The sequence below is a fragment of the Streptomyces sp. NPDC089424 genome, assembly GCF_044749345.1.
Taxonomy (GTDB): domain Bacteria; phylum Actinomycetota; class Actinomycetes; order Streptomycetales; family Streptomycetaceae; genus Streptomyces.
Genome location: NZ_JBIVHU010000010.1, coordinates 1 through 57671, shown reverse-complemented (window position 1 = coordinate 57671; position 57671 = coordinate 1). Strand labels below are relative to the sequence as shown.

Genomic DNA, 57671 nt, shown 5'->3' with positions numbered 1-57671 from the left:
CCCATAGCCCCTCCCCAAACCCCCAGGCCATCCAGGCACATACGGCCACGGTACCGACGGCTCCAAGATCCGCACTGCCACGGACAACGTCCGCCGCACCATGCACGGCGGAGACCTCCACCGACCGCTCCCAAGGTGGTGACCTGGACGCTGGGCCGGCCGGCGGTGATCGGTGGTGGCAGGCGGTCCGGGGCGTCGATTGCGAAGCCGCAGGTCAGGGGGTCTCTGGGTAACGGGTTTCCTCACAGGGGTGGCGGTGCGGCAAGATGGGGTGTATCTGCCCACTGCCAGATTCAAGCTGCCGGACGGTTTCTCTTGGCTGAGTTCATTTACACCATGCGCAAGGCGCGCAAAGCGCACGGCGACAAGGTGATCCTCGACGATGTCACCCTGAACTTCCTGCCGGGGGCGAAGATCGGCGTCGTCGGTCCGAACGGTGCCGGTAAGTCGACCGTGCTGAAGATCATGGCCGGGCTGGAGCAGCCCTCCAACGGTGACGCCTTCATCTCTCCCGGCTACAGCGTCGGCATCCTCATGCAGGAGCCCACGCTCACCGAGGACAAGACGGTCCTGGAGAACGTCCAGGAGGGCGTCGCCGAGATCAAGGGCAAGCTCGACCGGTTCAACGAGATCGCCGAGCAGATGGCGACCGACTACTCGGACGCGCTGCTCGACGAGATGGGCAAGCTCCAGGAGGAGCTGGACCACGCCAACGCGTGGGACCTCGACGCCCAGCTGGAGCAGGCCATGGACGCCCTGGGCTGCCCGCCCGGCGACTGGCCCGTGAGCAACCTCTCCGGTGGTGAGAAGCGCCGCGTCGCGCTCTGCAAGCTGCTGCTGGAGGCGCCCGACCTGCTGCTCCTCGACGAGCCCACCAACCACCTCGACGCCGAGTCCGTGAACTGGCTGGAGCAGCACCTCGCCAAGTACGCGGGCACCGTCGTGGCCATCACCCACGACCGGTACTTCCTGGACAACGTCGCCGAGTGGATCCTCGAACTCGACCGCGGCCGCGCCTACCCCTACGAGGGCAACTACTCCACCTACCTGGAGACCAAGCAGACCCGTCTGAAGGTCGAGGGGCAGAAGGACGCCAAGCGCGCCAAGCGCCTCAAGGAGGAGCTGGAGTGGGTCCGCTCCAACGCCAAGGGGCGGCAGGCCAAGTCCAAGGCGCGTCTGGCCCGCTACGAGGAGATGGCCGCCGAGGCCGAGAAGATGCGGAAGCTGGACTTCGAGGAGATCCAGATCCCGCCGGGCCCGCGGCTCGGCAGCATCGTCGTCGAGGTCAACAACCTCAACAAGGCCTTCGGCGACAAGGTCCTCATCGACGACCTCAGCTTCACGCTGCCGCGTAACGGCATCGTCGGCGTCATCGGCCCCAACGGCGCCGGAAAGACCACCCTCTTCAAGATGATCCAGGGCCTGGAGGCCCCCGACTCCGGCACGATCAAGGTCGGCGACACCGTCAAGATCTCGTACGTCGACCAGAGCCGCGAGAACATCGACCCGAAGAAGACGCTGTGGGCCGTCGTCTCCGACGAGCTGGACTACATCAACGTGGGCCAGGTCGAGATGCCGAGCCGGGCGTACGTGTCCGCCTTCGGCTTCAAGGGCCCGGACCAGCAGAAGCCGGCCGGTGTGCTCTCCGGCGGTGAGCGCAACCGCCTCAACCTCGCGCTCACCCTGAAGCAGGGCGGCAACCTGCTGCTCCTCGACGAGCCGACCAACGACCTCGACGTCGAGACCCTCTCCAGCCTGGAGAACGCGCTGCTGGAGTTCCCCGGCTGCGCCGTGGTCGTCTCCCACGACCGGTGGTTCCTCGACCGCGTGGCCACGCACATCCTCGCCTACGAGGGTGAGTCCAAGTGGTTCTGGTTCGAGGGCAACTTCGAGTCGTACGAGAAGAACAAGATCGAGCGACTGGGTCCGGACGCCGCGCGTCCGCACCGCGCCACCTACAAGAAGCTGACCCGGGGCTGATCTCTTGCGGCACATCTACCGCTGCCCACTGCGCTGGGCGGACATGGACGCGTACGGCCACGTCAACAACGTGGTGTTCCTCCGCTACCTGGAGGAAGCCCGTATCGACTTCCTGTTCCGCCCGGACAAGGAGTTCAAGCAGGGGTCCGTGGTGGCGCGCCATGAGATCGACTACAAGCGGCAGCTCGTCCACCGGCACGCGCCGGTGGACATCGAGCTGTGGGTCACGGAGATCAGGGCCGCCTCCTTCACCCTCACCTACGAGGTGAAGGACGGCGAGCAGCTCTACGTCCGGGCCTCGACGGTGATCGTGCCCTTCGACTTCGAGGCCCAGCGGCCGCGCCGGATCACCGCGGAGGAACGCGAGTTCCTCGAAAGCTACCGGGACGAAGCGGAGGAGGCCGTCGCCGCATGACGGTGCTCCACCTGGCCGACGAGGGGGAGACGGCGGATCTCGCCGCCTTCCTCTCCCGGCTGCTCCACTACGACCGTGGAGCCGCGGTGCGCCTGCAGGCCGCGGGCACCGCACTCGCCGTCTTCGGCCGGCCGCCGTCCTTCGAGGTGCTGGCGATCCGGGCGGTACGGCTGGCCAAGCCGTACGAGGACGGGCTGGACGTCACCCTCGACGTGACCGTGTCCGCCGGTGAGCTGCTGGAGTCCGTGGACGAGACGGCGGCCACGGCGGCCGTACCGCAGGCGGTCACCGGGCCCCCGTGGGCCGGAGTGCTGCCGCCGCGCGGCGGTTGGCGTCCGGAGCGAGGGCTGCCGGCGGCGAGGAACCTGCGGGCGGTGGTCGCCGGCGTGGTGGGCGAGTTCCGTTCCCGTACGGAGGAACTGCCGCCGGAGGGCCGTACGCGGGCCGAACTCGACCGGATAGGGCGCGAGATCTGGTCCCGGACCGTGGACGGCACCCCCCTGCCCCTGCGGGCCGTGCACGCCGCCCAGTCCCTGGGATTCCTGCGCCCGGCCGCCGGGGCGGAGGAGCCGGCGCTCTTCTCCTCGGGTGCCTGGCTGCGACTGCGCACGCCCTACGGCTCGATCGCCGTGCGGCAGGCCGGACTCGGGATGCTGGGCGTCAGCGTGCGCTGACGCCCGCAGGCGGAAGGGCGGGCCCGCTCAGCCCGCCGTGTTGATCATCGAGGCCGCCGCGTACGTCAGGTACTTCCACAGCGTGTGCTCGTGCTCCTCGGACAGGCCCAGCTCCTCGACGGCGACCCGCATGTGCTTCAGCCAGGCGTCGTGCGCGGCCCGGTCGACGGCGAAGGGGGCGTGCCGCATGCGCAGGCGGGGGTGGCCCCGGTTCTCGCTGTACGTCGTCGGGCCGCCCCAGTACTGGATCAGGAACAGCGTGAAGCGCTCCTCGGCGGGGCCCAGGTCCTCCTCGGGGTACATCGGCCGCAGGACCGGGTCCTCGGCGACTCCCTGGTAGAAACGGTGGACCAGGCGGCGGAAGGTCTCCTCCCCGCCGACCTGCTCGTAGAAGGTCTGCTCCTGAAGCGTGCCGCGCCGAATCTCATTCACCCGTCCATCGTCTCAGACGCGGAGGACGAGGACCTGAGGCTTAGGACCAGGCACCGGCCCGGCCCGGCTGCTCGCCTCGCGCTGTGATGCGCAGCACAGTGGACACATGGGCGCGCACGCACTCGACAAGGGCCTGGAGGCCGTCGCCGCCGCGGCGCGGGCCGCGTTGGTGCGGGAGATCGACGCGAGCGGGGCGTGGGCCGCGGACCCCGTCTGGCGGGAGTCCTTCGCGGCGGTTCCCCGGCACCTCTTCGTGCCCTACTACTACGTGGGAGTCCGGGGAGGTCACGAGCGGCGCTGGGGCGAGAGCCCGGACCCGGACGCCCGGGAGCGCTGGGTGCGCGGCGCCTACGAGGACACCCCGCTGGCGACCCGGATGCGGGACGGGGAACTGGTCTCCTCCAGCAGCCAGCCCTCGCTGATGGCGCTGATGCTGACCGAGCTGCGGGTGGCGGACGGCGACCGGGTGCTGGAGATCGGCGCGGGCACCGGCTACAACGCGGCGCTGCTCGCGCACCGGCTCGGCGACGGCGGCCTGGTCACCAGCGTCGACCTGGAGCCGGAGATCACGGAGTCGGCGCGGCGGCACCTGGACGCCGCCGGGTACCGTCCGGTGGTCGTCACCGGCGACGGGGCGCGCGGAGTGCCCGAACGCGCCCCCTTCGACCGGATCATCGCGACCTGCACCCTGGCGTCGATCCCGCCCGCCTGGCTCGCGCAGTGCCGTCCCGGCGGCCGGATCCTGGCGCCGCTCGCCACCGGGCTGATCCTGCTGACCATGCGGGACGCCGGGTACGCCGAGGGGCACTTCCTGGAGACGCCCGCGTACTTCGTCCCGCTGCGCGGCACCGGACGGCCCGGGCGGGAGCAGCAGCCGCCGCTCGGCGCGGTACCGCGCCGGGGGCGGGAGAGCGAGCTCTTCCGGTTCCTGCTCGCCCTCACGCGCGGCAGCCTCGATCCGGGGGAGGCCTACGCCCTGTGGGAGCGCGAGGGGCGCCCCGCCCGGGAGCGGTACGGCATCACCGTCGGCGGCGGACGTCAGTGGGCGTGGCTGGACGAGCCGGAGGGGCCGTACTCCTGGCCCCTCCCCGTCTGAACCGCCGCCCGGCCCGGCCTCGCTCAGCCGCGGCGGATCGTGATCGTCGTCCAGGCGCCGACGTGGACGCGGTCGCCGTCCTGGAGCTGCACCGGCACGAACGGCTGGATCGGGTCCTCCGCGCCGTTCACCGTGGTGCCGTTCGTCGAGTTCTGGTCGACGACCGCCCAGCTGCCGTCCGGCTGCTGGACCAGCACCGCGTGCTGGTGCGAGACGCCCGGGTCCTCCGGCGGCACCGCCAGGTCGATGTCGGGGGTGTCGCCGGTGGAGTGCCGGCGGCGCCCGATGGTGACCTGGTTGCCGGTGAGGGCGCGCTGCTGCTCCGGGGAGTACGCGGGCAGGTTCAGACCCGCGGCCTCGGGGCCGGAGCGGTGCATCATCGCCATGAAGTAGTCACGGTCGGGACCGATGGTCGCCGTCCACGTCATGGGCCGTTGCGGAGCGGCGGGACCGGGCGGGGGCGCGGAGTGGGCGCCGGGGTGCGGGTAGCCGTAGCCGCCCTGCCCGCCGGGGCCCCCGGGACCGCCGGGGCCACCGGGCTGTCCCGGAGCGCCGGGGCCGGTGGACGGCGGGGAGAGCACCCAGTCGTCGTCACCGCCGCCGAAGGACGGGCCGCCCTGCTGCGGCCGGCCCGTCTCCTGCGGGAAGGCGGGCGGGGCGGGCGGGCCGGACTGGTGGAAGGCCTGCGGGGCGCCCGGGTACGCACCGGGACCACCCGGACCGCCGGGATTGTTCGGCGTCGGACCGGGCGGCGGCGGGACCGGCCGCGACGGGTCGCCCCCGAAGCCGGAGGGGCCGGGCCCACCGGGCCGCTCGCCGAAAGCAGAGGGGCCGCCGGGACCCGAGGGGCCGGGGTTGCCGGGTGCCTCGCCGAAGGGCGGCGGGCCGGAAGGCCCCGGTCCGCCGGGGCGCTCGCCGAATGCCGAGGGCCCGGAGGGGCCGGGTCCGCCGGGGCGCTCGCCGAAGGCCGGGGGACCTGACGGCCCACGGCCGCCGGGCTGCTCGCCGAACGCCGGGGGCCCGGAAGGGCCGGGACCGCCAGGGCGCTCGCCGAAAGCAGAGGGGCCGGAGGGGCCGCCGGGACCCGAGGGGCCGGGGTTGCCGGGTGCCTCGCCGAAGGGCGGCGGGCCGGAAGGACCCGGTCCGCCAGGGCGCTCGCCGAATGCCGAGGGCCCGGAGGGGCCGGGTCCGCCGGGGCGCTCGCCGAACGCCGGCGGGCCGGAGGGCCCACGCCCGCCGGGCTGCTCGCCGAAGGCCGGGGGGCCTGACGGCCCTCGCCCGCCCGGCTGTTCCCCGAAGGGCGGGGGACCTGACGGCCCTCGCCCGCCCGGCTGCTCGCCGAACGCCGGGGGACCTGACGGCCCACGGCCGCCGGGCTGCTCGCCGAACGCCGGGGGCCCGGAGGGTCCGGGCCCACCGGGCTGCTCGCCGAACGCCGAGGGGCCGGGTCCGCCCGGGCGCTCGCCGCCGTAGCCGCCGGGACCACCGGGACCGCCAGGACCGCCGGTCCCCGAGGGGCCCCCGGGCTCGGCGCCGAACGGCGGGATCGGCTCGGCCGGGCGGTTCATCTGCGACGGGCGTGAGCTCTGGTACTCGTACGAGTCACCGCCCCCGAAGGACGGCGGCGGACCGGACGGCCGCTGGAACTGCGGAGCCGAGGTGCGCGGCGCCGCCGGGGTGTACGAGGTCGCGGTGTTGGTGAGGAAGTTCCACCGGCACTCCTCGCAGAACGGCGCACCGCCCTCGCGGGGCGTGCGGCACTGCGGGCACAGCTCGGAGGGCGCGCCGGGCGCGCCGGCGTTCGGCCCACCGGACGGGCCGGGTCCGCCGGGCGGCGGCGGGAAGCCGTAGCCGCCGCCTGGGGGCGGTGGAGGGGGCGGAGGCACGGCACCCGCCATGCGGTGACCGCAGACCTCGCACCAGTCGTCGGAACCCGACTGGTGTCCGTTCGGGCAGGTCGGCATGTCGGCGCTTCCCCCTCTCCTGTTCCGGCCGTTCGGACCGGATTTCTCCAACCCCGGGGGGTCGGGCTCGCTTTGTCTCAGGTCACTTCTTTACACGAACGGTCTTTGTCGACCGAGTTTCGAGCGTCATCTCGTCGGCCTCCGCGACCCTTGCCTTCAGTCGCACAGTACCTGTCGCCGCGTCGACCACGTCCACCACCTTCGCAAGGAGTTTCGCAGTATCGGCGTTGCCGGAGGCTCCGGCGAGCTGAACGGCGCGGCCCAGTTTGGCCGTTGCGCCATCGAAGTCTCCCGATTTGCGCAGATCCAACCCTTGTTGGATGACCTGTGCCAGTTCGGCCTGGCCGGTGTAGTGGGCGACCTGAGGGTTGATCGACGTCGAGGCGACCATGTCGTCGGTCCACACGGCCCGTACCAGTCCCTGGGCGCCGAGGTTCTGGGCGGTGCCGTCGGGATGCGGGATCACCAGCGAGACCCGGGCGGCCAGCATCTCCTGGCCGAGGTGCGCGGCCGGGACCTCGACACAGACGTGGTAGTCACGGGACTCGTCTCCCCAGGAACCGGTGGGGTAGTCCCCGGCGCGCGGGCCCGCCTCGGTGCGGCGTCCGGTCAAGTCCTCGACGGTGGGGGCGACTTGCTTGAGGAACTTGATCGTCGTGCCGACGGGGGTCCACAGCCGCAGGGCGACGTCCGCGACCTCCTTGCCCATCGCCGTCTCCATCATCCGCGTGAAGTCGGCGGCGAGGCCCGCCGGATCGGCGACGATGTCGGCGGTGCCGAGCAGGGCGGAGGCGATGCCTGTGACTTCTTTCACTTCCCAGTCGGTGCCCACACCCCGTGCGTCGCAGGTGAAACGCCCGGCACTGGCCTCCAGCGAGGCCTTCAGATCCTGCGGCGACTCGTGCTCGTTGCGGCCGTCGGTGAGCACGACGCCGTGCCGGATCGCGACGTCCGCCGAGGACAGCAGACGGTCCGCGAGCCGCAGCCAGGTCCCGATCGCGGTGCCCCCGCCGGCGGCGAGCTTGCGCAGTGCCTGCTTGGCCTGTTCGCGGGTGGTGGCGTCGGCGACGGCGAGCCGGCCGCCGCCCGGATAGACCTCCTTGGCGACGTGCGTGCCGCCGATCACCGCGAAGTGCACACCGTCGCGCAGGGTGTCGATCGCGGCGGCCGTGGCGTCCCGCGCGTTGCGCATCTTGGTCGGCGGGTAGTCCATCGAGCCCGAGCAGTCGACCATGATCGCCACGGCCGCGGAGGGGCCCTGCCCCGGCGAGTAGAGGTGGGGTGCCGCGACGGCGCTTCCGACGGTGCCGCCGCCGGTCGCGGTCACCGTGACGATCGCGTTGACCTCCCGGCCGCCCTCCGGGAGGTACTCGTTCTGGTACACGTCCACCGCGAACTGCGGCACGGTCGACTTCGAGAAGTTGGCCATTGTTCGCATCCCCCTTGAACGCCCCACGAGAGGTGGGGCGACGACGGAATCGCGGACCGGTCCCCTCCGGTCCGCTGAGCCTTCCCAGGCCTCCGCGCGCGGCCTCAGGCCGATCCTGCCCCCTGCGAAGGGGCCGGGAACGGCACGACGGCCACTGTTACGTTGTCGTGGCCCCCGCCGTCCAGGGCGTGCCCGACGAGAACCCGCGCGGCGTGCAGCGGGCGCACCGCGGCGTCGGGCGGGAGGACGCCGGCCATCTCCTCGGCCGCCTCCGCGTAGTTCCACAGGCCGTCCGTGCACACGACGACCACTCCGGGGCGGTCCGGCTTGAAGGAAGCCGTGTGCGGCTCCAGTTCGTAGGCGTCCGCGCCGAGCCAGCCGGTGATGGCGTGGGCGCGTTCGTCGGCGTACGCCTCGGCCTCGCTCATCAGGCCGGCGGCGACCATCTGCGCGGCCCAGGAGTCGTCCTCGGTGAGCCGGGCGGCCGGGGCGCCCCGGTCCACCGGCACCCAGTAGACGCGGCTGTCGCCGACCCAGCCGACCACCAGCAGACCGGCGGTGACCACGGCGCCGACCAGGGTGCAGGCGGGCGCGTTCTGGTGCGGTTGGTGCTCGCGGGCGGTGGCGGGTTCGCGGGCCAGCGCGTCCACCGCGTGCGAGGCGGCGACGATCGCGTCGTGCATGGCCTGCTGCGGGTGCGTGCCGAGCGGCAGGGCCGCCAGCAGCGACGCGCTCGCCGCGCGGGAGGCGGCCAGGGAGGCGTCGTCCGGGCGGGTCGCCGAGGACACGCCGTCGCACACGATGGCGACCAGCGCCTCGGAGCCGTCGGGCAGGGCGGTGCGGCCGATGCCGAAGGCGTCCTCGTTGCGGTGGTGACGCAGGCCCCGGTCGCTGACCGCGGCCATCGGGCCGGACTCCTGCTCCATGTGGTCGCGTTCGCGTGGCTGGGCGTGACCGCAGTTCTCGCAGTAGCCGTCGTGGTCGACATGGCCCGTGCGGCAGGCCACGCACACCGTCGGGGGATCGGCGGGCGCGGGGAGGTCGGCGGTGACCCGCGGGTCCGGGGCCTGGAGGGGGTACTCCTCGGGCTCCGCGGGCCGGTCGAAGCGCACGCCCGTCGCCGAGTGGCCGGGGGCGGCCGGGGGCAGGGGGGCGCCGGGCGGGTCCGCCGGCGGATGTGCCGCGGGGGCGGCGGGCGGCGCGCCGTGCCCTCCCGGGTCGGCCACGCCGGGCCGGCCGGCGTCCGGGGCGGTCTGTGCGGCCCCCGAGCCGTTCAAGGTGAGGGTCGGGTTGTCGTCCGGCCGTGGCGGCACGGCGGACAGGTCGTATCCGCACGCACCGCAGAAACGGTCACCCGACTCGAGCGGTTCCTCGCAGCTCGGGCAGGCGGACAGCTGGGGCATCTGCGACATCAACTACACCCATGTCCGGGGGCGGTAACGGTTGGCACGTTCCACCAGGTCGATCCTCTCCTCGCCGCCCCGCGCCAGGCGGGCCAGCGTGCGGTACGAACGCTCCAGGCCGAAGCGCAGCCCGCGTTCGTCCAGGCCGCTGCCGAGCAGCGTCCGTCCCCCGGCGGTGGGGGGTGCGGAACCCTGGCCCCCGGAGAGTATCCAGTCCAGGGCACTGCCGAGCACTTCCGTGGCCAACTGCTCGCGCCGGGTCGGGTCCAGACCGTACGCGTCCAGCGCCTCGACCTGCCCGGCGGCGGCGGTCAGATCCTCCAGGAAGGGTACGTCGCCGGCGGCGGCCGTCCGCTGCCGGAGCCGGGCCCGCACGGCGGCCACCCGTGCCGCCGTGTAGTGGATGGACGACTCCGGCACCGACTCCAGGGTACGCACGGCGCCGCCGCGGTCGCCGGTGGCGAGCTGCACCCGGGCCAGGCCGAACGCGGCGCTCACGAAGCTGGGGTCGGTCGTCCACACCAGCCGGTAGTACTCGGCGGCGTTGTCCAGCTGCCCGAGCACCTCCGCGCACAGGCCGAGGGCGAGCTTGGGGGCCGTCTCGCCGGGGAAGGCGTCGTAGATCGCGTCGAAGGCGAGGGCGGCGGCCTCGTGGTCGCCGGTGGCCAGTGCGGCCACCCCGCGGTACCAGACGACCCGCCAGTCGTCGGGCCGCTCCTCCTCCAGCGCGCGCAGGGCGTCCAGCGCGTCCGCCGGGTCCTCGTTCTCCAGCCGGGCCCGGATCTGCCGCAGCCGGGTCTCCACGGAGGGGGCGGGCGCGGCGGCGATGGCGCTGAGCAGCTCGGCCGGGGCGGTCGCCAGCAGACCGGCGAGGAATCCGGCGTTCGGGTCGGCGGGGTCGACGCGGGGCACGGCCAGGGCGAGGGCGGCGGCACCCGTGCCGACGGGCTTGACGAGGCCGGCCGGGCCGGTGAGGGCGGGCGGGGCGGCACCGGACGGGAGGGGCGCGTCGGCGCCGGTCCCGGCCCGGCGGGCGGGCGCCACGCGCGCCCCCAGCCGCGACACCTCGCCCGCCGACCGGGGGAACAACTCCGTGTCCGTGACCCGCAGTTCGGGTCCGAAAAGCGTCGACAGGGCGGGCCGCGCCCGGCCCGTCTGCAGCGACACGACCTCCCGCAGCACGCCGGTCAGCTGCTCCGTCATCTCCTGCGCGGAGGCGAACCGCCGGGCCGGGTCGGGGTCGGTGGCGCGGACCAGGAGCCGGTAGAACGACTCGTACTGCCGGAAGACCTCGATGGTGTCGGGGTCGGGCAGCGAGTCGGCGAAGACGTTCGTGTAGCCCTGGAAGTCGAAGGTCAGGACGGCGAGCGTGCGGCCCACCGTGTACAGGTCGGACGCCACCGAGGGGCCGGCCTCCGCGACCTCCGGCGCCTGGTAGCCGACCGTGCCGTAGATCGCCGACTCGTCGTCGTCCATGCGGCGCACCGCGCCCATGTCGATCAGCTTGAGCTGGTCCTCGGTCTGGATCGCGTTGTCGACCTTGAAGTCGCAGTAGAGCAGGTTGCGGCTGTGCAGATGGCCGAGCGCCTCCAGCGCCTCGATGCCGTAGGCGCACGCCTGCTCCACCGGCAGCGGGTCGCGCCGCCCCCCGGGCGTACGGCGGGCGTTGGCGATCTCCTTGAGGGACTTGCCGCCGACGTACTCCATGACGATGTACCCGTCGAGGGAGCCGGTGCGCTGGTCGAGGTGCTCGACGAAGTTGTAGATCCGCACGATGTTGGCGTGCTCGATCTCCGCGAGGAAGCGCCGCTCGGAGATCGCGGCGGCCATCGCGTCCTGGTCGCCGGTGTCCAGCAGGCCCTTGAGCACCACCCAGCGGTCCGAGACCGCGCGGTCGACGGCGAGGTAGACCCAGCCCAGCCCGCCGTGCGCGAGGCAGCCCGCCACCTCGTACTGACCGTGCACGATGTCACCGGAGGCCAGCTTCGGCACGAACGAGTACGGGTGGCCGCACTTGGTGCAGAAGCCCTCCGTGCGCCCGGGACGCTCGCCGCGGGCGCGGCCCACCGGCGCCCCGCAGTCCGAGCGGGAGCAGAACCGCTTGCGCTCCGGCACCTCGGGGTTCTCGAGCACCATCGAGCGCGGATCGGGCCGCGGCACCTGCGGCACCTGCACCAGACCCGCTCCCAGCCGGCCCCGGGTCGAGGAACCGGACGTGGAGCCGGAGCTGCGCACCGACACCGAGCGGTGGGAGGAGCTGCGCGACAGCGAGCGGGAGAGCCGCCCCGAGACCGAGCGGCGGGACTTCGACGACTGCGAGGACTGGGACGACGTACGGGAACTGCCGCGGGAGGTGGAGCGGGAGCCGCCGCTTCCCGCCGCGCCCTTGCCGCCGCCGGTGACGCCGGTCGGCGAGGAGCCGACCATGCCGTTCGCGGACACCACCGGCGCCAGGCCGCAGGTGTCGCAGTAGAGCTCGCCGCCGCCGACGTCCTCGTAGCCGCCCTCGCAGCCCGGACGCTGGCAGTTTTGCTGTGCCTGACTCATGAGGACGGCTCCCCCCTGCGGTCCCGGAACTCCGACGGGCCGCCCTGCTGAGGCACCCGTGGCGCGGTGCCGAGCACCTCGGCCGCCGCGTGCTGGAAGCGCAGTACGGCCTGCTCGGCGACCCGCAGATCGCAGGGCGCGCTCCACAGCATGCGGCGGGCCGCGTCGTACCGCTCCATCAGCAGCGGATCCTCCGCCAGGCCGTGCCGGGCGATCTTCGCCTTGTACGCGTCGAGGCGGCCCCGCAGCTCGGCGCGGACCGCGAGCGGCGCGGTGACCGCGGTCAGCGACTCGCGCGCCCGCAGCAGTTCGTCCTCCGCCTTCTGCTCCAGGGACTCCAGGAGCGGGGACAGCCGGTGCCACTGGGCGTGCCTGCGGTACTCGGCGGCCGTCGCGAGCTGCTCCTGCAGCACGGTCGGCGGGCCGCTGACCACCGGCACCTCGGTGGCGGCGATCTTCGCCAGCACCTCGCCGCGGGCGGTGCGCGCCTCGGCGAGGGTGCGGTCCGCGCGCGAGAGCACGTCCCGCAGCTTCACGAGCCGCTGCTCGGCGTCCTTGCGGACGGCCAGCACGGCGTCGATCTCCCGGCGCACCTCCTCCAGGGCGCGCGCCTCCCGGTCGTACACCGTGGTGTCCGGCCGGCCGCCGCCGGGTGCCGAACTGCCCTGCGCGCGCTGCCAGTACGACAACGGGTCGGACACCACCTGCTCGCGCAGCCGGGTCAGGGTGCGGGTGATGCGCTCCAGGTCGTCCCCGGCGGGGTGCTCGCCGGGGCGTACACCGACGGAGTGCGCCAGCTTGCGGGTGCGCTGGAGTTCGGCGGCGAGTAAATCGATCCGGGCGGGCAGCGCCGACCAGACGGCGTCGCAGGCCACGACCATGTCCAGCGACCTGGCGTACAGGTCGTTCATCCGTTCCACCAGCGTGACCAGGGTGAAGCTCTCGCTGAGCCTGCCCGCGCCGTGCAGCGTCGGCGCGTTCGCCATCGCGGCGGCGCCGCCCGCGACCGTGACCGACTCGCCGCGCAGCAGTTCGGTCAGGTCCGCCAGGTCCTCGCGGCTGGACCAGCGGCGCCGGGCGCGGATCTCGCGGGCGGAGCGCAGCGCGTCGCTGTAGGCGTCGAAGTACGCCCACAGCAGCGAGATCGACGCCTCCGTGGCCGCCCAGCGCTCCTCGGTCGTGCCGGTGAGCTCGGCGCCTTCGAGGAGCCGACGGCCCGCGTGGTCCTGGAGGGCGAACAGCGAGGTCTCGATCGCCTCGTGCTCCGCGCCGAGCCGCGCCAGCGCACGGTCCACCTCGTCCCGGTCCATCACCGGACCGGAGGCTCCCGTGACGCCCATCGATCACCTCTCGTCTGCTGGTCTGTGCTGTCGGTCACTGCCTGCCGGTCACCTGTAGCGCGGTGTCGGCGGGGTCGCCGACTCGGAGTCCCTACCCAGCGTCGGGGACAGCCACTTGTCGTACGAGGCCTTCCAACCGCCGTCCGTGCGGTAGTCGGCCAGTATGCGGTTGACCCGGCGTACCAGATCGTCGGCGTCCTTCTTCATCGCCACGCCGTAGTACTCCGTGGTGAACCGCTCGCCCTTCAGCTCCACCGTCGGGTCCTGCGCCGCCTGGCTGGCGGCGAGCGCGCTGTCCGTCACCACCGCGTCCACCTCGCCGAGTTGGAGCCGGACCAGGCAGTCGAGCTGGTTGGGCACGGTGGTGGAGATGTCGGCGGAGGCGGGCAGCTTGCCGGACTTCCGGTCCGCCGCCAGGTTGTCGTACGCCGTCGAACCCGTCGCCGAGCAGATCCGCTTGCCGGCGAGGGTGTCGTCGTAGCCCTTGATCGTCGAGGAGTTGGGGGCGAGGACCTGCTGGCCGGTGAGGAAGTAGGGCGCGGAGAAGGCGACGTCCTCCAGCCGGGAGCAGGTGATGGTCATGGTGCGCACCACCATGTCGACCTGGCCGCTCTGGATCGCGGGGACGCGCTGGTTGGTGGGGATGGCCTTGAACCGGATGCGGTCCGGGGCGCCGAGCAGCTCCTGAGCTATGCGGCGGGCCAGATCGATGTCGAAGCCCTCCAACTCGACGTCACGGGCGGCCGAGTTGGGGTCGCGGTAGCCCCAGCGGAAACTGTTCTGGTCCACGCCGACCGAGACGTAGCCGCGCTGCTTGACGGCCGCGATCGTCTCGCCCTCGGCGCTCGACGGGGACAGGCTGCGGTCCTGGGGGTTCACGCACGTCTCGGCCTTCGCCTGCCGGCCGTCGGCCACGCCCGGGCCGCCGAGGTCCGCGCCGACGACGCCCGCCTGCTGCGTGTGCGGCAGCAGCAGCGCGAAGAGCACCGCGAGGGCGCAGACGACCGCCATGGCGCCCACGCCGCCCCAGCCCTTCAGGCTGGCCCGCAAACGTCGTGCATGCATCGTCACGCCCCCTTTCACCGGTACTCCGAAAGCCTGCGGCCGATGCCCAGCAGCGCGCCCGCCGCGCCCAGCACGGCGAGCAGGGCCGCACCGGCCGGCAGACCGGTCATCGCGTCCCGGCCGTCGCCCGCAGCCCGTTCGAACTCCAGCTTCTCGTGCTTCAGGGCAGTCTCCAGGCTGCGGTCGACGCTGTCGAAGCACTCGCCGGTCGGTTCGTCGCCCCGGTCACCGATGATCTTCCTGAGCGCCGCCTGGTAGTCACCCGCGTCGTCGGCGTCGCGGGCCTGCTGGTGCCGCTGCTTCCATATGTCCATGCTCCCCGCGGCGGTCCGCACGGGCCGCTCGCCCGCCTCGTCGTCGGCGAGGTCCGCGGCGGCCGTGAGACCGGCGGCGAGGTCCTTCATCGAGGCCTGGAAGGCCACGTCGAACCTGTCCTTGAACTCGCCGCCCACCTCGACCGTCTCCGCGCCCCGGCTGACCAGGGTGAGGTTCTCGTTGCCGCGGGCCTTCAGGGAGGCGATGCGTGCGTCGTGCAGGACGTTCAGGGAGCGCACGCCGTGGTCGTAGGAGTCGTCGAGGCCGGCGCGGGCCACGCTGTGGCCGACGACCAGCCACAGCAGCACCACCGTCGTGGCGGCCGTCGCGGCGACCAGGCCGTGGTTCAGGACCCGGTTGGTCCGCGCGTACGAGCGGTGCTGCGCCCAGGCCAGGGCGGCCAGGGCGATCAGGCCGAGCGCGATCGCCGCCCAGGGGTAGGGCGTGGCGTGCGCGTAGTCGCCGCGCAGCCGCTCGTTCTCCGACGTGTAGAGGTCCTCGGCCGCCGGGAGCATCTCGGTCTGCATCGTGTCGTTGGCGTAGCGCAGGTAGGCACCGCCGAGCGGGTAGCCCTGGCGGTTGTTGGCGCGGGCGCGCTCGATCAGGCCCTTGTACTCCGGCAGGAGCCGGTTGAGCTTCGCGATCGTCTGCGCCGAACGGGAGTGCGGATCGGAGCTGCCGGCGGCCAGGACGAGCTTCTCCGCCGCCGTGCGGATGTCCTTCTCGTAGCGCTCGCGGGATTCCTGGGTCTCCTGGCCGCCGGCCAGGAAGCCGCTGGAGGCGGCCGTGTTGGCGTCGGCCAGGGAGCGGTAGATGTCGGCCGCGGCGGAGCTGAGGGGCTGGCTCTTGCGGAGCACGTCGTCGGCGGCGGCCGCGCGGTCGTCGGCCTGCCAGGCGGAGACCGCGCCGAACGCGACGACCAGCAGGGCGAGGACCGCGCCGATGAGGCGCAGCCGCCCCGGCTCGGTGGCCGCGGCGGCGCGCAGCCGGTCCGCGCCCTCCGCGAAGGCCGTGCGCCGGGGCGGGGCGACGGCGCCCCGCGCCCCTGCGGGCGCGGGGCGCGCGGGGGCCGGCTGCTGCGGCGGCACCGTGGGCAGGGTGGGCACGCCCGGCGCAGGTGGCGCCGCGCTGCTCCTGGGCGGTTGTGTCACTCCTGACCTCCCCCGTGGTCATCCGTCGCCGCAAGTATCGCTGCCGGGACCGGCATCCGCACCGGCCTTGCGTGGATCTTGCTGGATCCCGATGCCCGCAGCACCCCCTGCCCATGAATACGCCGGTGGAATCGGTTCGGTTCCCGTGCAGGCGGTGACACCGCGCGCCCCCCGCGCGCGCCCCTCAGTCCTCGAAGTGGGCCCGCACCCGCTCCCGTGCCTCGGCCGTCACCACCCCCAGCCGGTCCAGTCCCAGCAGTGCCGCGCCGAGGACCGGACTCGCCGTCACCACCCGGGGCACCGCCTTCGGAGCCCGCGCCGCGAGCAGATCGCGGACCCCGTCGTCGAGTTGGGGGTGCCGGGCCGCCAGCACGCTGCCCCCCAGCAGCACCGGCGTCTCCTCGTGCAGCAGGTCCAGCCGGGACAGGGCGACCGTCGCCATGCTCACGACCTCCTCGGCCAGCCGGTCGACCAGGGCGCGGGCGACCGGGTCGCCGTCGGCGGCCGTGGCGAAGAGCACCGGCGCGAGCTCGTGCCGGCGGCCGGGCGGCACCCGCTCCAGGTGCAGCGCCTCGATCAGCGCGTACATGGAGTCGAGCCCGAAGTGCGCGGGCAGGGTGCGTGCCAGCTCCGTCGGTCCACCGCGTCCGTCCTCCGCGCGGGCGGCGTGGTAGAGGGCCTCCTCGGCCATCCCCCAGCCCCCGCCCCAGTCCCCGGAGACCCGCCCGATCGCCGGGAACCGCGCGGTGCGCCCGTCGGGCCGCATGCCGACGCAGTTGATGCCCGCCCCGCAGACCACGGCGACGCCGCGCGGCTCGGTCACCCCGGCCCGCAGGATCGCGAAGGTGTCGTTGCGGACGTCCACGGTGGCGCCCCACGCGCGCGCGTGCAGCGCCTCGGTCAACCGCTCCTCCTCCACGGGGAAGTCGGCGTTGGCGAGGCAGGCGGAGACATGCGTGACGGAGGTGACGCCGGCCTTCGCGAAGACCCGTTCCACCACCTCCGCGAGGACGTCCGTGGCCGCCTCGACCCCGACCACCGGCGGCCGGAAGCCACCGCCGCGCGCGGTCGCGAGCACCCTCCCGTCCTCCGCCACCACGGCGGCGTCGGTCTTGCTGTTGCCGGCGTCGACGGCGAGGACACGTGCGGTCAGGCCCACGCGAGATGCTCCCGGTTGTGTGCGATCAGCTGGTCGGTGAGGGTGCCGGCGTACTCGTACTGGCCGATGAGGGGATGGGCCAGGAGCGCCTTGAACACCCGCTCCCGGCCGCCGCGCAGGGCCGCGTCCAGGGCGAGGTCCTCGTACGCCGTCACGCTCGCCATCAGGCCCGCGTACAGCGGGTCCACGGCGGCGACCGGCAGGGGCTGCGGGCCGCCGAGGGAGCCGACCGCCGCCTGCACCTCGATCACCGCGTCGTCGGGCAGGAAGGGCAGCGTGCCCCGGTTGTAGGTGTTCACCACCTGGTGCGGGCTGCCGGCGCCGCCCAGCAGCGCCGCCGCCAGGTCCACGGCCGCCTCCGAGTAGAAGGCGCCGCCCCGCCGGGCCAGCAGCTCCGGCTTCTCGTCGAGTGCCGGATCGGCGTACATCCGCAGCAACTCGCCCTCCATGGCCGCCACTTCCTCGGCCCGCGAGGGCTTGGTGCGCAGTTCCCGTACGACCTCGTCGTGCGCGTAGTAGTAGCGCAGGTAGTACGACGGGACCACGCCGAGACGGTCCAGCAGATCGCGCGGCAGGCGCAGGTCGGCGGCGATCGTGTCGCCGTGCTCCGTCAGCAGCTTGGGCAGCACGTCCTCGCCCCCGGCGCCGCCCACGCGGACGCCGGTCTCCCAGGTGAGGTGGTTCAGGCCCACGTGGTCGAGGTGGACGTCGGCCGGGGTGAGCCCGAGCAGCGCCGCGAACTTGCGCTGCAGGCCGATCGCCACGTTGCACAGCCCGACCGCCTTGTGGCCGGCCTGGAGCAGGGCGCGGGTCACGATGCCGACCGGGTTGGTGAAGTCGATGATCCAGGCGTCCGGGTTGGTCCGCCGCACCCGTTCGGCGATGTCGAGCACCACCGGCACCGTGCGCAGCGCCTTCGCCAGGCCGCCCGCACCGGTGGTCTCCTGGCCGATGCAGCCGCACTCCAGCGGCCAGGTCTCGTCCTGCCGGCGGGCCGCCTGCCCGCCGACGCGCAGCTGGAGCAGCACCGCGTCGGCGCCCTCGACACCGGCGTCCAGGTCCGAGGTCGTCACCACCCGGCCGCCGTGCCCCTGCCGGGCGAGGATCCGCCGGGCCAGGCCGCCCACCAGCTCCAGCCGGTCGGCAGCCGGGTCGACGAGCACCAGCTCCTCGACGGGCAGGGTGTCCCTCAGACGGGCGAAGCCGTCCACGAGTTCGGGGGTGTAGGTCGAACCGCCGCCGACCACGGTGAGTTTCATACGTCCAGTCAACCCTTCACTCCGGTGAGCGTGACGCCCTCGACGAACGCCTTCTGGGCGAAGAAGAACACGAGGATCACGGGGGCCATGACCAGCACGGTCGCGGCCATGGTGAGGTTCCAGTCGGTGTGGTGCGCGCCCTTGAACGACTCCAGCCCGTAGGACAGCGTCCAGGCGCCCGGGTTCTCGGACGCGTAGATCTGGGGGCCGAAGTAGTCGTTCCACGCGTAGAAGAACTGGAAAAGGGCCACGGCGGCCACGCCCGGCTTCGCCATCGGCAGGACGACCCTCAGCAGCGTCCTCAGTTCCCCGCAGCCGTCGACCCGCGCCGCGTCCAGGTACTCGTCCGGGATCGTCATGAGGAACTGGCGCAGCAGGAAGATGGAGAACGCGTCGCCGAACGCCATCGGGATCAGCAGCGGCCACAGGGTGCCGGAGAGGTCCAGCTGCTTCGCCCAGAACAGGTACATCGGGATGACGACGACCTGGGGCGGCAGCATCATCATCGAGATCACCAGCATCAGCGACAGCCGGCGGCCCCGGAAGCGGAACTTGGCCAGCGCGTACGCCACCGGGATCGACGACACCACGGTCAGGACGGTGCCCAGACCGGCGTAGAGCAGGGTGTTGCGCCACCAGGTCAGGAAGCCCGGCGTGTCGAAGACCCGTCGGTAGTTGCCCCACTCCCAGGTGTCCGGGACCAGGTCGCGGCTGAGCGCCTGACTGTCGCTCATCAGCGAGGTCAGCAGGACGAACACGAAGGGGAGCGTGAAGAACAGGGCGGCGGCGAGGCCGAGCGCGTGGACGGCGATCCATTCGAGCAGGGCCCGCCGCCGTGCCACGGGCGCGCTTCCCGCCACCGGCTTGTCGAGTACGTGGGTCATCAGTCACCTGCCTGGATGAGACCGCCCCGGCGCCGCATCAGCAGTGCGGTGAACGCCATCGACAGGGCGAACAGGACCAGGGCCACCACGCACGCCGCTCCGTAGTCGAAGCGCTGGAAGCCGAGGTTGTAGACGAGCTGGGGGAGGGTGAGCGTCGACTTCTCCGGGTAGCCGGGCTCGAACTGGGTGCCCGCGCCCTGGATCACGCCCGACGCGACCTTTCCGGCGACCAGCGGCTGCGTGTAGTACTGCATGGTCTGGATGACGCCCGTGACCACCGCGAACAGCACGATCGGCGAGATGTTCGGCAGCGTCACGAACCGGAACCGCTGCCACGCCGACGCGCCGTCCAGCTCCGCCGCCTCGTACTGCTCCCTCGGGACGTCCAGCAGGGCGGCCATGAAGATGACCATCAGGTCGCCGACGCCCCACAGGGCGAGCAGGGTGAGCGCGGGCTTGGACCAGTCGGGGTCGGCGAACCAGCCGGGGGCCGGGATGCCGGCCCCCGCGAGGATCGAGTTGACCGGCCCGGTGCCGGGGTTGAGGAGGAAGGCGAAGGCCATGGTGGCGGCCACGGGCGGGGCGAGGTAGGGCAGGTAGAAGAGGGTGCGGAAGACACCCGTGCCGGTCTTGATCTTCGTGATGAGCAGTCCGACGCCGAGCCCGAAGACGACCCGGAGGCTGACCATGACCAGCACCAGCCACAGGGTGTTGCGCAGGGCCGGCCAGAAGAGCGGGTAGTGCTCGAAGACGTACGTCCAGTTCTGCGTTCCGCTCCAGGACGGCGGCCGGAAGCCGTCGTAGCGCATGAACGAGAAGTAGAGCGTCGACAGCAGCGGATAGGCGAAGAAGACCGAGAAGCCGATCAACCAGGGGGACAGGAAGGCCAGGGTGCGCAGCGCTGATCTGCGGTGCTTGGCTGCCAGGGTGCTCATGGTGGGCCGCTACTTCGCCTGGGCGATGTCCGTGTCGATCTGCTGGGCGGTCTTCGCGAGGCCCGCCTTCAGATCGGTGGCCTTGCCGCTCTCGTAGTCGTAGCCGAACTGCTGGATCGTCGTCAGGTACACACCGCCGTTGACGGAGGCGGGCGTGGTCGTGGAGTCGGGGTTCGCGGCGATCTCCAGGAACGTCTTGAAGCGCGGGTCGTACTTCAGCTTCGGCGACTTCAGGGCGGCGAGCGTGGAGGGGACGTTGTGGATCGCGTTGGAGAAGTTCACGACCGCGTCCGTGTCGGTGGTGATGTACCGCACCAGCTCCCAGGCCGCGTTCTGCTTCTTGCTGGTGGCGGCGATGCCGGCGATGGTGCCGGTGATGTAGCCCTTGCCGTACTGGTCGGCCTGGTCGTCGGGCACGGGCAGCGGGGCGACGCCGATCTCGAAGCCGGGCTTCGCGTCCAGGGCCATGCCCAGGCGCCACTCGCCGTCGAGCTGCATGGCGACCTGGCCGGTGTGGAAGGGGTGCTTCGGGCCCCATTCGTCGCCGAGGCCGGCGCGGTAGGTCTCCAGCTTCCGGTACCCGCCGAGGGCGTCCACGAGCCGCTTCTGGAGCTTGAAGCCGGCCTCGAACGCGGGGTCCTTGGCGACGTTGGACTTGCCCTCGCCGTCGAAGTACGTCGGCGAGAACTGGCCGAGGTAGTGCTCGGTGGTGGTCTCCCAGCCGTGGTAGTTCGGCATGAAGCCGAGCTGCTTGTAGGAGTCGCCCCGCGGGACGGTCAGCTTCTTCGCCACGGTCTCGAACTCGGACCAGGTCTTCGGCGGGGCCTTGATGCCGGCCTTCTCGAAGGCCGTCTTGTTGTAGTAGAGCCCGTAGGCGTCGCCGAGCAGCGGGACCGCACAGCGGTTGCCCTCGAACTGGGTGTACTCGTTCATCGCCTTCGGGAACGTCTTCTCCGGGTCGACGTCCGACTTCTCGAAGAACGGGTTGAGGTCGACCAGCGCGCCCGAGGTGCAGAACCTGCCGACGTTGTTGGTGGTGAACGAGGAGATCACGTCCGGGGCGTTGCTGCCGCCCGCCCGCAGGGCCTGGTTGATCTTGTCGTCGGTCATGTTGCCGACGATCTTCACGTCGATGTTGGGGTGCGCCTTCTCGAAGCCGGCGATCAGCGCCTTCACGGCCGCGACCTCGGAGGGGGCGCTCCAGGCGTGCCAGAAGGTGAGGGTGGTGGCCTGGGAGGGATCGTCGTCCGCACCGGAGGAGGCCTGGCCGGTGCACGCGGTCGCGAGGAGGGCGGTGGCGGCGGTGAGGGCTATGGAGACGGTGACGTGCGTGGCCGCTTTTCGGGACTTTCCGGGCATGGCGAGGCCTCCCAGGGCAGGGGACGGGGATGGGGCCGGGTCGGGTGTGCTGCTCAGCGAGAGGTGTCGAAGACCTCGTCGCGGGTGGTGGCGAGGGCGCTCTCCAGGGCGCCGCGCAGGACGGGATGGTCGCGTACGCCCCCGAGGACGAGCCGGGGCCGGGCCGCCGCCAGCTCCGCCAGCTCGGCCTGCACCAGGGCGCGCAGGGTCTCGCCGCCGGAGGTGAGGGAGGTGCCGCTGAGGACGACGAGCTCGGGGTCGAGGACGGAGACGAGAGAGGCGAGACCGGTGGCGAGGTGTGTGGCGTAGGTGTGCAGGAGGCGGCGGTGGGGGTCGTCGGTGCCGGTGCCGGTGCCGGTGCCTTCGCCGCCCTCGCGGCCGTCGCCCGCGGAGGTCGTGCGGCGGCCGGGTCCGGTCTCGGCGCGCCGGGTACGGCGCCCCGCGGGGGCGTCGGACGGGGCGGCGGCCTGGTCCGGGTCGCCGTACCGCTCCGCCGCGCGCGCCAGCAGCGTGGCGGCTGCCTCGGTGTACGGGCCGGACGGGACGTCGGGGACGCCGAGGTCACGGGCGAGCGCGGGCAGGGCCTGGGAGCCGGCCAGCTCCTGGTAGCCGCCGCTGTTGGCCTTGGTGACCTGGCGGACCAGGGGCGCGCCCGGCACGGGCAGGAAGCCGACCTCGCCGGCACCGCCCGTCCAGCCGCGGTGCAGCCTGCCGCCGAGGACCAGGGCGGCGCCGAGGCCGCCCTCGTTCCACAGCAGCACGAAGTCGGCGTGCCCCTGGGCGGCGCCCAGCCGCTGCTCGGCGACGGCGACGAGGTTGACGTCGTTCTCGTACTCCACCGGCATCGGCAGCGCGGCGGCGAGTTCGTCGAGGAGCGTGGGGGAGTGCCAGCCCGGCAGGTGCGAGGCGTAGCGCAGTCGGCCGGTGTTCGGGTCGAAGGCGCCGGGCGTGCCGATGACGAGCCGGTGGACGTCGGCCCCGGTCAGACCCGCGGCCTTCACGGCGCCGTCGAGGGCGTCGGTGACCTGGCGGACGACGGGCCGGGCGGGCCGTCTGCCGGGGGTGGCGACCTCGTACGTGCCGACCGTGCGGCCGGTGATGTCGGCGACGGCGGCGAGGACGCGCTCGGGGGTGACGTCGAGGCCGGCGGCGTGGGCGGCGGCCGGGTTGACGGCGTAGAGCTGGGCGTTCGGTCCGGGGCGGCCCTCGCTGGTGCCGGTCACCAGCACCAGCCCGGCGGCCTCCAGCCGGGCCAGCAGCTGCGAGGCGGTCGGCTTGGACAGGCCGGTGAGCTTGCCGATGCGGGTGCGGGAGAGCGGGCCGTGCTCCAGGAGCAGGTCCAGCGCGGCGCGGTCGTTCATGGCCCGCAGCACGCGGGGGGTGCCCGGGGTTCCCGCGGTTCCTGCCATGGCGTCGACACCTGCCTTTCGGCCGCTCAGCTTGGCAGCGGCCGGGACGTCACGTCCATCCGCCACTGTTAGGAAGGTTTCCTATTCGCTGGGAGGGAACGTAGGCCCGTCGTAAACCAGGCGTCAAGAGGAACGCCCCCAGGCAACGGAGTCGTTACCTGGGGGCGTTCCTCCCGACGGTGGCCGGTGCTCCCGGCCGCGGGCCGCGCGGGCTACTTCGTCGTGCTCGTCGGCGGCGCTATCGGGGACGCGGCGGCCGCCTGCGGGGAGGCGGTGTTGGCGTACACCGACGGGGCCGCCATGCCCGCCGTCGGGTCCGCCGCGGGGCTCTCCTCGTGCTGGAGGGGCAGTCCGCCGACGATGCGGATGCCCTCCTGGTCGAAGCGGCGCTTGATGCGCCAGCGCAGTTCGCGCTCGATGGTGAGGGCCTTGCCGGGCATGGTCTTGGCGGAGACGCGCACGACCATCGAGTCGAGCAGGACGCTGTCCAGGCCGAGGATCTCGATCGGACCCCAGAGCATCTCGTTCCACGGGTCCTCCTTGCTCATCGCCTCGCCGACCTCGCCGAGCACGGCCTTGACGCGGTCGAGGTCCTCGGAGGGGCGCACGGTGACGTCCACGCCGGCCGTGGCCCAGCCCTGGGAGAGGTTGCCGACCCGCTTGACCTCGCCGTTGCGGACGTACCAGATCTCCCCGTTGTCGCCGCGCAGCTTCGTCACACGCAGGCCCACCTCGATGACCTCGCCGGAGGCGACACCGGCGTCGATCGAGTCGCCGACGCCGTACTGGTCCTCGAGGATCATGAACACGCCGGAGAGGAAGTCCGTCACCAGGTTGCGCGCGCCGAAGCCGATCGCCACGCCCGCCACACCCGCGGAGGCCAGCAGGGGCGCCAGATTGATCTGGAACGTGGAGAGGATCATCAGGGCCGCGGTGCCGAGGATGACGAAGCTCGCCACCGAGCGCAGCACCGAGCCGATCGCCTGGGAGCGCTGACGGCGGCGCTCCACGTTCACCAGCAGGCCGCCGATCGCCGTGCCGTCCACCGACTGGGCGGTGCGGTTCATGCGGTCTATCAGCTTGGTGATCGCCCGCCGCACCGCCACCCGCAGCACCGCCGCGATCACCACGATCAGCAGCACCCGCAGGCCGATCGCGAGCCACGTGGACCAGTTCTGCTCCACCCAGCCGGCGGCGTTCGTGGCGCGCTGCTGGGCGTCCTGCAAGGTGGGCACGGAGGGTGCCGTCTCCGACGGGGACGGTGACGGTGACGGTCCGGCGGCCAGTAGGGCGGGCAAGGACGACACGGGGGTACCTCCAGGTGGAACAACGGCCCGCCCCCCGGTACGGCGGTCAGGTCCAAGGTCACGAACAGGTCACCGGACGGGCGGAGGAACCACACTATCGGGGCATCGTGTGGGGATCGTTGCGCTGTTCGAGGGAGAGACGGTGTCACCCGGGGGATGTACAGATCAGACGAACAGCAGGTGAGGCGAACAGTTCGGTGAGGAGGGGGGAGGAGATGGTCGGGAGCCTGGGGAGGACGCCGATGTGGTCGAAAACACTCCCAGCCCGTTACCGGGACATGGTGGCGCTTTCACCAGGCATGAGGGGAGACTGACTGCAGATCGTCCCGGCGCGAGCCACGCGCCGCCGGCGTACAAGGAGGCATCCGTGCCGCATGTCCTGGTCCTCAACGCGTCGTACGAGCCACTCGGCGTCGTACCGCTCCGCCGCGCGCTCATCCTCGTCCTCGAGAACAAGGCCGTATGCCTCGAGGAGTCCGGCGCCTATCTGCACAGCGCGACCGTCACAGTCCCCGCACCCAGCGTGGTCCGGCTCAAGCGATTCGTCCGGGTTCCCTATCGGGGGCCCGTTCCTCTCACCCGCCGGGCGCTCTTCGCCCGCGACGGGGGCCGGTGCATGTACTGCGGTGGCGTCGCAACCAGCGTCGACCACGTCATCCCGCGCAGCCGCGGGGGCAAGCACGTCTGGGACAACGTGGTGGCGTCCTGCCGCCGCTGCAACCACGTGAAGGCCGACCGCCACCTCGGCGAGATCGGCTGGCGGCTGCGCCACAAACCCGCCCCACCCACCGGCCTGGCCTGGCGCATCATCGGGACCGGCCACAGGGATCCGCGCTGGTTGCCCTACTTGCAGCCGTACGGCGCGGACGACGCCTTGGCCCGGATCGAGGGCATTCCCGCCTGAGGATCCGGGCTTTCGCATCTCCTGGTGCGGGATGCCGGCACGGGACCGGGGGGAGACCTTCCCACCCCGGTCCCGAAGGTGCTGTCGTGGATGGGTCCGTCGGGACCCAGGGGAAGTCTTCGCGCACGGAACGTGAGGAGGAGGGCCTTCTTCGGTCAGGGGACGTCTGGCGTCGCGCTCATTGGGTAGGGCTGCGATGACCCATTCGTATCGACGAGGAGGCTTCCGTGGCCGCATCGGCACACCTTCTGCTGTCCGCTCTCTCCGACGACCGGCCCCGGCGGGACGACAAGCCCCGCGCAGAGGCGGGTGCGCGCTCCAAACGCACCCCTCCGCCCGGGGACGCGCACCGCTCCAAACGCACGCCGTTCCCGCGGCAGGCGGCGCTGCCCGCCGACCGCGACCCGGCGAAGGCCTCTCCGGCCGGCCCGGATCTCGCACATGTGTGCGCCTTCAGTGCGGAGGGCGCCTGCACCGAGGCCCCGCTGACCAGCGAACCTCCGCTGCCCGACGCCGAACCCCTCACCAGCGAGCCTCCGCTCGCCGCCCCCGACGCCGACTTCACGAGGCCGTAGCGGGCCACGGCCCGGACGCCGACGCAGATGTAGACGACCGCTCATCGGACGCCGATCCCGCGAGGTTGTGAATGACCGCATCCCGGACGACGCTGATCCCGCGAGGCCGTAGATGACCCCCACCCGGACGCCGGCCGCGCGAGGCCGCGGGTGAGCGCGCCCCGGCTGGCCGAGGTCCCCGACGAGGATCTGTGCCGGCTCGCCGAGTCCCACGGCGTCGCCCCCTCCTACAGCCCCGCCCCGCACCGCACGGTCACCGCCTCGGCCGCCGCGCTCATCGGGACCCTCGCCGCGCTCGGGGTCGACGCGAGCACGCCCGAGGCCACCCGGGCCGCGCTCGCCGCCCGCCGCGCGGAATTACGGGAGCGGCTGCTCCCGCCGACCCTCGTGAGCTGGGGCGGCGCCGCGCCGGCCGCCCTCGCCGCGCTGCCCGAGGGCACCCGGCTGCGGGTCGAGACCGAGCAGGGTGAGACCCGTGACGCCGCCGAGCACCTCCCGCCCGGCGTCCACCGCCTCACCGCGGCCGCGCCCGACGGGCGGACCGCCCACGCCCATCTGATCGCCGCCCCGTCCCGGCTGCCCACACCGGCGGCCCGGTCGTACGGACTGCTGGTCCAGCTCTACTCCCTGCTGTCGCGGCGCTCCTGGGGCATGGGCGACCTCGGCGACCTCGACGAGCTCACCGCCTGGGCCGGCCGCTCGCTGGGTGCCGGATTCATCCAGGTCAACCCCCTGCACGCGGCCGTCCCCGGCATCCCCACCGACCCCTCCCCGTACCGCCCCTCCTCCCGGCGCTTCCCCGACCCGGTGCACCTGCGCATCGAGGCCGTTCCCGAGTACGCCCACGCCGACGACCGCGAGCGCGTGCGCTCGCTGGCCGAACGGGCGGGCAGGCTGCGGGAGTCGGTGCTGGAGAAGGACGCGCTGATCGACCGGGACGCGGTGTGGGAGCTGAAGCGGGAGGCGCTGGAGCTGGTGGGGGAGGTGCCCCTCGGCCCCGGCAGGCGCGCCGCCTACTGCGACTACCTCGCCGAGGAGGGCGAGGCACTGGAGGACCACGCCACCTGGTGCGCGCTGGCCGAGGTGCACGGCCCCGAGTGGCACACCTGGCCCGAAGGGCTGCGGGACCCCCGCTCGCCCGAAACCGCTCGTGCGCGCAGGGAGTTGCTGCACCGCGTCGACTTCCACTGCCGCCTCGCCTGGCTCACCGACGCCCAGCTGGTCGCCGCCCAGCGCACCGCGCGGGAGGCGGGGATGCCGGTCGGGATCGTGCACGACCTCGCGGTCGGCGTGCATCCCGGGGGCGCCGACGCCTGGGCGCAGCAGCGGTACTTCGCCGCCGGGATGTCCGTGGGCGCCCCGCCGGACGCCTTCAACTCCCGGGGCCAGGACTGGGGTCTGCCGCCCTGGCGCCCGGACCGGCTGGCCGAGTCCGGATACGCGCCGTTCCGGGGGCTGCTGCGCGGACTGTTCCGCTACGCGGGCGCCCTGCGCATCGACCATGTGATGGGCCTGTTCCGGCTGTGGTGGGTGCCGGTGGGACTGCCGCCGACGGAGGGGACGTACGTCCGCTACGACGCGGAAGCCATGCTCGCCGTCCTGGTGCTGGAGGCCTCGCGGGCCGGGGCGATGGTGATCGGTGAGGATCTCGGCACGGTCGAGGAAGGCGTCCGCGAAGCGCTGCGCGAGCGGGGGGTGTTCGGCACGTCGGTGCTGTGGTTCGAGCGGGACTGGGAGGGCGACGGCCGGCCGCTGCCGCCGGACAGCTGGCGCGCCGACTGCCTGGCCACCGCCACCACCCACGACCTGCCGCCCACCGCGGCCCGGCTCACCGGCGACCACGTGGAACTCCGTGACCGGCTCGGCCTCCTCGGCGCCCCCCTGGACGTGGAGCGCGCGCGGGCCGCCGCCGACACGGGGGAGTGGCTCGCCCTGCTCACCCGGCTCGGACTGCTGCGAGGCACCGGTGGCGGTCTCGGCGCGGGCACGGAGGAGGCCGAGGTGCAGGCCGTGCACCGCTATCTGCTGCGCACGCCCGCCCGGATGATCGGCGTATGGCTGCCGGACGGGGTGGGGGACCGGCGTCCGCAGAACCTGCCGGGGACGTGGGACGAGTATCCGAACTGGCGCCTGCCGATCGCCGACGCGTCCGGCCGCCCGGTGACCCTGGAGGTCCTGGCGTCCTCGCCCCGGCTGCGCTCGCTGATGGAGGTCCTGCGGGAGGAGGCGCGCGCGGCGGCACGGCGGGACGAGGGGGGTTCGTGAGGTCGGGGCCGGGGGGCCGGCACACGGGCCGTGGCGGGCGTACGGGCGTGCCGGTTCGTGAGGTCGGGGTCGGGGGGCCGGCACACGGGCCGTGGCGGCGTACGGGCGTGCGGGCCTGTGAGGGGCGTGCGCGGGGCGCGGCCCGCGAGAGTGCGGGGGCTGCGGCGGGGCGGTACGGGCGCCTTCGGGCACCTCGGCCTCGCGCGCCGGGCCCCTTACGGCACCCCGGACGCGCGGCCGTCCCCGGGGTTCGATACTTTTGGCACCGTGGACAAGAAGAACGCCCTGCGCGCCGGCGCCCTGGCCGCCGGTACGACGCTGATGATGCTGCTCATGTCGTCCCCCGCGCTCGCGCTCACGCGTGACGACGGCGACGACCCCGGCACGGGCCTGAGCGTGATCGAGACGCTGGGCTGGTTCGTGTTCGCCCCGCTCGCGATCTTCGGAATCATCGCGGGCCTGGTCATGGTCCTGGACAAGTCCCACAAGCAGCGGGACACGACCAGCTCCAACATCACGACGCGGGCCGACGCCCAGGCCTGAGGGCCTGCTCCGCCCGCCCCCGTCACGCGTCTGTCGCGAGCAGCTTCCGCAGCAGGTCGGCGAGTTGGCCGACCTGCCCGGGGGTGAGGGCCGCGAGGGCCTCCGCCTCGACGGCGAGTCCCGCCCGTGACGCCTCCTCGACGAGGTGGAGGCCCTGTTCGGTGAGGGTGACCTGGAGAGCCCGCCGATCGTGCGGGTCGGGCAGGCGGCGCAGCAGTCCGGCTCGCTCCAGCTTGTCCAGACGGCCGGTCATACCGCCGGTGGTGAGCATCAGCGTGGCCGAGAGCCGACGGGGCGAGAGGGTGTAGGGCTCGCCCGAGCGCCGCAGGGCGGCCAGCACGTCGAACTCGCCGCGTGAGACGCCGAAGCGTGCGTACGCCTTCTCCATCCGGTCGTCCATCGTGCGCGCCAGCCGGTGGACGCGGCCGAAGACCTCGATCCCCCTGGTGTCCAGATCGGGCCGTACGGCGGCCCACTGGGCGACGATCGCGTCGACCGCGTCTCCGGGGGAGGGGTCGGGGGGCGGGGTCATGGGGGGAGTATCCGCGCGGGGTCTCTCGGCTGCAAGAAGCCGGCGGGAGCGGCTCGCCCGGCGTCCCGCCGGACCCCGGCTCCCGACGGGCGGTTCCATGTCGTGCGCCTGCGCCTGGATCCGCTGGACCTGGCGCTGCCCGCCGAGCACCCGCCGGCCGCCGCGGGGACCGTGCTCACCGCGTTGCGGGAGGTCGCGGCCTCACGGGAGTGAGGTCGCCCGGCGCCGGGTCCGGGCGGGGCTCGCGGACCATGAACACGTCCACCGCGTCCTCCGTCTCCGGCGTGAACCCGTGGCGCTCGTACAGGCGTCGCGCCGGGCTGCCCTGGAGGACGTTCAGGCGGATCCGGCGGCCGTCGCGGTCGGCGCGCTCCAGCAGGGCGCGCAGCACGGCCCCGCCGATGCCGGCGCCCTGGAGGCGCGGGGACAGGTAGAAGTGCTCCAGCCAGTGGACGTCACCGGCCGGGCGCAGGGACACGCAGCCCGCGAACGTGCCGCCGACCTCGATCACCCAGGTGTGCTCCGGCGTGAACCCGTCCCGCAGCCGCTGCCGCACCCGCCGCTCGTCGTACCGACCGAGCCGCTCCAGGTCCGCCCGCAGCACCACGGCCCGCAACTCGGCCACCGCCTCGACGTCCGCCGTCGACGCCGGGCGCGTCTCCCAGTCCCCCATGATCGCCAGGCTATCCCGCCGCACGCCGAGGGGCGCCCCCGAGCCGAGCTCGAAGGCGCCCCTCGGACCGCTTGGCGGGCGGGGTGGACCCGCCCCAGGGTCTGTCTGTCAGACAGGCCCTAGCCCTGGGCCGCCGCGGCGTCCGCCGCCTGGGCCCGCAGGGCCCGTTCGACGCCCGCGCGCGACTCCGACACCAGCCGCCGCAGCGCGGCGCCCGGCTCCGCGGCCGACAGCCACGCGTCGGTCTTGGCGAGGGTCTCCTCGGATACCTGCACCGTCGGGTACAGACCGACGGCGATCTGCTGGGCCATCTCGTGGGAGCGGGAGTCCCAGACGCCCTTCAGCGCCTCGAAGTACCTGTCGGCGTAGGGCGCGAGCAGCTCGCGCTGGTCGGTCTGGACGAAGCCCCCGATCACCGCCTCCTGCACGGCGTTCGGCAGCTTGTCGGACTCGACGACCGACGCCCAGGCCTCCGCCTTGGCCTCCGGCGTCGGGCGGGCGGCACGGGCGGTGCCGGCGTGGCGCTCACCCGCCGCCGTCCTGTCGCGCTCGTACTCGCCCGCGATCTCCGCCTCGTCGAAGCGGCCCACGGCCGCGAGCCGCTGGACGAACGCCCAGCGCAGCTCGGTGTCCACGACCAGTCCCTGCACCGTCTGGGCGCCGTCGAGCAGCGCCTCCAGCAGATCGAGCTGCTCGGGGGTGCGGGCGGTCGCCGCGAAGGCACGCGCCCAGGCCAGCTGGTGGTCGCTGCCCGCCTCGGCGGCGCGCAGGTGCGCGAGCGTGGCGTCCGTCCAGCGGGTCAGCAGCATCTCGCGGGCGGCCGGGTCGGCGTACAGGTCGATCGCCAGCTTCACCTGCCGCTGCAGCGACTGCACGACGCCGATGTCCGACTCCTTGCCGATGCCGGACAGGACAAGGGAGAGGTAGTCGCGGGTGGGGAGCTCCGCGTCGCGCGTCATGTCCCACGCCGACGCCCAGCACAGCGCCCGCGGCAGCGACGACTCGAAGTCGCCGAGGTGCTCCGTGACGAACGCAAGCGACCGCTCGTCGAGGCGGACCTTGGCGTACGACAGGTCGTCGTCGTTCAGCAGCACGACGTCCGGCAGCGCCCGGCCGACGAGCTGCGGTACGGCCGTCAGGTCGCCGTCGACGTCCAGCTCGGCGCGCTCCTGGCGGACCAGCTTCCCCGCGTCGTCCATCGAGTACAGGCCCACCGCGATCCGGTGCGGACGCAGCGTCGGCTCGCCCTTCGCGCCGGCGGGCAGCGCGGGCGCCTCCTGACGGATCGCGAAGGACGTGACGACACCGTCGGCGTCCGTCTCGATCTCGGGGCGCAGGATGTTGATCCCGGCGGTCTCCAGCCACTTGCGCGACCAGGTCTTCAGGTCCCGCCCCGAGGTCTCCTCCAGGGCGGTCAGCAGGTCGCTCAGGCGGGTGTTGCCGTACGCGTGCCGCTGGAAGTAGGCCTGCACGCCCCGGAAGAACTCGTCCTCACCGACGTAGGCGACGAGCTGCTTGAGCACCGAGGCGCCCTTGGCGTACGTGATGCCGTCGAAGTTGACCAGCACGTCGTCGAGGTCGTTGATCTCGGCCATGATCGGGTGCGTGGACGGCAGCTGGTCCTGGCGGTACGCCCAGGTCTTCATGGAGTTGGCGAACGTCGTCCACGCGTGCGGCCAGCGCGATCCCGGCGCGGCGGCCTGGCAGGCGATGGACGTGTACGTGGCGAACGACTCGTTCAGCCACAGGTCGTTCCACCACTCCATGGTGACCAGGTCGCCGAACCACATGTGCGCCAGCTCGTGCAGGATGGTCTCGGCGCGCACCTCGTACGCCGCGTCCGTCACCTTCGAGCGGAAGACGTACTGGTCGCGGATGGTCACCGCGCCCGCGTTCTCCATCGCGCCCGCGTTGAACTCCGGCACGAACAGCTGGTCGTACTTCTCGAACGGGTAGGCGTGGTCGAACTTCTCCTGGAACCAGTCGAAGCCCTGCCGCGTGACCTCGAAGATCGCGTCCGAGTCGAGGTACTCGGCGAGCGAGGGCCGGCAGTAGATGCCGAGCGGTACGGACCGGCCGTCCTTCTCGTAGACGCTGTGCACGCTGTGGTAGGGGCCGGCGATCAGGGCCGTGATGTACGTCGAGATGCGCGGCGTGGGCGCGAAGACCCAGACGTTGTCCTGGGGTTCGGGCGTGGGCGAGTTGGAGATGACGGTCCAGCCCTCGGGCGCCCGCACCGTGAACTGGAAGGTCGCCTTCAGGTCCGGCTGCTCGAAGGACGCGAACACGCGGCGGGCGTCCGGCACCTCGAACTGGGTGTAGAGGTAGGCCTGGTCGTCCACCGGGTCGACGAACCTGTGCAGGCCCTCGCCGGTGTTGGTGTACGCGCAGTCGGCCGCGACGCGCAGTACGTTCCGGCCCTCCAGCAGGCCGGTGAGGGCGATCCGCGAGTCCTTGAAGACCGCGTCGGCGTCGAGCGGGTCGCCGTTGAGGGTGACCTCGTGGACGGTCGGCGCCACCAGGTCGATGAAGGACTCGCCGCCGGTCTCGGCGACATCGAAGCGGACCGTGGTCACGGACCGGAAGGTGCCGCCTTCCTGCGCCCCGGACAGGTCGAGATCGATCTCGTACGAGTCAACGGTCAGCAGCTTCGCCCGCTGCTGCGCCTCTTCGCGAGTCAGGTTTGTGCCAGGCACGCGGTCATCTCCTCGTCATGTGTCGGTGGCGCCATCCTTCCACGCGACCTGCGCGGATGGCGATGTCCGTTTCCCGCCGGTGGGCGGGGCGGCGACACGCGAACCTGGGGCCATGACGACGTACAGTGCACGCGCCATCGACGAGCCGGTCCTCAAGGAACTGCGCGCCACCGACGACGCGGGGCGGGAGACGACCTTCGTGACGGACGAGGAAGGCGGGGCGCCGCTGCGCTGCTGCCTGCGCCGCAGCGCGCCCGGCGAGCTGATCGCCCTGGTCTCGTACGCGCCGCTGCGCCGCTGGGCGGCGGCGACGGGCGCCGATCCGGGGGCCTACGACGAACAGGGCCCCGTCTTCATCCATGCGGGGGAATGCGGGGGGCCGCGGGGCGACGGCGACCTGCCCTTCACGAACGCGCACCGCACGCTGCGCCGCTACTCGGCCGCGGGGCGCATCCTGGGCGGCCGCCTGGTCGAGGACGACTTCGAGGCGGCGCTCACGCACGCGTTCGACGACCCGGAGGTGGCACTCGTCCACGTCCGGGCCGTCGAGTACGGCTGCTTCCTCTACGAGGTCCGCAGGCCGTAGGCCCCCGGGGACCGTCGGTGCGGAGGGCTCAGCCGGCGGCCTTGGCGGACAGCTCCGCCGCCACCAGCTCCGCGATCTGCACCGCGTTCAGCGCGGCGCCCTTGCGCAGGTTGTCGTTGGAGACGAACAGGGCGATGCCGTGGTCGACCGTCTCGTCCTCGCGGATGCGGCCGACGTACGACGGGTCCTGACCGGCCGCCTGGAGCGGGGTCGGGACCTCGCTCAGGGCCACGCCGGGGGCGCCGGCGAGCAGCTCCTTGGCGCGCTCGGCGCTGATCGGGCGGGCGAAACGGGCGTTGATCTGGAGCGAGTGACCGGTGAAGACCGGGACGCGGACACAGGTGCCGGAGACCTTCAGGGCGGGGATCTCCAGGATCTTGCGGGACTCGTTGCGGAGCTTCTGCTCCTCGTCGGTCTCGTTCAGGCCGTCGTCCACGACCGTGCCGGCCATCGGCAGCACGTTGTACGCGATCGGGGCGACGTACTTGTCCGGCGCCGGGAACTGCGCCGCGGAGCCGTCGTGCGTCAGCTTCGGCGCGTCCTCGCCGACCTTCTTGACCTGCTCGAACAGCTCGTCCACACCGGCGAGACCGGAGCCGGACACCGCCTGGTAGGTGGCGACGACGAGCGCTTCGAGGCCCGCCTCCTCGTGCAGCGGCTTCAGCACCGGCATCGCGGCCATCGTCGTGCAGTTCGGGTTGGCGATGATGCCCTTGGGGCGGCTCGCGATCGCGTGCGGGTTCACCTCGGACACCACCAGGGGCACCTCCGGGTCCCGGCGCCAGGCGGAGGAGTTGTCGATCACGACCGCGCCCTGCCCTGCGACCTTCTCGGCCAGCGCCTTGGAGGTCGAGCCGCCCGCGGAGAACAGGACGATGTCCAGGCCGGTGTAGTCGGCCGTGGCCGCGTCCTCCACCGTGACCCCGTCCAGGACCGTGCCCGCCGAGCGCGCCGAGGCGAACAGCCGCAGTTCCGTCACCGGGAAGTCGCGCTCCGTGAGGATCCTGCGCATGACCGTGCCGACCTGACCGGTGGCTCCGACGATTCCGACCCTCACGACGACTCCTTTGCGTGGTTTGCGGGCGCCCCTGCCCTGACCGGGGCCTTTCCATCATGCGGGGCACCCGGGCCCCTGTGTCCAATCCTTTGGGCTTGTGCCCGCCTGGTGGGACGGGGCCTCTATGACCTACGCCACTGATGTCTGCCCCGGAATCGGATCGAACGTTTCGGCCCGTCCGGGCGTCTTAGGGGAAACGCGGCAAGGAGAGGGGTGGCTGTGCTGCGCGGAAGGGCGCGCCGCGGCCAGGGGGGCGACGGGCACGGTGACGTCGGCGATCCCTTGGACGCGGCCCAGGAGCGCCGGGTGCGGGCGGTCCTCGCGCTCGGCGGAGTGCCGCAGGCGGACCTGCCGGACGGGGTGCAGCAGGTACGCCTGCGGCTGCTGGAGCGGGCCGCGAGCGGCCACGAGGCACCGCGGGACGTCTCGGCGTGGGCGGCGGTGGTCGCCTCCAACCTCGCCATGGACTGGCACCGCGCCAAGCGCCGGCAGGAGCGGATCGGGGAGCGCCTCGCCTCGCTGCGCCAGCCGGCGCACCCCTCCGGCGAGGACACCAGCCTGCTGTCCCTCGCCGTCGCCCAGGGCCTGGACGAACTGCCCGACGCGCAGCGTCAGGTCCTCGTCCTGCGGTTCTACGCCGACCTGCCGGTGCGGTCCATCGCCGAGGAGCTCGGCGTCCCGGAGGGCACGGTCAAGAGCAGGCTGCACACGGCGGTCCGGGCACTGCGCGCCCGCCTGCACGAGGACGAGGTGGTGTGAGGTGGGCGTCGAACACGGCGGCGACGGCGGCCGCGACGGCGGATCCTTCCCCATGGACCCGCTGATGGCCGTGCTCACCGACGAGCCGCTGAGCGAGGCGGCCCGCGCCGACGGCGCCTTCATGGCCGCGCACCGGTCGGCGGCCGCGGACGTGGCGCTGCTGCGCGAACAGCTGGGGATCCTCGGCGCGGCGCTGGCGGCGGAGCCGGAACGGTCCGCACCGGTCGCGGCGCCTGTCCGGACGCGCCCGCGGCGCCGGCGCTCCTTCGTCCTCGTCCTCGGCGCGGCCGGGGTCGCGGCCGCCGGGGCGATGGTGGCGGGCCTGGGGTGGCTGCTCGTCCAGGCGGGCGGTGGGGCGGACCAGACGGCCGGGGCGGCCGCCGACAGCGCCGAGTCCGACGCCAAGACGGCGGGCCCGCTCGGCTCGGCCGAGTACCTGGCCTGCGCCCGCCTGGTCGTCGAGGGCGAGGTCACGAAGGCCCGGCCTGTCCCCGGCACCGGCGAGGAACGCGTCACCCTCGACGTGACCCGCTCCTGGAAACCGGCGAAGGGCGCGGCCGAGGTCACGTTCACGATCCCCGCCGTCGCCGGTCTCGACGAAGGGGTGGATGTCCTCGTCGCCATCCGCCGGGGCCGGACGTCCCCCGACTTCTGGCTCGTCGGCGAAGCGGCCGTCGCCGGTCAACGCCCGCTGCTCACAGAGACGTTGGCGCAGGCGCGCACGACACCCTGCGGATAGCAGAAGGAGCGGGCGCCCGCACGGACGCCCGCCCCTCAGCCGTACCGACGTGCTACGGCGTGACCTTCTCGATCTTCACGTTGCCGATGCCCGCCGCGGTGCCGCGGGCGTTGACCAGCTGCACCTGACCGAAGAACTCGCGTCCCTCGGGGGCGGCGGCGGTGGCCACGACGTCGCCGGTGACGGTCGCCGACGCGCCCGTGCCGAGCTTGACCGGAGCCGAGCCGTCCACGCTCACGCTGCCGAGGGCGGCGGAGAAGAAGACGTCCCGGTAGTCGTACGCGGTGGAACCGGCCGGCACGGCATAGCCGACGACCTCGACGGTGTAGGTGCCGGCCTTCGGGGAGGCGATGGTCACCTGCTCCTCCGAGTCGCCGTCGGCGGCCTGGCCGACGACCGCGCCGGTGCTGTCGTAGACCGTCAGGTCCAGGTCGGCCGCCGTGTCCGAGACACCGCCGATGGCGACGTCCAGCGAGGTGGCGCCCGCGGGCACCTCGACCGTGCTGGTCTGCGTCTGGCCCTGCGCGATCGTCGGGCGGGTGGTCTTGGACGAGCCGAGCGGCCCGCCGACCAGCTTGCCGTCGATGGCGGCGTAGCCGTTGGTCACCTTCCAGGAGGCGGTGGCCGGCACGCCGACCTTGGCCTCGGGCACGGTCACGGTCTCCGGGTCGAAGGCCGCGCCGAGCACGGTGACGTCCAGCTTGTACGGGTTGTCGAGCAGCGGCGACGTACGGCGCGACTCGACCTCGATCTCCCAGACACCCGGCTGCGGGTCGGCGTACGACCGCACGTCCGGACGGCAGGTGTTGGCCGGGTTCGAGTAGTTCGGGTAGCAGTTGATCGTCGACGTCGGGTCGGACGGGACGCCGTAGGGGTGGATGGATATGAACCGGGTCTGGCTCCCGCTCTTCAGCCCGCCGAGCGCGACCTCCAGCGACTTGGCGCCCTCGGGCACGGTCACGAAGTACGACGTGGTGCTGTTGCGCTGCACCGAACCGGACGCCGAGTAGGCGTACTTCAGCGGCTGCGCGACGACGACCGTGTTGAGGACCAGCTTGTCGATGCCCTCGGTGCGCGGGTCGTCGAGCTCCAGGATCGCGCTCTTCAGACCGGCGGACGTCGGAGCGGCCTGCACCTTGACGGTGACGGGCTGGTTCAGCGGGAGCCGCACCACGTCGTCGCCGACGATGCGGAAGGTGCCGCCCGTGTTGTTCTCGAAGTGCAGCTCGTGCCGGACCGCCGTGGCGGGGCCGGACGTACGGGTGATGGTGACGTCGTACGTCTTCTTCTGGCCTGCCTTCAGGCCGCCCTCACGGTCGTAGAGGCCGGTGCCGAAGCCCGGGGTCTTGAGGAACTGGTCGATCGCGGTGTCGACCGGCGCCTTGATGTCGTAGGTGTGCGCGGTGGCGTCGTCACGGATCGAGTCCCAGGCGTCCGGGATGTTGATCAGGCCCGCGCCCTCCTCGTACGCCTGCACACCCTTGATGTGGTCGGCGGTCGAGGTCAGTGCCGTGCGCAGGGTCGCAGGGGTGAGGTCGATGCCCTTCTGCTGCGCGGCGGAGAGCAGCAGCGCCGCGGCTCCGGTCGCCTGCGGAGAGGCCATCGAGGTGCCCTGGAGCATGGAGTAGCCGGGCGGCAGGCTGTAGCCGGCCTCGGCGACCGGGCCGCCGGGCGACCAGGTCTGCGTGGTGTTGATCGCGGCGCCGGGCGCGGAGAGCGTCGGCGTGAAGCCGCCGTCCTCACGCGGGCCGCGCGAGGAGAACGGCATCATGGCGTACCGCTTCTCCACGGCCGAGCCGTAGTTGGCGGCCCAGGTCTCCTTGGAGACGGTCGCGCCGACCGAGATCACCTTGTCGGCCAGCGACGGGTCGCCGATGGTGTTGGCGCCGGGGCCGGAGTTGCCCGCGGAGATCACCAGCTGGACGCCGTACTCGTCGATCAGGCGGGTGTAGAGCTCGGCGCGCGCATTGTTGCCGTCGTTGAGCGCCGGGAGGCCGCCGATCGACATGTTGACGATGTCGACGCCCCGGTTGACGACCAGGTCGATCATGCCTTCGGTGAGGGCCACGTTGGTGCAGCCGCCGGACCAGGTGCAGGCCCGGGAGGAGACCAGCTTGGCGCCGGGGGCGGCGCCGTTCATCCTGCCGCCGAACAGGCCGTTGGCGGCGGTGATGCCGGCCACGTGCGAGCCGTGCGAGCCCTCGATGACGCCGATGCTGACGTAGTCGGCCTTGGCGCCGGCCGCGTTGTAGACGACGTCCTTGCGGATCTCGACCACGAACGGGATCCGCTCGGCGATCGCGGTCGCCGGGTCGTCCGTGCCGAAGTGGCCGATCTGGAAGCCGTCCTTGTACGGCTTCATCGCGGCGTCGTCGGTGAAGTCGAGGTCGTCGTCCAGGTCGACGCGCGCGGTGCCGGAGGCGGCGTCGTACAGGACGCCCCAGACGTCCGTGGTGTCGCCGTCGCGGTTCAGGTCACCGGCCATGTCGCCGCCGGTGGTGGCCGACTCGGAGAAGTAGTTGAACTTGTACGAGCCCTCGGGCGCCTTGAACGTCTCGGTGCCGAGCGTGGGCGTGGTGATGGCGAACGTGGGGCCGCTGACCGAGGTGGTCATCCGGCGCCAGGTGCCGTCGCCGTCGACGACCGGGTCCGTGGCGGTCACCCAGTCGACGATCTTGCGCTCACCGGTCGTGGTCTTCTGCAGCGCCGGATGGCCGAGGTCCACGCCCGAGTCGAGGATGCCGATGGTGACACCGCGGCCGTCCGCCTTCGGGTGGTCCGCGACGAAGTCGACGGCGCCGGTCTCGAAGGACGGGTTGTACGGGTTCTCGGCCGGGGTGTTCCTCCCCGGCCCGGGGTAGCTGCCGGCGGCCTTGCCGCCCTGCGTGGTGCCCGCGTTCGGCCGCGGGTCGTCCAGGGGTATCTCCTCGCGCAGGTCGATGCCGTGCACGGAGGACAGCTTGGCGGCGGCGGCGATGGCCGCGTCCGCCTTGCCGGTGGGGACGGTGGCCCGGACGTAGCCCAGCCTGTCGTACGTACGGCCCACGAGGCCGCCGTCGACGGAGTCGAGCTGCTCGGCGACCTGCTCGGTGCTGCCGGGTGCGGTGGCGACCATCATGGTGACGGTCTTGGCGCCGTCGGCCTTGGCCTCGGCGAGCAGTTCCGCGTCGCCGGAACCGAGCTTGTCGTGCGCGGACTTCGCACCGGGGTCGGCGGCCGCGGGCGCCTGGTCCGCGGCGAGCGCCACGGGTATCGGCCCGGCCGCGGCCAGCGCGGCGACAAGGCCGGCGGCCACGGCGATCCGGGCCACGCGTCTCGCGCCCGGTATCGGTTCGCTCTGGGGGCTGAGGGTCATCGGCATCCCTTGTTGGTTAAGGAACGAGACAGTCCGGAACACCGTCCCGGACGACCGCTCAGCCTTACGCAACGGTGGGTGCTTTGGCGAGGGTTGACCGCATCGAAATGGATGAATGGGGAAAACCCGCGATGCGCATCGAGGGGTACAGGGGGCGAGCGGAACATTTCGGGTGGCGGGCGGCATTCCCGGTGGGGCGGGATAGCGTCCCCTCGTGCGCAAGAAGTTGAGGGTGGCGGCCTACGCCATATGCGTCCGCGACGGCCAGGTGCTGCTCGCCCGTTCCCCGGCACCCGACGGGACACCGGAGTGGGTGCTGCCCGGCGGCGGCATGGAGCACGGCGAGGACCCCTACGACACCGTCCGCCGGGAAGTGCGCGAGGAGACCGGCTACCGCATCGAGGTCACCGGCATCCTCGGCGTCCACTCCCTGCACCGCACCTTCCCGGGTCCCCGCTTCCGCCGGGCGACCGACCACCACGGCGTGCGCCTCGTGTACGAGGGGACGGTGGTCGGCGGCGAACTGCGGCACGAGATCGGCGGTTCCACCGACATGGCCGCCTGGCACGCGCTCGACGCCGTCCCCGCCCTGCGGCGTATCGGCCTGGTCGATCTGGGTCTGCGGCTGTGGCGGGAACGTCCGGCCGCGGGGCGCGTCGACCTGGGATAGGAGCGGGTCCCGGGGGCCGGCGTGGCCCTCGGGAGGGGAAAGGCCGAAACCCACTCAACCCGGACGCACTTCGGCAACCTTCACGGGGTGCTCATGGTTTCTTCCCCCGACTGTGCTGTGATCCGCGAAGGATCCGAGGGGATCAGATGGGGGAAGACATGAGCGTACGAGTGACCCTGGTGGCGGCGACGGCCGTGGCGCTGTCGGCGGCCCTGGCCGGCGCGGCCCTGGCGGCCCCCGGCGCCGGCCACGATGCCACCCGTGAGGCGCTGCGGGCCGCCGTGCGGGAGGGGGTGCCCGGTGTCACGGCGACGGTGAAGGACGGGCACCGCACATGGCGGGCGACCGAGGGCGTGGGCAACCTGCGCACCGGCGAGCCGCGTTCGGCGTCCGACCGGTACCGGGTGGGCAGCATCACCAAGACGTTCGTGGCGACGGTGATGCTCCAGCTGGAGGCGGAGGGCCGGCTGTCGCTGGACGACACGGTGCATAGGTGGCTGCCGGGCACGGTGCGGGGCAACGGCCACGACGGGCGGAAGATCACCCTCCGCCGGCTGCTGAACCACACCAGCGGTATCCACGACTACACCTCGGACGAGGAGTTCGGCCGTACGTACTTCCTGAAGGACGGCTTCTTCGCGCACCGCTACGACACGAAGAGGCCGGCCGAGCTGGTGGCGATCGCGATGGGGCACCGGCCCGAGTTCGCGCCGGGCACGTCCTGGGGCTACTCCAACACCAACTACGTCCTCGCCGGCATGGTGATCGAGAAGGCGACCGGACGTCCCTACGGCGCGGAGATCCGCGACCGGATCATCGAGCCGCTGCACCTGCACGCCACGTCGGTGCCGGGCACGCGGGCCGCGGTCCCGCAGCCCAGCAGCCGTGCCTACAGCAAGCTGGCGCCGACGACGACCGGGCCGACCTACGACGTCACGAGGCTGAACCCCTCCCTGGCCTACGCGGCCGGTGAGATGATCTCCGACTCCTCGGATCTGAACCGCTTCTACCGGGCGCTGCTCGGCGGCGAGCTGCTGCCGCCGCGGCAGCTGAAGGCCATGAAGACGACGGTGGAGATCGACGGCGCCCCGAACGACGGCTACGGACTCGGCCTGATGGAGCGGAGGCTGTCCTGCGGTGTCCGCGTCTGGGGCCACGGCGGCGGCATACACGGCTCGTCGTCCGAGGCCGTCACCACCCCCGACGCCCGGCACTCCCTCGCCCTCAACTTCAACGGCGACTGGGCGGGCGACACCGACGCGGTCGTCGAGGCGGAGTTCTGCGGCGACGCCCGCGGCGCGACGCGCCCCGGAACGCGCCTCGGGACGCGCTGACCCGCTCCGCCGCGCCCGGACATGAGGAGGGGCCGCCCGGCGTCGCCGCCGGACGGCCCCTCCCCTCCCCTCCTGATGCCGGCCCTGGTCCGTCACTACCGGGGCAGCACCACCACATACGCCGCCGGGTCCCGGTCCGCCGACGCCATCAGCGCCGTGCGCACGACCGTCGCCTGCTGCTCCCTCGCGTCCCGCAGCTTCCTGGGCGTGATGTACACGACCGTGATGCCCAGTCGCTCCAGGTGTTCACGCTTGCGGGCGTACTCCGACCACAGGGCGTCCTCCTCCTGCCGATCCCCCTGGCGGGGTGCCCGGGTGTCCAGCTCCACCGCCACGGCGTGCTCCGGCCAGTAGGCGTCCAGGCCCCCCAGGTGCGGCCCACCGGGCAGGCGCAGGTCGACGTTCCACACCGGGTCGGGCAGGCCGAACTCCCGGACCATGCGGTACAGCCGGTCCTCCGCCATCGCCCGCCCCTCCGCGAGCAGCGAGTCCACGGCGTCCACGACATGCGGGCGGCTCAGCAGCCTCGCCTGGTTCAACTCCCGTACGACCGCCGCCGGTTCGCAGTGGCCACCGCGCACCGCCTCGGTGAGCAGCCGCCGTACCGCGCCCGCGTCCGTGAGGTCGGCCACCGCGTCGGCCAGGGCCCGGGGCACCGGCGCGACCGGCAGGCCCGTGCGGTACTGCGGTGTGGGCAGCGCGGAGGTGCGCGACAGGCGGGCGCAGCCCGTCGAACGCAGCCGGCGCAGCCGGGGGACCAGCACGTCGATGTGGTCCAGGGAGGGCAGTGGGGGGACGGCGGCGAAGCCGTGCAGGTTGAGCGCGGCGAGACCGGTGATCATCGCCTCCGGGTACGGCGGGCGTTGCTCGTCGTCGGCGCCGGGCTGGACCGGCACCCCGGGGGAGGGCTCGCGGGCCGCGTACATCAGCACCGCGTGCAGCCGCTCCTCGCTGGTCGGCGGGCCGGGGTGCAGCAGGTAGACGCCGGGGAGGAGTTCCTGCCAGGGGCCGCCGGACTTGCACTGCTCGTTGGTCTCGGCGGTGGAGACGCCGTGCGCCCGCAGCTGAGCGGTCGTCATGACACGGCGCCGGCCGTCGGACAGGTGGTGCAGGGGGCGGGGGGAGAGCGGGGTGTTGTGGTTCATGCCCCGGAGATTCCCGTGCCTGATCCGCCCGTTAACCGCTGTTACACGGCCGTCGACAAATCCCGACAAGCTCGCACTAAAGGACGCATGTTCGGATGCCGAGAAGGCGACGAAAACCCCTGGTCCGTTCGGGTGCGGACCAGGGGTTACGGCTGTTCTTGCCTGAATTTCGTAACGGTGACCAACGGCCCAAGCTCAGGCCAAAGCTACTGGTCAGCCGCCCGCCGCCGTGTCGCACGCCTGTGCCCGCAGGGCCCGTGCCAGGTCGTCCCGCGCCTCCAGGACCAGGCGGCGCAGGGCCGGGGCGGCGTCCTCGTGGGCGGCCAGCCAGGCGTCCGCGGCCGCCAGCGTCTCCTCGCTCGCGCGCAGCCCGGGGAACATGCCCCGCACCACGTGCATCGCGATCTGGATCGACCGCTCCTGCCACACCCGCTCGATCACCGCGAAGTACTTGTCGGCGTAGGGCTCCAGCAGGTCGCGCCGGGACGGCTGGGCGAAGCCCGCGATCGTCGCCTCGACGAGCGCGTTGGACAGCGCGTCCGACTCCACCACCTGCGCCCAGGCCTGCGCCTTGACCGCCGCCGAGGGGCGGGCGGCGAGGCAGCGGACCTGCCGTCGCCTGCCGGACGCGGTGTCGTCCCGGGCCAGCTCCGCGGCCAGCGCCTCCTCGTCGGCGGCCCCGTGCGCGGCCAGCGGCTCCAGGAACGCCCAGCGCAGCTCCTGGTCGACCACCAGCCCGTCGATCAGCTCCGTGCCGTCCAGCAGCCCCTGGAGCAGCCCGAGGTGCTCCCCGCCGGACGCCACCGACGCGTAGAAGCGCGCCCAGGCCAGCTGCTGCTCACTGCCGGGCGCGGCCGCCCGCAGCTCGCGCAGCGCGCCCTGCGCGAGCAGTTCCTCGCCGGTGGCCCGCCACTTCGGCGCCGCGTAGTGGATCAGCGCCGACTCCGCCCAGGCGTGCAGCATCTGCAGCACGCCGATGTCCGACTCGCGTCCGGCGAACCGCAGCACCAGGTCGGCGAAGTCCCGCGTGGGCAGCAGCGCGTCGCGGGTCATGTTCCACAGCGCCGACCAGCACAAGGCCCGGGCCAGCGGGTCGGTCAGCTCGCCCAGCGCCTCCTGGAGCGTGGCGAGCGAGGTCTCGTCGAAGCGGATCTTGCAGTAGGTGAGGTCGTCGTCGTTGACCAGGACCAGCTCCGGCGCCTCGGCGCCCACCGGCCCCGGCACGACGGTGCGCGGTCCGTCGACGTCCACCTCATGGCCGGCGTACCGCTCCAGCCTCCCGCCCGCCGTACGCCGGTACAGCCCGATCCGTACCCGGTGCGGGCGCAGCTGGGGGTGCGACTCGGGTGCCTCCTGCACCACCGCCAGCTCCGCGACGCGGCCCTGCGCGTCCAGCAGCACCTGCGGGGTGAGGGAGTTGACGCCGGCGGTCTGGAGCCAGGCCCGCGACCAGGCGGCCATGTCCCGCCCGCTGGTCTCCTCCAGGATGGACAGCAGATCGCCGAGGCGCGTGTTGCCGTAGGCGTGCCGCTTGAAGTAGCGCCGCGCGCCCTCCAGGAACGCCTCCTCGCCGACGTACGCCATGAGCTGCTTGAGGACGCTGGCGCCCTTGGCGTACGTGATGCCGTCGAAGTTCAGCTTCGCGTCCTGAAGGTCGCGGATGTCGGCGGTCACGGGGTGCGTGGAGGGGAGCTGGTCGGCGCGGTAGGCCCAGGACTTGCGGCGGTTGGCGAAGGCGATCCAGCCGTCGGTGAAGCGGGTGGCGCGGACCAGCGAGAAGGAGCCCATGAAGTCGGCGAACGACTCCTTCAGCCACAGGTCGTCCCACCACTCCATGGTGACCAGGTCGCCGAACCACATGTGCGCCATCTCGTGCAGGATCACCGTGGCCCGGTGCTCGTACGAGGTCTGCGTGACCTTCCCGCGGAAGAGGTACTCCTCCTGGAAGGTCACGAGGCCCGGGTTCTCCATCCCGCCGAGGTTGTACTCGGGCACGAAGGCCTGGTCGTACTTCCCGAACGGGTACGGGTAGTCGAAGTGGTCGTGGAAGAAGTCCAGGCCCTGCTTGGTGATCCGGAAGATCTCGTCGGTGTCGAAGTAGGGCGCCAGGCCCTTGCGGCACAGCGCGCCGAGCGGGATCTCCAGCGCCGTGCCGTCCTCGAACTCGCGTGTGTAGGAGTCCGTGACGTAGTGGTAGGGCCCCGCCGTGATGCACGTGATGTACGTGGCGATCGGCTTGGTCTCGGCGAACCGCCAGACGCCGTCGGCGAGTTGCCCGGCACCGTTGCTCCACACGGTCCAGCCCTCCGGCGCCCGCACCTCGAAGCGGAAGGGCGCCTTGAGGTCGGGCTGCTCGAAGCCGGCGAAGACCCGGCGGGCGTCGGCGGGCTCGTACTGGGTGTACAGGTACACCTCGCCGTCCTCCGGGTCGACGAAGCGGTGCAGGCCCTCGCCGGTACGGGAGTAGGCGCACAGCGCGTCGACGATCAGCTCGTTGTCGGCGGCGAGGTCCTCCAGCTGGATCCGGGAGCCGTCGAAGACCTCGCTGGGGTCGAGGTCCCGGCCGTTCAGCGAGACCGCGGTGACGTGCGGCGCGATCAGGTCCGCGAAGCTCGCCGCGCCCGGCTCGGCGCAGCGGAACCTGATCGTGGTGACCGAGCGGAAGGTCCGCGGCCCGTCGCCGGACGCCTCGCCGAGCGCGGAGCGCACGTCGAGCGACACGTCGTACCCGTCGACCGACAGCAGGGCGGCCCGCTCCCGGGCCTCGTCGCGGGTCAGATTCTCACCGGGCACGGGCGGCTCTCCCTCGGATTCGTCGGACGCGGGTTCGTCGGACGTCGCTGAACAGCACCGATCCTCCCATGCGGTGCTGACCGGGGGCAGCCGGGAATGGTCCGGGGCGCGGCGGTGTTCGTGCAGGAGTTCCCCGGGAGATTCACTTCCTCATGAGGAGAGACATGTCGGACAAAACGCCCGTCGACTTCTGGTTCGATCCGCTGTGCCCCTGGGCCTGGATGACCTCCCGGTGGGTGCTGGAGGTGGAGAAGGTCCGCGACATCGAGGTCCGCTGGCACCTGATGAGCCTCGCCGTGCTGAACGAGGACAAGGAAGACCTGCCGGAGGAGTACCGCGAGATGCTCACCACCAAGGCGTGGGGGCCGGTACGCGTGGTCATCGCGGCGCGGCAGGAGCACGGCCCCGAGGTGCTCGGCGACCTCTACACCGCGCTCGGCACCCGCATCCACAACCAGGGGCAGGGCCCGGAGAAGGAGGCGGTCGCCGCCGCCCTCAAGGAGGTGGGCCTGCCCGACTCCCTGATGGAGCACTGGGACGCCACCCCCTACGAGCCCGAGTTGCGCGCCTCGCACCAGGAGGGCATCGACAAGGTCGGCCAGGAGGTCGGCACGCCCGTGATCGCGGTCCCCGGCCCCGGTGGCGAGGAGGTCGCCTTCTTCGGGCCGGTCGTCACCCCCGCCCCCCAGGGCGAGGAGGCCGCCCGCCTCTGGGACGGCACCCTCGCCGTGGCCTCGGTGCCGGGCTTCTACGAGCTCAAGCGCACCCGCACCAAGGGCCCGGACTTCAGCAACCTCTAGGTTTTCCGGGGGTCGGCGGGCTCGGGCGGCATCTTGCGGGGCGGACGCAGCGGTCGCCACGAGTGTCCGGTGCGGATGTTGCGGCAGTCCCGCTCGGTGCTGACGCAGACCCAGTAATGGTCCACGTACGCGCGGGGCGGGAGGCCTTCGAGTTCTCGGATCATGTCGCGTTCACGGTCGTCCTTGACCTGCCGGTGCGGCTGGTCGGTCCCGCAGGTCCAGCAGGGCAGGGTCCTCTCCATCGGCATCCCGCCACGATGACCCGGAACGCCGGCTACCGAAAGCCCCCGCGAGTCACGTCCTCGCGGGGGCTTCCGTCCATCCGCCTGCCGACGTGAAAGGTGAGAAGACGATCACGAGGCAGGACGATCAGCGGGGCCTCAGGGGGCCAGCAGCAGGACGTCCGCGCGGGAGCGGGCAGCCTCGTAGCGCCTGGCCACGTCCTGCCAGTTGACGACCTTCCACATCGCCTCGACGAAATCGGCCTTCTGGTTCTTGTACTGCAGGTAGAAGGCGTGCTCCCAGGCGTCGAAGACAAGGATCGGCGTGGCGCCCTGGCCGACGTTGCCCTGGTGGTCGTAGACCTGCTCGACGATCAGCCGGCCGCTCAGCGGCTCGTGGGCGAGGACGCCCCAGCCGGAACCCTGGGTCGTGGCCGCCGCCTTGGACAGCTGCGCCTTGAAGTGCGCGAAGGAGCCGAAGGACTCGGTGATCGCGACCGCCAGTTCGCCGACGCCGTCCGTCTCCAGGGGCTCGCCGCCACCGTCTCCGGTCATGTTGTGCCAGTAGATCGAGTGCAGGATGTGTCCGGAGAGGTGGAAGGCGAGGCTCTTCTCCAGGCCGTTGATCGAGCCCCACGACTCCTTGTCTCGCGCCTCGGCGAGCTGCTCCAGCGTGTCGTTCGCGCCCTTCACGTACGCCGCGTGGTGCTTGTCGTGGTGCAGCTCGATGATCTCCGGGCTGATCACGGGGGAGAGTGCGGAGTAGTCGTACGGCAGTTCAGGCAGCGTGTAGACGGGCATCAGGGGTCCCCTCCGACCTCTTATTGCAACTAACTTGCAACTACAACCTAGCAAGAAGAAGGCCCCCACGCGTGCACGTGGGGGCCTTTCGGGGTGCCGTGGCGTCAGCGCCGGGCGCGCGCCCGCTGCCGGCCGTAGCCGATCGCCGCCAGCGCGAGCGTCATGGCGCCCGTCGAGTAGAGCTGCACCCGGGTGTCCGGCTCCCGGGCCATCAGGACGAAGATCGCCGCCATGCCCGCCAGCGCCACCCAGGTCAGCACCGGGAACGCCCACATCCGCACGACGAGCTTCCCCGGCGCCTCCCGCTCCAGCCGGCGGCGCAGCCGCAGCTGCGAGACGGCGATGAAGATCCAGACGACCAGGATCACCGCGCCGATCATGTTCAGCAGCCAGGGGAAGACGTCGTCCGGCCGCCAGTAGCTGAGCACCACGCACACGAAGCCGAAGACGCAGGACGCCAGCACCGCGATCCGCGGCACCCCGCCGGACACCCGGCCCAGCGCCTTCGGCCCCTGGCCCCGTCGCACCAGCGAGTAGCCGATGCGCGAGGCGCCGTAGATGTTGGCGTTCATCGCGCTCAGCAGCGCCACCAGTACGACCACGTTCATCAGTTGCCCGGCGCCCGGGATGCCGAGCCGGTCCAGGGTGGCGACGTACGGGCCGCTCTCCACGACCTCCTGGGAGTCCCACGGCACGAGGGTGACGACGATCGCCATCGAGCCGACGTAGAACAGCGCGATACGCCACATCGCCGTGCGGACCGCGCTCGCCACGCCCTTGACCGGGTCCTCCGATTCGGCCGCCGCGATGGTGACCGTCTCCAGGCCGCCGTACGCGAACACCGAGGCGAGCAGGCCGATCACCAGCCCCTCACCGCCGCCCGGCATGAAGTCGGTCAGGTTGCTGGTGCCGGGGGAGTCGGTGCCGGGCAGGACGCCCGCGATCGCCAGCACCCCGAGCACCAGGAACAGCGTGATCGCGCCGACCTTCAGCGCCGCGAACCAGAACTCGAACTCGCCGAAGTTCTTCACGGCCGCGAGGTTCGCGCCGCAGAACACCAGCATGAACAGGGCCACCCACGCCCACTCCGGCGTGCCCGGCAGCCAGCCGCTGACGATCTTCGCTGCGCCGATGCCCTCCAGTCCGACGGCCGTGCACAGCAGGATCCAGAACGCCCAGCCCGCGGTGAAACCGGCCCACGGCCCGATCGCCCGCTCGGCATGGGCGGAGAAGGAGCCCGACGACGGATGGGCCGCCGACATCTCGCCCAGCATCCGCATCACCAGCATCACCAGGAGGCCGGAGATGACATAGGCGACGACGATCGAGGGACCGGCGGCGGCGATACCCGCGCCGGAGCCGACGAACAGGCCGGCGCCGATCACGCCGCCCAGGGCGATCATCGACAGGTGTCGCTGCTTGAGTCCGTGGGACAGGGACGCGTCCGCCTCGGGCGGAGCCTGAACGGGGGTGGTGCGGGACATGGGCGCGGCTCGTCCAGTACGTGAGGGGATAAGGGGGACAATCACACGGAGTGTAAAGGCCGGGTCAGTACTTCCCCCGGGGCCGCCCATTTGGCGAGACCCTACAGAGCCACCCCCAGGCCCGATCCGTGAGCCACAGGGCTTCACCTCAGTGACCGGTATCACGCCGCCGCACGTGTAATCACCACTCTTTGTAAGGAGCCCACCACCGGCATGCGCGTCCCTTTGTGGGGCGGTGACGGTGGTGGCACCCGGTGCCCTGGGTTAGCGTCACGGTGTCCCGAACCGCCCTCACTCGCGGAGTCCCCATGAGCAGCGCTGCCGCCGCCCCCGCCCGCCCGGGCCAGGTCCTCGCCGACCTGATCCCCCTGCCCAAGCTGTCGGCCTCGGCCGGGCAGGGCGGTGTCTCCACCCGCGTCCGCGATGTCGCGCTCCTCGTCGGTGGCGCCGTGCTCACCGGGCTCGCCGCCCAGATCGCCGTGCCGATCCCGGGCAGCCCGGTGCCGGTCACCGGTCAGACCTTCGCCGCGCTGCTCGTCGGCACCGCGCTCGGCGCCGGCCGCGGCTTCCTCTCGCTCGCGCTGTACGCGCTCGCCGGGGTGGCCGGGATGCCGTGGTTCGCGGAGGGCGGCTCCGGCGCGGCCGCCCCGTCCTTCGGTTATGTCATCGGCCTGCTGCTGGCCGCCACCGTCGTGGGCGCGCTCGCCCGCCGCGGTGCCGACCGCTCGCCGTGGCGTACGGCGGGCGCGATGCTGCTGGGCGAGGCGATCATCTACGCCGTCGGCGTCCCGTACCTGGCCTTCGCCACCGGCATGTCCGCCTCCGCCGCGATCGCGGCCGGTCTCACGCCGTTCCTGATCGGCGACGCCCTGAAGGCGGCCCTCGCGATGGGCCTGCTCCCGACCGCCTGGAAGCTCATCGACAGGCACTGATTCCCCACGGCGCGGGGCCGGGAGGGCGACACCCCGCCTTCCCGGCCCCGCACGTTTCCCTGTTGCCGGGCCCGGGGTCGCCGGGCCCGGTTTTTTTGTGTGGGTGTCAGGTGGGGCGGTGGGGGGTGCGTCGTAGGCCTGCGGCGCCTGCTGCGATCAGTGTGGCGCCGGCCGCGGCGAGTGGAAGGAGGTCACGGGCCGGGCCGGTCTTGGGCAGTTCGTCGCCGGCCGGTGCCACCGGCTTGTTGTCGGTGCCGAGCAGCAGGGGGGTGGCCGGGGCGTTCGGTGACGGATTCGTCGTGCCGAACGGGACCGGCCCCTGCTGCCAGAACGTCGTGCCGCCGTCGCTGCTCTGGACGGGCAGACAGATCTTCCCGGTGCTGTCCAGGTCGTAGGTCGCGTCGACGTCGTACGACTTCGACGCACCCGCCGCCAGATCGTCCAGCGCGCAGGCGAAACCGCTGTTGGAACCCTCCGGCAGATCGCCGCGCGAAATCGCGGAGCAGCCCTCGACATTCGTGACCGTCAGCCCGTCGAAACCGACGACCAGAAGCCTGATCGGACCGCTGTCCCGCGTCCCCCCGTTCTTCACCGTGGCGGTGATCTCCGTTTCCTCCGCATCGTTGCGCACCGAGATCCTCTCGGGCAGCAGCGTGGTCAGTTCCACCCCCGCGGGCGCCTTGTCCACGGCCTTTCCCCCTTTGTCGCTTCCCGGCCCCTGGTCGTCCGCCCCGGCCGTGCCGGAAAGGATCAGCACGGCCGAAAAGGATGCCGCTGCCAGTGATCCGGTGATGGTCGCCCTACGACGTGAACGCATGTTCGTCCCCCTTGCCTGCGCCTGAATTCGCAGTACTTGAAGAGGTACCACAAGATTTCTCCGCACTATGCTGGTACGGCCCGACGTGTGACTGTTGGTGCATGGTTGAGGGGGGTGCGGCAAATTGCCGGGAAATACGCGAAGTTCCGGTGTTCCGGGGTTACTGGTGGCAGGGCGCTATCGGTTGGCCGAAAGCATCGGGCAGGGGGGAATGGGGCGGGTGTGGCGTGCCGCCGACGAAATGCTCGACCGGCCGGTCGCCGTCAAGGAAATGCGCATCGACGGCCTGGACGCCGAGGACGCCCGCACCCGCCGCGAACGCACGCTGCGCGAGGCGCGGGCCACCGCCCGTATCGACCATCCCCACGTCGTCCGGGTCTACGACGTCGTGGACGAGGGCGAACGCCTGTGGATCGTCATGGAGTTGGTGGCCGGGCGCTCCCTGGAACGGATCATGGCCGAGGACGGACCGCTCGGTCCCGGCGAGGCGGCGCGGATCGGGCTCGGGCTGGTGGAGGCGCTGCGCGAGGTGCACGCGCGCGGGGTGCTGCACCGGGACATCAAGCCGGGCAACGTCCTCGTCGAGGCGGCCGGCCGCCGGGTCGTGCTCACCGACTTCGGCATCGCGGCGATCCAGGACGCCAAAGCGCTGACCATGGCCGGGATGCTGGTCGGCTCGCCCGACTACATGGCCCCCGAGCGGATCTCCGGGCGTCCGCAGGGGCCACCGTCGGACGTCTGGTCGCTCGGGGCGACGCTGTCGGCGGCACTGGCGGGTCAGTCCCCCTTCTCCCGTGACACGACGCTGGCGACACTCCACGCGGTGCTCTACGAGGAGCCCGAACTCCCCCCTTCCGCAGGTCCGTTGGCGGAGGTGCTGGGCGCGCTGCTGCGCAAGGAGCCGGAGGTCCGGCCGGGCCTGGACGCGCTGGAGGCGGCGCTGCGCGAGGTGGCGCCGGGGCCCACGCCGACCCTCGTGGTGGCGGAACCGGTGCCGTCGCGGGAGCCGGCGCCGGCGTCGGCGGAGCCCCCGCCTTCCGACCGGACCCGGCCGGCAGGCGGCGTCTCCCTGGCGCGGTCGCAGGCCGTGACCGAGCGGCGCCCGGCGTCCGGCGCGGCGGGGGCACCGCCGGGCGGCGAACCGCCGGGACCCGCGATGCCGTCAGGGCCTCCTGGACGCCGTACGACGCGGACGGCGGTGGCCGCGGCGGCCGGTGTCCTCACGGCCGCCGTGGTGGCCGGGATCGTCTGGGCGACGACGGCGCGGGCGCCGGACGGCACCCGGGCGGACGGCAGGCCGTCGGTGTCGGCGCCGGCCGGCTCCTCCGGCACCGGGGCGGCCGACCCCTCCGACGCCGCCTCCCCCTCACCCACGGTCGCCGGCACGTCCCGGCCGCCGAGTCCGGCCCCGGGCGCCCGCGTGGAGGCCGGCGGGTACGCGTGGGTCACGCCCGAGGGCTGGCGGCGGGACGTGAAGACGGGAGCGGAGGTGCACTACACCGCACCCGAGGGCACCCAGGAACTGGTCGCCAAGTCCTCGCTGGCCCGGGGCGACCTCATGGACAGCTGGCGCACCTCGGAACGCAACGCCCACCAGGGGCGGGACTACCGCAAGATCCGGCTGGAGCAGACCACGTTCCGCGGCCATCCTGCGGTGGTCTGGGAGTACACCTTCACGCTGGAGGGCGTCCCCTGGCACGCCCGGCTGCTGGGCTTCGACGCGCGGGGGAAGTCGTACCAGATCAACACCTGGTACCAGCCGGCCGTGGAGGACGGCGCGCTCGCGGTCTACGAGGACGTGAAAAAGAGCTTCACGCCGCTGTGAGGGGGCACGCGGCGTGAAGCTCTTCGAAGGGGCGGTGCCTAGTCGCGCACCTCGGCGGGCCGCGGGTCGGCCTCGACGCCCTCGACCACCTTGCGCGAGCCGAACCGCTGCCGGACCACGGCGGCGGCGAGCACCAGCGCGGCGACGAGCAGCGACAGCAGCACGGTCTTGCGCCCGTCGTGTTCGGTGTCGGTCAGCATGTAGCCGAGCACGAAGACGATCAGCGCGGCGGTGGCCCAGGTCAGGTACGGGTACAGCCACATCCGCACGACCAGCTTCTCGGGGGCCTCGCGCTGGATGATCTTGCGCATCCGCAGCTGGGAGAAGCAGATCACCAGCCAGACGAACAGGGCGACGGCACCGGAGGAGTTGACCAGGAAGAGGAAGACCGAGTCCGGGAACTTGTAGTTGAAGAACACGGCCACGAAACCGAAGACGACGGAGACGAGGATCGCCGTCCGCGGCACACCCCGGCCGGTCGTCCGGGCGAAGGACTTGGGCGCGTCACCGCGCCGGCCGAGCGAGAAGGCCATGCGGGAGGCGGTGTAGAGGCCGGAGTTGAGGCAGGACAGCACCGAGGTCAGCACGATGAAGTTCATGATCTGACCGGCCTGCGGGATGCCGAGGGAGTTGAGCGCCGCGACGTACGAGCCCTCGTCGGCGATGGACTTGCTGTCCCACGGGAGCAGGGTCACCACGACGAAGATCGAACCGAGGTAGAAGACGGCGACACGCCAGATGATGCTGTTGGTGGCCTTGGTGACGGCCTGCTGCGGGTTCTCGGACTCGCCGGCGGCCAGGGTGGCGATCTCGCTGCCCATGAAGGAGAAGACGACGAGCAGCACACCGGTGAGGATCGCGCCTGGTCCGTTGGGCAGGAAGCCGCCGTGCCCGGTCAGGTTCGCCAGTCCGGCCTGGTCGCTGTCCACGCCCGGGAGCAGGCCGAAGACGGCCAGTCCGCCGATGACGATGAACGCGGCGATCGCGACGACCTTGATGCCCGCGAACCAGAATTCGAACTCACCGTACGAACCGACGGAGACGAGGTTGGTGGCGGTCAGCACCACCATGACGATCAGGGCCCAGGCCCACTGCGGGACGGCCGGGATCCAGCCCTCCAGGATCACCGCGCCGGCGGTCGCCTCGACCGCCAGGACGACCACCCAGAAGAACCAGTACAGCCAGCCGATGGAGAACCCGGCCCAGCTGCCGAGCGCGCGGTCGGCGTGCGCGGAGAACGAGCCCGAGGTCGGGTTGGCCGCCGACATCTCACCGAGCATGCGCATCACCAGCACCACGAGCGTGCCGACGAGAGCGTAGGAGAGAAGGATGCCGGGACCGGCGGTGGCGATACCGGAGGAGGACCCCACGAAGAGTCCGGCGCCGATGACGCCGCCAATGGCGATCATCGACAGGTGACGGTTCTTGAGCCCTGCCTGGAGACCTGATCCGGAACCGGGATCGCCGGTTCCGCCGTGGCCTCCGGGGCCGCTTCCGGCCTTCGTCAGGGTCGGCTGCGAAGTCATGGGACGGATTTCCTTTGCGCCGGGTGAGCAATTCCCCGTACGAGCGGCGTACGAGTCGGACCAGTGAATCTGAGGTGAACGAATTCTTGAACCTTTGATTCCGGATCGTTACTTGAGGATTTCCTGAGGTTCGGTGGCGTTGCTCACATTTTTCGGTCCCGCCACCCGGCCCTGCTGCCCCGCCCGGCGCATGTCACACTCGTCCCATGCGCGTGTATCTCGGCTCCGACCATGCCGGTTTCGAACTGAAGAACCACCTCGTCGAGTGGCTCAAGGCGGCCGGCCATGAGCCCGTCGACTGCGGCCCTCACGTCTACGACGCCCAGGACGACTACCCGCCGTTCTGCCTCCGCGCCGCCGAGCGCACCGTCGCCGACCCCGGCGCCCTCGGCATCGTGATCGGCGGCTCGGGCAACGGCGAGCAGATCGCCGCGAACAAGGTCAAGGGCGTCCGCGCCGTGCTCGCCTGGAGCGAGGAGACGGCGTCGCTCGGCCGCGAGCACAACGACGCCAACGTGGTCTCCATCGGCGCCCGCATGCACTCGCGGGAGGAGGCGACGAAGCTCGCCGAGACGTTCCTGAACACGCCGTTCACCGGTGAGGAGCGCCACGCCCGCCGCATCGCGATGCTCGCCGCGTACGAGGACACGCATGAGCTCCCGCCGATCCCGGCACACCACCCGCAGCAGGACTGACGCAGCAGGCCTCAGCCGAAGACGGCAGGCAGCAGGCAGCGGGCGGTAGGCAGCAGGACGGGATCGCCCCCAGGGGCTGGAAGGAACCGCGGACCGTGCCAGAGGGGCACACGATTCACCGGCTGGCGCACGACTACGCCGCCCGCTTCTCCGGCACGGCCCCCCGGGTCACCAGCCCCCAGGGCAAGTTCTCCGACGCCGCGGACCTCCTGGACGGGGCGGTCCTGACGGCCACCGAGGCCCACGGCAAGCACCTCTTCCTGCGCTTCCGTGCCGCCGACTGGGTCCACATCCACCTGGGCCTGTTCGGCAAGGTCGCCTTCGGCGACGCCCCGGCCCCGCCGCCCACCGACACCGTCCGCCTGCGCCTCGCGGGCGCCACCGGGTACGTCGACCTGCGCGGGCCGACCACCTGCGCCCTCGTCACCGACGAGGAGAAGCGTGCGATACACGACCGTCTCGGCCCCGACCCGCTCCGCGACGACGCCGACCCCGACGCCGCCTACCGGCGGATCTCCCGCAGCCGCAGCACGATCGCCGCCCTCCTCATGGACCAGAAGGTCATCGCGGGAGTCGGCAACGTCTACCGCGCCGAGGTGCTCTTCCGGCACCGGATCGACCCGTACCGCGCGGGACGGGACATCACGCCCGCCGAGTGGGACGCGATCTGGAGCGACCTCGCCGACCTGATGCGCGAGGGCGTGCGCAACAACCGCATCGACACGGTCCGCCCCGAGCACACCCCCGAGGCCATGGGCCGCCCGCCCCGCGTCGACGACCACGGCGGAGAGGTCTACGTCTACCGCCGGGACCGGCGGCCCTGCCACATCTGCGGCGAGGAGATCCGCACCGCCGGCCTCGCCGCCCGCAACCTCTTCTGGTGCCCCGGCTGCCAGCGCGGTTGATCCGGGCCCCGGGCGCTCAGAAACCGTGCGGCAGCCAGGGCGCCACGGTGCTCCCGAACCCCACCGCGGCCTCCGCGAGCGCCCCGGTCCGAAGCTCACGCACCCGCCCGGCCGCCGCCAGCGCGCCGAGGCTCACCCCACCGAGATACGCGGCCCCCAGTTCCCGTACCGACAGGGCGAGGTCGGCCGCGTCGGTCGTCCGCGCACACGACGCGCCCTTGGCGTCACCCGACAGCCGCCAGCGCCCCTCGTTCCAGGGGCAGAAGTCGTCCGCCACCTCGAACACGACGTCCACCGGCGTCCGATACGTACGGGCCGCCAGCGCCGCCCCGACGTCCACCAGCCGCAGGTAGAGCGCGTCCCGCGAGCGCGTGCGGCACCGCCGCAGGTCGGACACCTGGTACTGCCAGCCCTCGTCGGCCGGCCGCCCCCGCACGGACAGCGTCGTCGTCAGGTCGATCCCGAACAGGAACCGCCACAGCGCGCCCTCCGTCGCCGGATCGAGGCCCGCCAGGCCCTGCAGCATTACCGTGCCGTCGTGCCCGGCCTCCCCCCACCCGAGCTTGACCCGGTACCGCGCGTACCCCGTGACCTCGCCGTCCCGCTCGGCGACGACACACTGCAAGGGCGACGCCCCGTCCCGCTCGCTCTCCGGGTCCAGCACCCCCAGCCGCTCCCACCCGGGCGGCCGCGCCAGCATCCCGGGCCGCGACGGCACCAGCCGTGCGTAGACCGACTCGCACACGTCGAGGACGTCGGCGGGCGCCGCGTACCGCAGCCGTACGTCATCGGCGGCGGCCGGCACCGACAGTCGTACCCGGACGGTGTCGATCTCCGCGCCGAGCCCGAAGGTCGCGGCGCCGTACCCGAACCGGCCGTAGATCGCCGGCTCGGACGCGGTGAGCGCCGCCAGCGGCTCGCCCCAGGACCGTACGTCGTCCAACTGCCGCCGCATCATGGACGTCAGCACACCGCGGCGGCGGTGCGTGGCCGCCACCGCGACCATCGTCACGCCCGCCGTGGGCACCGAGGCCCCGCCGGGCACGGTCAGCCCGAACGAGAACGCCCCCGCCGTCCCCACGCAGGCGCCGTCCTCCCAAACACCCAGCGAACGGCCGGTCTCGGTGAGCGCGTTCCACAGCTCCTGCTCCTCGGGGGACTCCGGCACCCCGCCGAAGGCGCGGATCAGCGTGTCGTACCAGCGATCCCAGTCGTCCGGACGCAGCACTCGCGGCCCGGTGTCCGCACCGGGCAGGAAGTCGGTTGCCATGGGGCCATGCCTACCAGGGCGCCGCCGGACCGGCGAGGGAATTTCTCCCGACTTCACCGGGAGGGGGGCGGGCCGGCCCCCGGTGAAGTTCACTGTGGAGTCGAGCCCCGGACGGGGGACAAGCAGGACCTCCCGTGCCAAGCGGCTGGTCCGATGGATAGGGTCCCGAACTAATGGCAGCAGGACGAGAGCCGCTCACGGCGGCCGAGACGTTCACGGCCCGGTTGAAGATGCGCTGGCACCGGGTCCGCGTCGGCCTGCGCAGAAGCGCCGTCGACTACTTCCGCGGCGACGGTTCCGACTGGGTCGCGCTGGCCGGTCTGCTGCTCACCATTCCCCTCATCACCGCCGGTACGCTCGCCAACTCGGTGTGGTGCTCACCGGCCGTCCTGGTCCTGCCGATCGTCGCCGGGGGCCTGCTGCTGCGCCCGGCCAGCCTGCTCGGCCTGTACGCGGCGGCCGCCACCGCCCTCATCGTGGAGTCGATACAGCTCGGCCCCTACACGGAGGGCCCCTCGCGGGTGACGCCCGGGGTCGTCCTCGTCGTCGCGGCGTGCGGCTTCTTCGGCCTGCTGATCGCCCAGTTCCGCAGCCGCGTCGGCGTGCCCTGGCGGCGCGGCGGCACGATGCTGTTCGACCTGCGCGAACGCATCCGGGTGCAGAGCAAGCTGCCCAAGCTGCCGCAGGGCTGGCACCGTGAGATGGCGCTGCGGCCGGCGGGCGGCCAGTCCTTCTCGGGCGACTTCGTGGTGGCGGCGCGCACCAACGGCGGCCGCACCCTGGAGGTCGTCCTCACCGACGTCTCCGGCAAGGGCATGGACGCCGGCTCGCGCGCCCTGCTGCTCTCGGGCGCCTTCGGCGGTCTGCTCGGCAGCCTGCCCCCGCACGCCTTCCTCCCCGCCGCGAACGGCTATCTGCTGCGCCAGGACTGGCAGGAGGGCTTCGCCACCTCCATCCACCTCGTCCTCGACCTCGACACCGGCGACTACGAGCTGTACTCCGCGGGCCATCCGCCCGGCCTGCAACTCAGCGCGGGCAGCGGCCGCTGGGAGGAGAAGGCCGCCGAGGGTCCGCTGCTGGGGGTCTACGACGGCGCCCAGTTCGACCCCGTGAAGGGCTCGCTGCGGGCGGGCGACGTGCTGATGCTCTTCACCGACGGCCTGGTCGAGACCTCCGACCGCGACATCGTCGAAGGCATCGACCGCCTCACCGGCGAGGCCGACCGCTATGTCTCCGCCGGCTTCCAGGGTGCCGCCTGGCATCTCATCGAGGCGGTAGCGAAGGACGTCAACGACGACCGCGCCCTCCTGCTGATCTGCCGCGAGGGCCCGACGGCCCAGTCCGCCGCCCACTGACCGCCCGCTCCCGCGGTGGGTCATGGCTTTGTGCCTCCTCTGTAACTGCCGTCTCCTCTCGATTGCGTGAGCGATCGGGGGGTTGGTAGAGATGAGATACGTACGATGGGACGACGGACAACCAGGACACGGATGGGGGAGCGAGTTCGGTATGAAGTTCGACATGGGTGCGCAGACGCTGTCGTCGCTGATGCGCGATTCGCGGGGTTCGAGCGATGATCTGGGGACGTTGATCCGGCAGTTGGTGCAGGCGGCGCAGCCGTTGGAGGGGAAGTTCAACGGTACGGGTCG

Annotated in this window: 48 protein-coding genes (1 of these 48 running past the window's edge); 19 read left to right on the top strand and 29 right to left on the bottom strand. The window is 72.3% G+C overall.

The genetic code is table 11. The features are described from left to right. On the bottom strand, positions 1 to 5 hold the beginning of the coding sequence (locus ACIP2X_RS33095; protein WP_401681257.1) for a hypothetical protein. Its footprint begins 211 nt before the window's first position; 5 of the gene's 216 nt are visible here — the first part of the coding sequence; its start codon is at positions 3 to 5; its stop codon lies beyond the left edge, outside the window. Between the two features lie 310 nt (positions 6 to 315). On the opposite strand from ACIP2X_RS33095, the gene ettA reads away from it, so the two are divergent. The 3 genes from ettA to ACIP2X_RS33080 are packed head-to-tail and all read left to right on the top strand — an operon-like array spanning position 316 to position 3069. After that, positions 316 to 1980, top strand: coding sequence for an energy-dependent translational throttle protein EttA (gene ettA / locus ACIP2X_RS33090; protein ID WP_401680401.1), 1665 nt, complete (start codon positions 316 to 318; stop codon positions 1978 to 1980). A gap of 4 nt (positions 1981 to 1984) precedes the next feature. Continuing rightward, positions 1985 to 2395 (top strand): acyl-CoA thioesterase, encoded by a 411-nt coding sequence (locus ACIP2X_RS33085; RefSeq protein WP_401680398.1) that lies wholly within the window; start codon positions 1985 to 1987, stop codon positions 2393 to 2395. Next, complete coding sequence (locus ACIP2X_RS33080) at positions 2392 to 3069, top strand: hypothetical protein (RefSeq protein ID WP_401680395.1); 678 nt, start codon at positions 2392 to 2394, stop codon at positions 3067 to 3069. The genes ACIP2X_RS33085 and ACIP2X_RS33080 overlap by 4 nt, the downstream gene beginning before the upstream one ends. A gap of 27 nt (positions 3070 to 3096) precedes the next feature. Here the strand turns inward: ACIP2X_RS33080 and ACIP2X_RS33075 are convergent, their stop codons facing one another. Continuing rightward, entirely contained in the window at positions 3097 to 3501 is a 405-nt protein-coding gene (locus ACIP2X_RS33075; protein WP_401680392.1) for a globin, read from the bottom strand. Between the two features lie 106 nt (positions 3502 to 3607). On the opposite strand from ACIP2X_RS33075, the gene ACIP2X_RS33070 reads away from it, so the two are divergent. After that, complete coding sequence (locus tag ACIP2X_RS33070) at positions 3608 to 4597, top strand: methyltransferase domain-containing protein (RefSeq protein WP_401680389.1); 990 nt, start codon at positions 3608 to 3610, stop codon at positions 4595 to 4597. 23 nt (positions 4598 to 4620) lie between these two features. Here the strand turns inward: ACIP2X_RS33070 and ACIP2X_RS33065 are convergent, their stop codons facing one another. The 14 genes from ACIP2X_RS33065 to ACIP2X_RS33000 all read right to left on the bottom strand — a co-directional run bounded on the left by ACIP2X_RS33065 (position 4621) and on the right by ACIP2X_RS33000 (position 24123). Next, the gene (locus ACIP2X_RS33065; RefSeq protein WP_401680386.1) at positions 4621 to 6561 is read right to left on the bottom strand and encodes an FHA domain-containing protein; all 1941 of its coding nucleotides are present in this window, start codon (positions 6559 to 6561) and stop codon (positions 4621 to 4623) included. A gap of 82 nt (positions 6562 to 6643) precedes the next feature. Continuing rightward, complete coding sequence (locus ACIP2X_RS33060; RefSeq protein WP_401680383.1) at positions 6644 to 7990, bottom strand: VWA domain-containing protein; 1347 nt, start codon at positions 7988 to 7990, stop codon at positions 6644 to 6646. A 104-nt stretch (positions 7991 to 8094) separates the two neighbouring features. Then, a complete protein-coding gene (locus tag ACIP2X_RS33055; RefSeq protein WP_401680380.1) occupies positions 8095 to 9405 on the bottom strand; it encodes a PP2C family serine/threonine-protein phosphatase in 1311 nt (436 codons plus the stop codon). Beyond that, entirely contained in the window at positions 9406 to 11940 is a 2535-nt protein-coding gene (locus ACIP2X_RS33050) for a tetratricopeptide repeat protein (protein WP_401680376.1), read from the bottom strand. Continuing rightward, the gene (locus ACIP2X_RS33045) at positions 11937 to 13280 is read right to left on the bottom strand and encodes a hypothetical protein (protein ID WP_401680373.1); all 1344 of its coding nucleotides are present in this window, start codon (positions 13278 to 13280) and stop codon (positions 11937 to 11939) included. Before ACIP2X_RS33045 ends, ACIP2X_RS33050 begins: the two co-directional genes overlap by 4 nt. A gap of 48 nt (positions 13281 to 13328) precedes the next feature. Then, positions 13329 to 14345 carry a glutamate ABC transporter substrate-binding protein gene (locus tag ACIP2X_RS33040; RefSeq protein WP_401680370.1) on the bottom strand — a complete coding sequence of 339 codons (1017 nt, stop codon included), beginning with the start codon at positions 14343 to 14345 and terminating at the stop codon, positions 13329 to 13331. A 14-nt stretch (positions 14346 to 14359) separates the two neighbouring features. After that, positions 14360 to 15811, bottom strand: a complete 1452-nt coding sequence (locus ACIP2X_RS33035) for a hypothetical protein (RefSeq protein WP_401680367.1) — start codon at positions 15809 to 15811, stop codon at positions 14360 to 14362. Between the two features lie 184 nt (positions 15812 to 15995). After that, positions 15996 to 16970: an N-acetylglucosamine kinase gene (locus ACIP2X_RS33030; RefSeq protein ID WP_401680364.1), complete on the bottom strand. Its 975-nt coding sequence runs from the start codon at positions 16968 to 16970 to the stop codon at positions 15996 to 15998. Further along, positions 16961 to 18229, bottom strand: a complete 1269-nt coding sequence (locus tag ACIP2X_RS33025) for a 6-phospho-beta-glucosidase (protein WP_401680361.1) — start codon at positions 18227 to 18229, stop codon at positions 16961 to 16963. Before ACIP2X_RS33025 ends, ACIP2X_RS33030 begins: the two co-directional genes overlap by 10 nt. An 8-nt stretch (positions 18230 to 18237) precedes the next feature. After that, the gene (locus ACIP2X_RS33020) at positions 18238 to 19113 is read right to left on the bottom strand and encodes a carbohydrate ABC transporter permease (RefSeq protein WP_401680358.1); all 876 of its coding nucleotides are present in this window, start codon (positions 19111 to 19113) and stop codon (positions 18238 to 18240) included. After that, entirely contained in the window at positions 19113 to 20048 is a 936-nt protein-coding gene (locus ACIP2X_RS33015; protein ID WP_401680355.1) for a carbohydrate ABC transporter permease, read from the bottom strand. Before ACIP2X_RS33015 ends, ACIP2X_RS33020 begins: the two co-directional genes overlap by 1 nt. Positions 20049 to 20057: 9 nt before the next feature. Next, complete coding sequence (locus ACIP2X_RS33010) at positions 20058 to 21407, bottom strand: ABC transporter substrate-binding protein (RefSeq protein ID WP_401680352.1); 1350 nt, start codon at positions 21405 to 21407, stop codon at positions 20058 to 20060. 53 nt (positions 21408 to 21460) lie between these two features. Further along, positions 21461 to 22816: an ROK family protein gene (locus ACIP2X_RS33005; protein ID WP_401680349.1), complete on the bottom strand. Its 1356-nt coding sequence runs from the start codon at positions 22814 to 22816 to the stop codon at positions 21461 to 21463. Between the two features lie 212 nt (positions 22817 to 23028). After that, on the bottom strand, positions 23029 to 24123 hold the full coding sequence (locus ACIP2X_RS33000; protein ID WP_401680346.1) for a mechanosensitive ion channel family protein: 1095 nt from the start codon (positions 24121 to 24123) through the stop codon (positions 23029 to 23031). Positions 24124 to 24490: 367 nt separating this feature from the next. On the opposite strand from ACIP2X_RS33000, the gene ACIP2X_RS32995 reads away from it, so the two are divergent. The 4 genes from ACIP2X_RS32995 (at position 24491) to ACIP2X_RS32980 (ending at position 28410) form a co-directional block, all read left to right on the top strand. Then, complete coding sequence (locus ACIP2X_RS32995) at positions 24491 to 25027, top strand: HNH endonuclease (RefSeq protein ID WP_401680343.1); 537 nt, start codon at positions 24491 to 24493, stop codon at positions 25025 to 25027. Between the two features lie 386 nt (positions 25028 to 25413). Continuing rightward, a complete protein-coding gene (locus tag ACIP2X_RS32990; protein ID WP_401681228.1) occupies positions 25414 to 25602 on the top strand; it encodes a hypothetical protein in 189 nt (62 codons plus the stop codon). A gap of 150 nt (positions 25603 to 25752) precedes the next feature. Further along, positions 25753 to 27867 carry a 4-alpha-glucanotransferase gene (malQ, locus tag ACIP2X_RS32985; RefSeq protein ID WP_401680341.1) on the top strand — a complete coding sequence of 705 codons (2115 nt, stop codon included), beginning with the start codon at positions 25753 to 25755 and terminating at the stop codon, positions 27865 to 27867. 267 nt (positions 27868 to 28134) lie between these two features. Then, positions 28135 to 28410: a hypothetical protein gene (locus tag ACIP2X_RS32980; protein ID WP_401680338.1), complete on the top strand. Its 276-nt coding sequence runs from the start codon at positions 28135 to 28137 to the stop codon at positions 28408 to 28410. Positions 28411 to 28432: 22 nt separating this feature from the next. Here the strand turns inward: ACIP2X_RS32980 and ACIP2X_RS32975 are convergent, their stop codons facing one another. From ACIP2X_RS32975 to pepN (ACIP2X_RS32965), 3 genes are all read right to left on the bottom strand, one after another. Further along, the gene (locus tag ACIP2X_RS32975) at positions 28433 to 28942 is read right to left on the bottom strand and encodes a MarR family winged helix-turn-helix transcriptional regulator (protein ID WP_401680335.1); all 510 of its coding nucleotides are present in this window, start codon (positions 28940 to 28942) and stop codon (positions 28433 to 28435) included. Positions 28943 to 29117: 175 nt separating this feature from the next. Further along, positions 29118 to 29615, bottom strand: coding sequence for a GNAT family N-acetyltransferase (locus tag ACIP2X_RS32970; protein ID WP_401680332.1), 498 nt, complete (start codon positions 29613 to 29615; stop codon positions 29118 to 29120). Between the two features lie 119 nt (positions 29616 to 29734). After that, entirely contained in the window at positions 29735 to 32311 is a 2577-nt protein-coding gene (gene pepN, locus ACIP2X_RS32965; RefSeq protein ID WP_401680328.1) for an aminopeptidase N, read from the bottom strand. Between the two features lie 112 nt (positions 32312 to 32423). On the opposite strand from pepN (ACIP2X_RS32965), the gene ACIP2X_RS32960 reads away from it, so the two are divergent. After that, complete coding sequence (locus tag ACIP2X_RS32960; RefSeq protein WP_401680325.1) at positions 32424 to 32897, top strand: DUF1203 domain-containing protein; 474 nt, start codon at positions 32424 to 32426, stop codon at positions 32895 to 32897. Between the two features lie 28 nt (positions 32898 to 32925). On the opposite strand, the gene ACIP2X_RS32955 is transcribed toward ACIP2X_RS32960, so the two are convergent. Then, positions 32926 to 33954: an aspartate-semialdehyde dehydrogenase gene (locus tag ACIP2X_RS32955; RefSeq protein WP_401680322.1), complete on the bottom strand. Its 1029-nt coding sequence runs from the start codon at positions 33952 to 33954 to the stop codon at positions 32926 to 32928. A 213-nt stretch (positions 33955 to 34167) separates the two neighbouring features. Here ACIP2X_RS32955 and ACIP2X_RS32950 point away from each other — a divergent pair, with 213 nt between their 5' ends. Beyond that, positions 34168 to 34713, top strand: coding sequence for an RNA polymerase sigma factor (locus tag ACIP2X_RS32950; RefSeq protein ID WP_401680318.1), 546 nt, complete (start codon positions 34168 to 34170; stop codon positions 34711 to 34713). Position 34714: 1 nt separating this feature from the next. Continuing rightward, entirely contained in the window at positions 34715 to 35452 is a 738-nt protein-coding gene (locus ACIP2X_RS32945; RefSeq protein WP_401680316.1) for a hypothetical protein, read from the top strand. Positions 35453 to 35504: 52 nt separating this feature from the next. Here the strand turns inward: ACIP2X_RS32945 and ACIP2X_RS32940 are convergent, their stop codons facing one another. Continuing rightward, positions 35505 to 38807 carry a S8 family serine peptidase gene (locus tag ACIP2X_RS32940; protein WP_401680313.1) on the bottom strand — a complete coding sequence of 1101 codons (3303 nt, stop codon included), beginning with the start codon at positions 38805 to 38807 and terminating at the stop codon, positions 35505 to 35507. A 214-nt stretch (positions 38808 to 39021) separates the two neighbouring features. On the opposite strand from ACIP2X_RS32940, the gene ACIP2X_RS32935 reads away from it, so the two are divergent. Continuing rightward, complete coding sequence (locus ACIP2X_RS32935; RefSeq protein WP_401680310.1) at positions 39022 to 39477, top strand: NUDIX hydrolase; 456 nt, start codon at positions 39022 to 39024, stop codon at positions 39475 to 39477. A 158-nt stretch (positions 39478 to 39635) separates the two neighbouring features. Further along, positions 39636 to 40811, top strand: coding sequence for a serine hydrolase domain-containing protein (locus ACIP2X_RS32930; protein ID WP_401680307.1), 1176 nt, complete (start codon positions 39636 to 39638; stop codon positions 40809 to 40811). Between the two features lie 95 nt (positions 40812 to 40906). Here ACIP2X_RS32930 and ACIP2X_RS32925 read toward each other — a convergent pair whose 3' ends face one another. Beyond that, positions 40907 to 41956: a hypothetical protein gene (locus ACIP2X_RS32925; RefSeq protein WP_401680304.1), complete on the bottom strand. Its 1050-nt coding sequence runs from the start codon at positions 41954 to 41956 to the stop codon at positions 40907 to 40909. Between the two features lie 213 nt (positions 41957 to 42169). After that, on the bottom strand, positions 42170 to 44749 hold the full coding sequence (pepN, locus tag ACIP2X_RS32920) for an aminopeptidase N (RefSeq protein WP_401680301.1): 2580 nt from the start codon (positions 44747 to 44749) through the stop codon (positions 42170 to 42172). 164 nt (positions 44750 to 44913) lie between these two features. Here pepN (ACIP2X_RS32920) and ACIP2X_RS32915 point away from each other — a divergent pair, with 164 nt between their 5' ends. Beyond that, the gene (locus ACIP2X_RS32915; protein WP_401680298.1) at positions 44914 to 45549 is read left to right on the top strand and encodes a DsbA family protein; all 636 of its coding nucleotides are present in this window, start codon (positions 44914 to 44916) and stop codon (positions 45547 to 45549) included. Here the strand turns inward: ACIP2X_RS32915 and ACIP2X_RS32910 are convergent. From ACIP2X_RS32910 to ACIP2X_RS32900, 3 genes are all read right to left on the bottom strand, one after another. Further along, positions 45546 to 45797, bottom strand: a complete 252-nt coding sequence (locus ACIP2X_RS32910) for a hypothetical protein (protein WP_401680295.1) — start codon at positions 45795 to 45797, stop codon at positions 45546 to 45548. The genes ACIP2X_RS32915 and ACIP2X_RS32910 overlap by 4 nt on opposite strands. Positions 45798 to 45929: 132 nt before the next feature. Beyond that, on the bottom strand, positions 45930 to 46571 hold the full coding sequence (locus ACIP2X_RS32905) for a superoxide dismutase (protein WP_401680293.1): 642 nt from the start codon (positions 46569 to 46571) through the stop codon (positions 45930 to 45932). A 104-nt stretch (positions 46572 to 46675) separates the two neighbouring features. Further along, positions 46676 to 48055, bottom strand: coding sequence for an amino acid permease (locus tag ACIP2X_RS32900; protein WP_401680291.1), 1380 nt, complete (start codon positions 48053 to 48055; stop codon positions 46676 to 46678). 308 nt (positions 48056 to 48363) lie between these two features. On the opposite strand from ACIP2X_RS32900, the gene ACIP2X_RS32895 reads away from it, so the two are divergent. Further along, positions 48364 to 48987, top strand: coding sequence for a biotin transporter BioY (locus ACIP2X_RS32895; RefSeq protein ID WP_401680288.1), 624 nt, complete (start codon positions 48364 to 48366; stop codon positions 48985 to 48987). Positions 48988 to 49093: 106 nt separating this feature from the next. Here the strand turns inward: ACIP2X_RS32895 and ACIP2X_RS32890 are convergent, their stop codons facing one another. Beyond that, the gene (locus ACIP2X_RS32890; protein WP_401680285.1) at positions 49094 to 49804 is read right to left on the bottom strand and encodes a hypothetical protein; all 711 of its coding nucleotides are present in this window, start codon (positions 49802 to 49804) and stop codon (positions 49094 to 49096) included. A gap of 211 nt (positions 49805 to 50015) precedes the next feature. On the opposite strand from ACIP2X_RS32890, the gene ACIP2X_RS32885 reads away from it, so the two are divergent. After that, positions 50016 to 51629, top strand: a complete 1614-nt coding sequence (locus ACIP2X_RS32885; RefSeq protein ID WP_401681225.1) for a protein kinase — start codon at positions 50016 to 50018, stop codon at positions 51627 to 51629. A 38-nt stretch (positions 51630 to 51667) separates the two neighbouring features. Here ACIP2X_RS32885 and ACIP2X_RS32880 read toward each other — a convergent pair whose 3' ends face one another. Then, on the bottom strand, positions 51668 to 53155 hold the full coding sequence (locus ACIP2X_RS32880) for an amino acid permease (RefSeq protein ID WP_401680282.1): 1488 nt from the start codon (positions 53153 to 53155) through the stop codon (positions 51668 to 51670). Positions 53156 to 53361: 206 nt separating this feature from the next. On the opposite strand from ACIP2X_RS32880, the gene ACIP2X_RS32875 reads away from it, so the two are divergent. Beyond that, complete coding sequence (locus tag ACIP2X_RS32875; RefSeq protein ID WP_401680279.1) at positions 53362 to 53850, top strand: ribose-5-phosphate isomerase; 489 nt, start codon at positions 53362 to 53364, stop codon at positions 53848 to 53850. A gap of 95 nt (positions 53851 to 53945) precedes the next feature. After that, positions 53946 to 54755: an Fpg/Nei family DNA glycosylase gene (locus tag ACIP2X_RS32870; RefSeq protein ID WP_401680277.1), complete on the top strand. Its 810-nt coding sequence runs from the start codon at positions 53946 to 53948 to the stop codon at positions 54753 to 54755. 16 nt (positions 54756 to 54771) lie between these two features. On the opposite strand, the gene ACIP2X_RS32865 is transcribed toward ACIP2X_RS32870, so the two are convergent. Further along, positions 54772 to 56025 (bottom strand): GNAT family N-acetyltransferase, encoded by a 1254-nt coding sequence (locus tag ACIP2X_RS32865; RefSeq protein ID WP_401680274.1) that lies wholly within the window; start codon positions 56023 to 56025, stop codon positions 54772 to 54774. Positions 56026 to 56198: 173 nt separating this feature from the next. Here ACIP2X_RS32865 and ACIP2X_RS32860 point away from each other — a divergent pair, with 173 nt between their 5' ends. Then, entirely contained in the window at positions 56199 to 57380 is a 1182-nt protein-coding gene (locus tag ACIP2X_RS32860; protein ID WP_401680271.1) for a PP2C family protein-serine/threonine phosphatase, read from the top strand. Positions 57381 to 57671 lie beyond the last annotated feature (291 nt).

Excerpts from the sequence above, each read along its gene's own strand:
- ACIP2X_RS33080 (WP_401680395.1), top strand. The coding sequence starts at position 2,392 with ATGACGGTGCTCCACCTGGCCGACGAGGGGGAGACGGCGGATCTCGCC.
- ACIP2X_RS33070 (WP_401680389.1), top strand. The coding sequence starts at position 3,608 with ATGGGCGCGCACGCACTCGACAAGGGCCTGGAGGCCGTCGCCGCCGCG.
- ACIP2X_RS33065 (WP_401680386.1), bottom strand. The coding sequence starts at position 6,561 with ATGCCGACCTGCCCGAACGGACACCAGTCGGGTTCCGACGACTGGTGC.
- ACIP2X_RS33060 (WP_401680383.1), bottom strand. The coding sequence starts at position 7,990 with ATGGCCAACTTCTCGAAGTCGACCGTGCCGCAGTTCGCGGTGGACGTG.
- ACIP2X_RS33050 (WP_401680376.1), bottom strand. The coding sequence starts at position 11,940 with ATGAGTCAGGCACAGCAAAACTGCCAGCGTCCGGGCTGCGAGGGCGGC.
- ACIP2X_RS33045 (WP_401680373.1), bottom strand. The coding sequence starts at position 13,280 with ATGGGCGTCACGGGAGCCTCCGGTCCGGTGATGGACCGGGACGAGGTG.
- ACIP2X_RS33040 (WP_401680370.1), bottom strand. The coding sequence starts at position 14,345 with ATGCATGCACGACGTTTGCGGGCCAGCCTGAAGGGCTGGGGCGGCGTG.
- ACIP2X_RS33025 (WP_401680361.1), bottom strand. The coding sequence starts at position 18,229 with ATGAAACTCACCGTGGTCGGCGGCGGTTCGACCTACACCCCCGAACTC.
- ACIP2X_RS33020 (WP_401680358.1), bottom strand. The coding sequence starts at position 19,113 with ATGACCCACGTACTCGACAAGCCGGTGGCGGGAAGCGCGCCCGTGGCA.
- ACIP2X_RS33015 (WP_401680355.1), bottom strand. The coding sequence starts at position 20,048 with ATGAGCACCCTGGCAGCCAAGCACCGCAGATCAGCGCTGCGCACCCTG.
- ACIP2X_RS33010 (WP_401680352.1), bottom strand. The coding sequence starts at position 21,407 with ATGCCCGGAAAGTCCCGAAAAGCGGCCACGCACGTCACCGTCTCCATA.
- ACIP2X_RS33005 (WP_401680349.1), bottom strand. The coding sequence starts at position 22,816 with ATGGCAGGAACCGCGGGAACCCCGGGCACCCCCCGCGTGCTGCGGGCC.
- ACIP2X_RS32975 (WP_401680335.1), bottom strand. The coding sequence starts at position 28,942 with ATGACCCCGCCCCCCGACCCCTCCCCCGGAGACGCGGTCGACGCGATC.
- ACIP2X_RS32970 (WP_401680332.1), bottom strand. The coding sequence starts at position 29,615 with ATGGGGGACTGGGAGACGCGCCCGGCGTCGACGGCGGACGTCGAGGCG.
- ACIP2X_RS32960 (WP_401680325.1), top strand. The coding sequence starts at position 32,424 with ATGACGACGTACAGTGCACGCGCCATCGACGAGCCGGTCCTCAAGGAA.
- ACIP2X_RS32940 (WP_401680313.1), bottom strand. The coding sequence starts at position 38,807 with ATGACCCTCAGCCCCCAGAGCGAACCGATACCGGGCGCGAGACGCGTG.
- ACIP2X_RS32930 (WP_401680307.1), top strand. The coding sequence starts at position 39,636 with ATGAGCGTACGAGTGACCCTGGTGGCGGCGACGGCCGTGGCGCTGTCG.
- ACIP2X_RS32925 (WP_401680304.1), bottom strand. The coding sequence starts at position 41,956 with ATGAACCACAACACCCCGCTCTCCCCCCGCCCCCTGCACCACCTGTCC.
- ACIP2X_RS32915 (WP_401680298.1), top strand. The coding sequence starts at position 44,914 with ATGTCGGACAAAACGCCCGTCGACTTCTGGTTCGATCCGCTGTGCCCC.
- ACIP2X_RS32910 (WP_401680295.1), bottom strand. The coding sequence starts at position 45,797 with ATGCCGATGGAGAGGACCCTGCCCTGCTGGACCTGCGGGACCGACCAG.
- ACIP2X_RS32905 (WP_401680293.1), bottom strand. The coding sequence starts at position 46,571 with ATGCCCGTCTACACGCTGCCTGAACTGCCGTACGACTACTCCGCACTC.
- ACIP2X_RS32900 (WP_401680291.1), bottom strand. The coding sequence starts at position 48,055 with ATGTCCCGCACCACCCCCGTTCAGGCTCCGCCCGAGGCGGACGCGTCC.
- ACIP2X_RS32895 (WP_401680288.1), top strand. The coding sequence starts at position 48,364 with ATGAGCAGCGCTGCCGCCGCCCCCGCCCGCCCGGGCCAGGTCCTCGCC.
- ACIP2X_RS32890 (WP_401680285.1), bottom strand. The coding sequence starts at position 49,804 with ATGCGTTCACGTCGTAGGGCGACCATCACCGGATCACTGGCAGCGGCA.
- ACIP2X_RS32885 (WP_401681225.1), top strand. The coding sequence starts at position 50,016 with ATGGGGCGGGTGTGGCGTGCCGCCGACGAAATGCTCGACCGGCCGGTC.
- ACIP2X_RS32880 (WP_401680282.1), bottom strand. The coding sequence starts at position 53,155 with ATGACTTCGCAGCCGACCCTGACGAAGGCCGGAAGCGGCCCCGGAGGC.
- ACIP2X_RS32875 (WP_401680279.1), top strand. The coding sequence starts at position 53,362 with ATGCGCGTGTATCTCGGCTCCGACCATGCCGGTTTCGAACTGAAGAAC.
- ACIP2X_RS32865 (WP_401680274.1), bottom strand. The coding sequence starts at position 56,025 with ATGGCAACCGACTTCCTGCCCGGTGCGGACACCGGGCCGCGAGTGCTG.
- ACIP2X_RS32860 (WP_401680271.1), top strand. The coding sequence starts at position 56,199 with ATGGCAGCAGGACGAGAGCCGCTCACGGCGGCCGAGACGTTCACGGCC.